Raw genomic sequence first — 57,671 nt, 5'->3', positions numbered from 1 at the left:
GAAGCCGTGGCCTATGCCGCGCAGTTCATCGACGCCGCGACCGGTCGGGCGATCATCGATGCCGCGCAGCCGCCGGCAGAAGGGCCCACGCTGGTGATGGGGCCGGGCACGGGATTGGGCGCGGCGGTACTGCTGCCGGGTCAGCCGCGCGCGCACGTTTTACCCACGGAAGCGGGCCTGGTCGCCTTGGCGCCGGGCAACGAACGCGAGATCGCGATTCTGCGCGTGCTTCAACGCGATCGTTCGTACGTGGCGTACGAAGACGTGCTGTCGGGGCCTGGTCTGCTGCGGCTGTATCGCGCGCTGTGCGAATTGCGCGGTAGTGCGCCGGATCTGCAGACGCCGGCACAGATCACCGACGCGGCGCAAGCGGGCAGCGACGCGGCCGCGCTGGAATCGCTGCAGGTTTTCTGCGGCTTGCTCGGCAGCTTCGTCGGGGACCTCGTGCTGCTGTACCGCGCCAGCGCCGTGTACCTGGCCGGCGGCATCCTGCCGCAGATCCAGCTTTTTCTGCAGACCAGCACGTTCGCCGAACGCTATTTCAACAAGGGCGTGATGCGCCCCTATCTGCAGCAGGTGTCCGTACGACTGATCGAGCATGGCCAGCTTGGCGTCATGGGTGCCGCGGGTTGGTTTCTGGATACGAGGCAGGTAGAGCAGGCGACATGAAGTGACATGCAATTGATCGGGCAACACGACATCCGGTAACACGGCACCAAGCCGCAAACGCATACACCAGGACTTACGTAAACCAGGGACTTACGCAAACCAGCCCAATGCCGCGCATCACGCCGGTCTTGATTCGCATCACCTCTGAGGGGAGGACATCATGAATTATCGCAAGACATTGCTAGCCGCCAGCATCATTACCAGCCTGTGCGTGTCTGCCGCGGCTTTCGCGGCGGACGGTACGCCGGCAACCGGTGCGCCCGCGCAGGACGCGTCCGGCCAATCCAGCTCGACCGCGCCGGCCACCACCCAGGAAGCGCGCGACGCCAACTCCAAAAAAGTCACCAACCTGGTCGGCGTGACCGTCACCGGCATTCGCGCCAGCCAGCAGGCGTCGATCAACACCAAGCGCAACGCCGACGCGATCGTCGATGCGATCACCGCCGAAGACATCGGCAAGTTCCCGGCCAGCAACGTGGCCGAGGCGCTGGCGCAGATGCCGGGCGTGACGCTCGATCGCAGCATTCCGGGCACGCAGCGCGTGTCGATCGACGGCATCGATCCCAGCCTCAATCTCACCCTGCTCGACGGCCATCCGGTCGCGCAGGCGATCTGGCTCTATGGCGACAGCCCGAACCGCGGCTTCAACTATTCGCTGCTGGCGCCCGACGTGATCGGCAAGCTGGAGGTCTACAAGAGTCCCGAGGCGCGCTTGCCGGAAGGCTCGATCGGCGGCACGGTCATCATGCATACGGTCAAGCCGCTGGACGTGCCGTCCAACACCTTGAGCGGTTCGTTCGGCGACAACTACAACGACATGGTCGGCCATGGCCGTCCGTCGGCCTCGGTGTTCTACAGCTGGAAGACCGACGACAACACCTTTGGCGTCGACGTCTCCGCACAGCACCATGAGCAGTTCGGCAATCGTCAGGGTCTGGAGAACTATGGCTATTCCAGCGTGGCGTCGGTCAACACGGCTGCTCTGGCCGCAGGCAACAACGCCATCCAGAACGAGCTGAACTCCGGCGCGATCAAGGGTACCGACCAGATTCCGAACCAGGTCAGCGCCACCAACTTCCAGCAGACCGAAAAGCTCGACAGCGTCACCGTCAACCTGCAGTGGAAGCCGACCGACAATTTCTCTTCGACGCTGGGTCTGATGTACGTGCGGGACAATCTCGACAACCTCAATCAGTCGATGTATCCGTGGTCGACCAACGCGCCGGGCGGCATTACCTCGCTGACCGAAGGCCCCAACGGGATCATCACCAGCGGCACCCAGGCGGGCACGGCCTGCCTCAACAACCTCAACTGTGTCAGCACCGCTCACACGTATACCGACAACAACGCGCGCATCTCGACCATCACCACCAAGGGCATCGACTGGCAGGGTGAGTACAAGGGCGACGGCTGGCGCTTGAACGGGCAGGTCGGCGTCAGCACCTCGCGCAATCCGATGGAGCAGGCGGTCAAGGAAATCTTCTATGGCGGCGGCTTCGACTGGAGCCTGTCCAAGGGGCCGCAGTACACCGATCCGACAACGGCCAACAACCCGGCCTATTGGGCCGACAACGGTTGGGGCGGCAATCTCGGCAAGGAGCTGTACAAGTCTAAGGACACCTACGGCCAGCTCGACTTCAGCAAGGACTTCGACGGCTTCTTCAACGAGCTGCTGGTCGGTGCGCGCTACACCTCGCACTGGGAAAGCCAGGTACTGAACGTCTACACCGGCGCGGCCACGCTGACTCTCGATCAGATCGGCTACGGCGGCCTCAGCGATCTGGACGGTTCGTCCAGCCTCGGCCTGACCAACAGCTCGGTCCATCACGTGCAGACGCTGGGCTCCGGCGCGATTTTCAATGCCATTCTCGGCTCGCCCGGCTTCGGCACCGCGACGGATGCGAACTCCTACTGGGACAACACTTTCAACGTACAGCAGCAGAACAGCGCGGCCTATGCCCAGCTGAACTTCGGCAACGATGACGTGCACGGCAACCTCGGCGTGCGCTTCGTGCATACCAAGTTCACCGACAGCGGCTACAACATTCCCGGCAACTGCGCGGCAGCCGACTCGTACGACTGCACCTTCCCGGCCGGCTATGGCTACGTGACCCAGACCAGCACACGCAACGACTGGCTGCCGGCCTTCAACATCGCGTGGAACGTGGCGCCGGACTTCATCCTGCGCGGTGCGGCATCGGAGACCGTGGCGTATGCGCCGTACAACCAGATGGCGCCGTATTTCCAGGCCAACGACACGGTGCTGACGGCCGCGGCGGGCAACCCGAACCTGAAGCCGTATCGCTCGCTCAATGCCGACCTGTCGGCGGAGTGGTACTTCAACGATACGTCGGTGCTGGCCGTGTCGGGCTTCTACAAGAGCATCCTCAACTACATCGTCAATGCGGCGACGACGCAGGAGCGCATCAACGGTTCCTGGACCATCCCCGGCTATCAGACCAGCGCTGCGGCGCTGATCGCCACCGGTCAGTGTACCGCCGCCGGCGTCTGCAACTACGACGTCACCTCACCGGTCGACGGCGGCCGCGCCAAGGTCAAGGGCGCGACCATCAGCTACCAGCAGGCCTTCAGCGACAGCGGCTTCGGCATCCGCGCCAACTACACGTACTCCGATGCCTCCACCAACAGCGGCGGCGCACTGCCGTACAACTCCAAGAACGCCTACAACCTCAGCCCGTATTTCGAGCAGGGGCCGTATAGCGCCAGCGTCTCCTACGGCTGGCGTTCGAGCTATCTGGCGGGTGGCTATGTGGCGGGTGCTCCGGCGACCTATGTCGACGGCTACAAGGAGCTCGATGCGACGGCGGGTTATCAGTTCAACAAGAACTTCTCGATCAACCTCAATGCGCTCAACCTTCTGAACTCCACCTACCGCGCCTATCTCGGCAGCAAGACCCAGTTGTCCGAGGAGTACGTCACCGGTCGCCAGTACATGCTGAGCGCGCACTTCAAGTTCTGATGTCTGGCCCTGTTCGACAAGCACTGCTCTATCTGTAACGTTTCATCATCAGGTTCTCTTTGAAGTTTTCTTCCCCCACGGACCTGGCACGTTTGCCAGGTCCATTTTTTTTGGGGTATGGATGATCCATCCGACCGCTCAGCGGAGCGGCCGTTACTGCCCATTGCCGCCGAGATACGCCATGAATCTTGTACGCCTTGTTGCCCATCTCGGTTTTTGTGCAGCCGTCGCTCCGGCCTTTGCGATGGCTGCACCGCCACCGCCGTTGATTCCGCTGCCGGCGCAGATCGGTTATGCCGACGGCGCGTTCCATGTCGATACGCATACGCCAGTCGTGGTGGCTGACCACAATGCATCGACGCGCCGAACGGCGGATTATCTGGTCGGGCTGACAGGCAACGAGCGTGGCCTGCATCTGCAGGTAAAAGAGCACGCAGCGTCGCCAAAAAGCATCGTGCTGTTGCGCGACCCGCAGGCGGCGGTAGCAGACCCCGAAGGCTATACGCTGGACGTGACGCCGCAGGGCATCCGCATCAGCGCGCGCGACGATGCCGGTCTGTTCTATGGCACGATGACGCTGGCGCAGCTGCTCACGCCGGATGAAAACCACGGCGCGGTGAGTGTGCCGGCCATGCATATCGTCGATCGGCCGCGCTTCGTCTGGCGCGGGCTGATGCTCGACTCGGTGCGCCACATGCAGAGCGTCGCCGAGATCGAAACCGTGCTCGACCAGATGGCCCGGCACAAGCTCAATACCTTCCACTGGCACCTCGCCGACGATCAGGGCTGGCGCATCGAGATCAAGCGCTATCCCGAACTCATGCGCATCGGCGCCTGGCGCACGCCCATCAATGCCGGGCACGACGGCCAGCCGCTGCGCTATGGCGGTTTCTACACGCAGGATCAGATTCGCCAGATCGTGGCGTATGCGGCGGCGCGCTACATCACCGTAGTGCCGGAAATCGACATGCCCGGCCACGCCCAGGCTGCCGTCGCCTCCTATCCGTACCTCGGCGTGACCGGCCAGCGGCCGGCGGTATCCGAGGACTGGGGTGTGCATCCGTATCTCTACAACGTGGATGACGCCACGTTTGCCTTCATCGACCGCGTGTTCGACGAAGTGATGGCGCTGTTCCCCTCGCGCTACATCCACGTCGGCGGCGACGAGGCGGTCAAGGATCAGTGGAAGGCCTCGCCAACCGTGCAGGCCAAGATGCACGCGCTGGGCCTGAAGAACGAAGACGCGCTGCAGGGCTGGTTCATCAGCCGGCTCGGCAGCTATTTGTCCGCCCACGGCCGCCGCCTGATCGGCTGGGACGAGATTCTCGAAGGCGCCGTGCCGGCCAATGCCACGGTGATGTCGTGGCGCGGCGTGCAGGGTGCGATCGACGCGGTGAAGCAGGGCCACGACGTGGTGCTGTCACCCTCGCCCGATCTCTACCTCGATCAGCTGCAGAGCGCTCGCGCCGACGAGAACGCTGGGCGCATGCCGGTCAGCGACCTGGCCAACGTCTACGCCTTCGAGCCGGTGCCGAAGGTACTCGATGCAACGCAGGCCGCGCACGTGCTGGGCGCGCAGGCCAACCTGTGGACCGAACACATGCCGACCATCGCGCACGTCGAACACGCGATATTTCCGCGCCTCGATGCGCTGAGTGAGGTCGACTGGTCGCCGGCCGGTGCGCGTGACTGGCGCGGCTTTCTTGCTCGTCTGCCGGTGCAGTTCGCGCGCTACCGCAAACAGCAGATCGGTTATGCCGACAGCGCCTTCGCCGCGGATATCACGGTGGATCGCATGGCCGCACTGACCCGCATTGCGTCGTCGCTGACAATTACCAACCAGGCCGGCAGCGGCGACCTGCACTACACGCTGGACGGCAGCGTCCCTACCGTCACCTCGCCGCTCTATCGCACGCCGCTGACTGTAAAGCTGCCGCTGACCGTGCGCGTCGCCTCCTTCAGCCGTAGTGGAATGCCGCTGGCTTCGTCGCGGCAGCGCGTGCTCGATCGCGCCAGCCTGCTCAGCGTGAGCGGCAATGACATGCCCAACTGTCCGGGCAGCGATTTCCGCCTGCGCGTGCAGCCGATGCCGGACGTGACGTCGCTGTCGCCGAACTACAGCATCAACGTGTTCGACAGCTGCCAGCTCTATCCGGCCACGCCGATGGACGGCATCGCGCGTATCCATGTCGATGGCGTGCAGCTACCGCGCAACTATCAGCTGGCGCACGATGCCAAGCTGGTGGTTTCGCGTCCGCACAGCACGCCCTTTGGCGAGCTGGTGGTGCATCAGGATCGCTGCGACGGCGCGGTGCTGGCCACGCTGCCGCTTCCTGATCCGGCGCGCAGCACGCGACGCTTTGCGCTCGACGGTGCGCTACCGGCGGCGCACGGCTCGCATGCGCTATGCCTGATCTACACGGCGCCGATCGACGGTGACCTGTATGCGCTCGATCGCGTGAGTCTGCTTGGCGAAGAAAAAACGCCGTCGGTGCATTGATGCGCGTGGCGATGAAGCGACTGGCATCGCTCGACGCGCTGCGCGGCTGCACCGTGGCAGCGATGCTGCTGGTGAATGATCCGGGTGACTGGAGTCATGTGTATGCGCCGCTGGATCATGCCGTGTGGGACGGCTGTACGCCCACCGATCTGATCTTTCCGACCTTCCTCTTCGTCGTCGGCGTTTCGGTGGCGCTGGGCCTGCTGCCGCGACTGGATCAGGGCGCCCCGCATGGTCCGTTGATGCGCGCGGCACTCCGGCGTGCGCTGCGCATCGTTGCGCTGGGCGTGGCGATCAACGGGCTGGCGTGGCTGCTGATGCCCGGCGCGCACCTGCGCTTCCCCGGCGTGTTGCAACGGATCGGCGTCTGCTTCGCGGCTGTGGCGCTATTGGCGATTTACACCAGACCGCGCACGCAGTGGGCGGCGATTGCGCTGCTCCTGGTCGGTTACGCCACGCTGCTGTGGTGGGGCGGTTCGCTGGCGCCGTGGGTCAATATCACCAGCCGCGTGGACAGCGCGGTGTTTGGCCGTTTCGTCTATCTGATCGACCCGGCGAGCGGCCGCGGCCACGATCCCGAAGGTCTGCTGGGCACGCTGCCCTCGCTGGCGACCGCGCTGCTCGGCCTGCGCGCAGGTTGCTGGCTGCGCCAGGGGCGTACGAGAACGCTACTGATCGCCGGCGTAGGCGCACTGCTGCTCGGTGCGCTGTGGGCGCTGTGGCAGTCGCTCAACAAGAATCTGTGGACGCCGTCGTTTGTGCTGTGGTGCGCGGGCTGGTCGACGCTGGCGCTGCTGCTTTTCCACGTGCTGATCGATCGCTACGGCTGGCCGCCGCTGGGTCGGCGTTTCGGCATCAACGCGATCGCCGCCTACGCCGGCTCCGAGCTGATGCAGATCGTGCTGCCGGCGCTGGGCTGGCAGGAGCCGCTGTATCGCCACTTGTTTGCCGAGCCGTTGACGCCGCTGGCCGGGGCCTATGTGGCGTCGCTGGCCTGGGCGCTCGCGTTCGTAGTGATGTGGTGGCTGATCGTTTACGCGATGGATCGACGGCGCTGGTATCTCAAGCTTTGAGTCGCGCGGTGGCTGGGCAGCGCACTTACTGCTGCTGTTGCTGGGCGGCCATACTGTCGGTCAGAGGCAGCGCATGGCGTAGCAGCACCTGCTGCGCCAGCTGCAGTTCCACACCGGACAGCTCGATCAACGGCGTCACCTTGCCCGCGATCAGCGCGGCGATCGCCATGCCGTCGCGGTACAGCACGCGCGAGCCTGCCAGCGCCGGCACCTTGTCGCCGACCAGCACGGTGCCGACCAGATTCAGCGGGTCGCAGCCGCTGAGGCAGACCAGTTCGCTCGCATCCGCGCGCTTGCGCGCCGCGCGCAGCGGCGCAATCGCTTCGGGCAGAGCGAACTGCTCGCCGACCAGCCCCTCGACGAAACGGCCGCCGCGAATCTCGCCGCGCGCCTCCAGCCGCTGATACACCCGCCGCAATTCGCGCCACGGCGGCAACCACGGCGCCTCGCGCTCCAGCAGCTTCCAGAACACCACGCCGTAGCGGCGCAGCAGCGTGCGTGCGATGTGCTCGACGGCTTCCGGATCACGCTCGTCGGACGGAGATGCTACGGCTGTGCGCACCAGCGACCAGCGCCCTGCATCCTCGATGCCGTTGAGCGCGTGCCGACGCACGCGGCGGTGCCGGTGCGCGTCGCGCTTGGCCGCGGGCAACAGCAGGGCGCGCATGCCGGCGAAGCTGTCGGCGCTGACGCGGCCGGCGGCGACGAGTTCGCCCAGCGCGTCTTCCATCTCGGTGCGCAGAAGTCGCGTGGCGCTCATCAGCTCGTCGAAGAACAGCGCGCCCTGAGCCTGCAGCGCATCGGCCACGGCCTGGGCGCGAGACGAAAGTAACGCTTCCTGCGTATCGACACTGGTGGCAACAGACGTCCAGACGGCCATGCTGCGCCGTGGAAGAAGCACGATCGGCGTGCTGCGTACCGGACCACCGCTGCGACCGGCCGTGCCACTGCTCGCGCGCAGCCGGCTCCAGCCGATGCGTCCGGCGCGGCACAGATCGTCCAGCCAGCTGATCGAATAGTCGCCGATCCGCGCAGGCAGGATCTCCGACTCCCAGGCGCCGGCGGCGGCCTCGAAACCTTCCAGCTGACTCAGCGTGGCGTGCAGGGCATCGGGTCCGCTGAGTCGGGTGGCGGCGGATACGTGCTGCCAGTCGAATAGAAAGCGCATCAGCTCGCGTCGGCTGACCGGTTCGATCTCGCGCCGCAGACGGCCCAGCGTGTAGCGATGGATGCGTGCCAGCAGATGCCGCTCGCACCATTCGAGGCCGTTGGCATCGTCGGTGGCCGAGGCCGCCGTGAAGCGGCCCTGCATCACGTAGCCCTCGGTCTGCAGCCGCGTCAGGGCCAGGTCGATCTCGCCGATATCGACGGCGAGCGACTGCGCCAGCGCGCGCGCGGTGACCGGGCCCAATCCACCCAGGCGATGCCGCACCAGTTCGAGCAGCGCATCGTCGCGGCTCCATGCCTGCGTCGTATGGCCGGCGGGCGCGGCGATGGCCGGCTGCATCGCTGCGCGCGCATGCAGCGCCTGCCACAGTGGCAGGTTTTCGGCGCAGGTCCAGACATGCTTGTCCGGCGCCAGCATCAGCCGCGTGGCGCGATGGGCTTTGGCCAGCGTCTGCAGCCACGTATCCCAGCCGGTGTTGGCGATGACGTCCTCGGCCGTGACGAAGCCGAGCACATTCAGCGCCTCGTGCATTTCATCCGCATCGCGCACCTGCGGCCAGGCCTCGTCGCGCACCGCGGCGATCGCTTCCGGATCGAGCCGGCCCAGATCGTCGGCGCTGTCGGCGCCGTTCCACTGGCGCGACTGCACGGCCTGGGTGCGGCGCTCTTCCAGCGGCGCGTCGTCGAGGAAGGCGTAGGGCGCGGCGTTCAGCACCTCGGCGGCCAGCGGGCTGGGGCCGGTGAGGTCGCGCGCGACGATGCGGATTTCGCCGCTTTCCATCGCGCGCAATAAGTCGAGCCAGCCGTCGGTATCCATCGCCTCGCGCAGGCAGTCGTGCATGGTTTGCCGTACCAGTGGATGTACGGGCACCTCGCGCTCGCCGACGATGTTTTCCAGGCAGGCGACTTGATCGGGGAACACGGAGGCCAGCAGATCCTCGCTCTTCATCCGCTGCAGCGGTGGCGGCACTTTCTTGCCGGACGCGAAGCGCGGTAGCGCCAGCGCAGTCACCGCGTTCCAGCGCCAGCGCGCGCCGAACAGCGGCGCATCGAGCAGGGCCTGGATCAACACCTGCTCGGCGGTGTTCGAGTGCAGGTATTGCGCGACCTCTTCCAAGGGAAAGCTGTGGCTGGTCGACAGCGACAGCACGATCGCATCCTCGGTCGCCGCCGCCTGCAGCTCAAAATTGAACTGGCGACAAAAGCGCTTGCGCAGCGCCAGCCCCCACGCGCGATTGACGCGGCTGCCCCACGGCGTGTGGATCACCAGCTGGGTGCCGCCGGACTCGTCGAAAAAGCGCTCCAGGATCAACGTGGATTGCGTCGGCAGCGCGCCGAGCGCGGCCTTGGCGCGCGCCAGATAGTCGACCAGCTGCTGCGCGGCCTCGCCGTTCAACTGCAGCTGCTCGCTCAGCCAGCTCAGGGCAGCCGGCGCGCCACCCGCGTCGAGCTGTGCCTCGATGTCGCCGCGCAGGCGCGACACGCCAAACGATAATTCCCTGCTGCGCCCCGGCGCTTCACCCAGCCAGAACGGGATACTCGGCGGCGCGCCGCGCGCGTCTTCCACGCGCAGGCGATCGCGCTCCACGCGCTGGATGCGATAGCTGGTGTTGCCGAGCTGGAAAATGTCACCGGCCATGCTCTCGACCGCGAAATCCTCGTTCACCGTGCCGACGATGATGGCCTGCGGCTCCAGCACGACCTTGTAATCGGCCGTGTCGGGAATGGTGCCGCCGGACATCAGCGCGGTGAGCCGCGCGCTGCGCCGCGCGCGCAGCTGGCCATGCACCGCATCGCGATGGACGTAAGCGGCGCGCGCGCCCTGGCGGGTGGTGAACCCCTCGGCCAGCATTTTCACCACGGCGTCGAAATCGGCGCGTTCCAGCAGGCGGTAGGGCCAAGCGCGGCGGACCAGATCGTAGAGTGCGTCCTCGCTCCATTCCTGGCACGCCACCTCGGCAATGATCTGCTGCGCCAGTACGTCGAGCGGCTGCGGCGGCAGGATCAGCACATCGAGCTCGCCGCGCCGCACGCAGTCCAGCAGCGCGGTGCATTCGACCAGGTCGTCGCGGGTGGTCGGAAAAAGCCGCGCCTTCGGCGTGCCGTCGATGCTGTGACCGGAGCGCCCGGCGCGCTGCAGAAACGCCGCGATCGAGCGCGGGGAACCGAGCTGGCACACCAGATCGACATCGCCGATATCGATGCCCAGCTCCAGCGACGCGGTGGCCACCAGCACGGACAGCTCGCCGCGCTTTAGCCGCTGTTCCGCGTCCAGCCGCAGCTCCTTGGAAAGGCTGCCGTGATGAGCCGCCACGGTTTCCTTGCCCAGCCGGTCGGACAGATGCCGCGCCGCACGCTCGGCCATCCGCCGCGTGTTGACGAACACCAGCGTAGTGCGATGCGCCTGCACCAGCGCCGCGACCTGGTTGTAGACCAGCTCCCAGCCATCGTTCGACATCACCGCTTCCAGCGGCACCGGCGGCACGGCGATGGCGAGGTCGCGCTGGCGGGTGTGGCCCACATCGATGATGGTACAGGCGACATTCCCCCTCTCCCCATCGGGGAAAGGGCAGGGCGAGGGGCGGGTGCTCGCGGGAGTGTCGCTTTCGTTAGGCGCTTCGTCGTCACTTCTGCGCGACCCCAGCCCCTCACCCCAACACTCTCCCCGCGCGGGGGAGAGTGAACAGTGAGCGCCCACTAAAAAGTGGGCGACTTCTTCGATGGGCTTCTGGGTCGCCGACAAGCCGATGCGCAGCAGTTGTCGCTGGCACAGCGACTGCAGCCGTTCCAGCGATAGCGCCAGATGCGAGCCGCGCTTGCTGCCGGCCATGGCGTGAATCTCGTCGACGATGACCGACTGCACGCCGGCCAGCATCGCGCGGCCGGAGGCCGAGCCAAGCAGCACGTAGAGCGATTCGGGCGTGGTTACCAGAATATGCGGCGGCTGTTTGCGCAGCAGCGCCCGCTCCGCCTGCGGCGTGTCGCCGGTACGCACTGCGGTGCGGATAGCGACGTCGGGCAGGCCGAGTTTTTCCAGCTCCGCGCGAATGCCCTGCAGCGGCAGCTCCAGGTTGATCTGGATATCGTTCGACAGCGCCTTCAGCGGCGACACGTAGAGCACGCGAGTGGCGTCAGGCAGTACGCCACCGTGGGCCACGCCTTCGCAGACCAGCGCATCGATCGCGGCCAGGAACGCCGTCAGCGTCTTGCCCGATCCGGTCGGCGCCGCGACCAGCGTATGGCGGCCCGCGCGAATCGACGGCCATGCCTGCGCCTGCGCCGCCGTGGGCACCGCAAAGGCGCGACGAAACCAGCCCGCAACTGCCGGATGGAAGCTGTCCAGCGGGTCCATATCCAGGCGCATCGGCGAGGGTCCGTGCGGTGGCGAAGAGAGGGTCACATCATCCTATATGGGGGTGTGTCGTGCCGGCTCAATCCTGTCTGCGGTGCTGCCCGTGAATGGCCTTGTCGGTGCCAGTGCAAGCGCTGCATCGGCATGTCAATATCCGCGAGCGGCCGTCGCCAGTCAGGATTCCGGAGGGAGTTCAACGACGGCTCATCTCAAGGCGAATTCAATGAAAGGCGGACTCAATGAAAGGATATTCATGCACGTTCTGCAAGTGATTCGGCACCGCGCGGGTGCTTCGGCGTCGATGGCCCGGCGGTGGGCTCTGCTGGCGCTGATTGGCTTTTACGCGGCGACCAGCGCGCACGCCGCCAGCCTCGATCCAGCCGTACTGCCTAAGATTCAGGCGGCCACGTTCGAAGTGGTCGCGGCCAAGCCGCTGAACGATCCGCTGACCTACGAAAAACCGCTGCCGCTCGAGCTGCTGCCATTCCAGGAGCGCAACGACAAATACTTCTCGATCGGCACCGCCTTCGCGATCGGCAACAACCGCTACGTCACCGCCGGCCACGTGCTGCAGGTCGGCATCGGCAGCTTGTGGGGGCCGCCGGCGCTGCGCGATGCCAGCGGCAACGTCTACGCCATCGACAAGATCGAGAAATATTCGCTGCAGGAAGATTTCGTCGTGTTCTCGCTGGTCAAGCCGCCGGCCAACGCCGTCGCGCTGGAGGTCGACACCAGCCCGTCGTTGAATGCCGTGGTCTACGCCGTGGGCAACGCGCTGGGCACCGGCGTGGTGATTCGCGACGGCCTCTACACCTCCGACACGCCGGAAGATCAGGACGGCCGCTGGAAATGGATGCGCTTCTCCGCCGCCGCTTCGCCGGGTAACAGCGGCGGTCCGCTGCTGGACAAGGACGGCAAGCTGATCGGCATCGTGCTGATGAAGTCGGCCAACGAAAACCTCAATTACGCGCTGCCGATCGGCCTGATACTGAAGGCGCCCGATCATCTGGCCGTGATGGATCAGCGCGTGCCGTATCAGCTGGATATTTTCGATACCACGCAGAACAACATTCTGAAGGATCAATTCGCGCTGCCGCTGAGCTTCGCCGATTTCAGCGCCGCGTATACCAAGCGCTTCAATGCCTACACCGATACGCAGATCAAGCTGCTGCTCGGCAAGGATGCGGACAAGCTGTTTCCGCGCGGCGACGGCTCCAGCCGCATTTTGCACAGTGCGGCACGGCAGAGTGGGTTTCCTGGGCTGATCGTCCGCAGCACCACGGGCGACTGGGAGGTGATCGGCAAATCCAGCAAGAAGATTCCGCTGTCCGACAACGGCTACGTCACCGCCGGCGTGGCCAAGAGCAATATCCTGTTCCATCTGCGCAAGCCGGATAACCTCGCTGCCAGCGCGCTATACGGCAATCCAGTAATGCTGATGGATCAGCTGGCCAAGGTCGGCATTTTCCAGCGGCGCGTGGGCTCCGAAGAAATCAAGATCACCTCGTTGGGCAAGCCGGCCACGGACACCGTGCACGTCGATGCATGGCAACGCCGCTGGCAGGTGCGCATCTGGGACATGCCGTACATGAACGTGCGCGTGGTCACCTTTTCGCTGCCGGTGCCCGACGGCTACGTGACGATGATGCGCTTTGCGCCGGGCGGCCACGATTACGACAGCGTGGCCGACATGAACGTGCTCACCGACTTCATCGACGTGGCCTACGGCGGCACGCTGGCGCAGTGGAAGGATTACCAGAAAAACACCGCGCTGCTGCCGACGCCGCTGAGAGGCGTCGCGCTCGACGTCGACTACGGCAAGCGCTTCAGCTATCGCACCCATCGGCTGAATTTCTCGTTTGTGCCCTCGCTACAGAAGATCGAGCAGGACAGCCTGCTGATGCTGGGCTTCGGCTTTTTCGACGATCATGGCAAGGTCGTCTGGGATGTCGGCGATGTCCAGGTATTCGCCAATGCCAACGATCCGGATCAGATCAATATCCAGCGCCACGTCGCGCCCTCGGCGGATCTGGACGACGACTTCAAGAGCGAATGGAACAAGCTCACGCACCAGCACCATCCGTATGACAGCGTCGCGCAGAGCGACAACGGCGAAATGCAGATTGCGACTACGGCGGGCGCCACGGGTAACGCCACACCGTCGGTGCTGTACAGCGTCGGGGTGGCGGTGGACGGCACGCAGCCGCAGCCTGCCATGAAGGCCAAGCTCGATGGGCTGATGCAAAACCTGCACGTCGACGATCATTGACGATCGACAAGCTATGTAAAGAAACAAAGGCCACGATGATCGTGGCCTTTGTTTTTCCTCAACGCGATGTCAGTTGCACACGGTAACCGAAAGCGACGTCGGCATCAGTGTGCCGCGCCCGGTGCACCGATCGGCAGCACGGTGCGCTGATGCGCATCGTTGATCACTTCGGCGGCGGATAGATAAAAAGCGAACGCCGCGGTAATCAGGCCGCCGTAGCCTCCCGCCACCTTCAGGCCCGGCATGCCCGTCCATTCGCCCGCCGCGAGCAGGAAGAAGGTGATCCACAGCGCCAGAAACACCAGCTGCAGCGCTCGCGCGGCCTTCCATGTTGCCACCCACATGTACAGGGTGAAAAAGCCCCACATGAAGAGGTACCAGCCGACGAAGGCGGTCGGCACCTTGTCGTGCAGAAACAGCACGAACAGCGCGAACGACCACCAGAACGCGCCGTAGCTGACGAAAGCCGTGGCGCCGAAGGTATTGCCGCGCGGCAGCTCCATCACGCCGGCGATCATCTGCGCGGTGCCGCCATACGCCAGCGCCACCGCCAGCACCATGTTCATGCCGTCGCCGCTGAACCAGCCGGCGTTGATCATGCTGAGCAGCCAAGTGGTCAGTGCGAAGCCGGCCAGGCCCAGCGGCGCCGGGTTGGAAAATTTGGTGGGTATGTGTTCGTTGCTCATCGTGCGAAGCCCCCTGGATGGATCGAATCGGTGATGTCGCTGGTGGTTCAACTCTGGCGTTACTGCCTGCGTACGCCGGTGCGCATGGAGCGCATCGGCCTGTGATGGCTGGGTTCCCCTGGCGCGCCGATGTGGTCACCGACATAGCTTCGTGCCGATTCCCCGTCGACACCGCCGCACGACGTGAGCGTCGCGCTTCGCTCCGAGCATACGCATGCTTGCGTTCGGACTCATGCTGCGTTGCGGTGCGATAGGCGCGCCGTGCAAGGCGTTCGTCGCAGGGAAACACGGCGGTGTGACCGCTTGGCGTCATGAGGCGCGCGGACGCTGGGCAAGTTCCATTTTTTTCGGATTTCTCTATCGCGCATTTCTCTGTACTGTCTCGATTCGGTCGGTGGGTCGGTCCGATCCTGGAGAGCAGCGATGGCGTACGTGGTCACCCGAACCTGTGTGGACAGCAAGTACACGAAGTGCGTGGACGTCTGTCCGGTCGATGCGTTTCGCATCGGGCCCGACATGCTCTACATCGACCCGGACGTCTGCATCGACTGTAACGCCTGTCTTTCCGAATGCCCGGTGCGGGCGATTCATCCGGACAGCGCGGTGCCCGAAGCGATGCTGGAAGACATCGGGCTGAACGCGCGGCTCTCGAAGATCTATCCGGTGATCACGCAAAGCCGGGACGACAGTGCGCCGGCCGCGCGCACGCCATCGATGGGATCGGCACCGCGGCGATTTGCCGTCGTCGGCTCGGGGCCCTCCGGCTTTTATGCGACTGAGGAATTGCTCAAGCAGCTGCCGGGCAGTGCGGTCGATATCTTCGAACGCCTGCCCACGCCGTATGGGCTGGTGCGCTACGGCGTCGCGCCCGATCATCCGAAGATCAAATCCGTCACCGAGAGCTTCGACGCGATTGCTCGCCTGCCCAGCGTGCGGTTTTTCGGCAACGTGCAGGTCGGTAAGGATGTGCGGCGGGAGGAGTTGCTGGCGCACTACGATGCCGTGCTTTATGCCACCGGCGGTTCTGTCAGCCGGCCGTTGGACGTACCCGGTGCCGAGCTTGCCAACGTGCTGAGCGCCTCGGCTTTCGTCGGCTGGTACAACGGCCATCCGGATGTTCGCGACCTGCCGGTCGATTTTTCCGGCCGTACCGCCGTGGTACTGGGGCTGGGCAATGTGGCGCTGGATATTGCGCGCATTCTGGTCACGCCTGTGGGCGAGCTGGCGGTCACCGATATCGCCGACGAGGCGCTGGCCGCGCTGCGCGAAAGCCAAGTGCGCGAGGTTTGTCTGCTGGCGCGCCGTGGGCCGGCGCAGGCCGCATTTACGCCCGGCGAGCTGCGCAAGCTGATGGATATGCCGGGTGTGCGCGTCGTCGTCGATGAGCGTGATTTGATCCTGGACGAGGCCAGTGCGGCCGATCTCGATACACCGCTGAACAGCGAGGCCCGCCAGAACGTGGCGCTATTGCGTGAGGCGCAGGCGCGAACCGTCGACGGGGATCGCGTCATCCGATTGGTGTTCAAGACATCGCCGGAAGCATTCGATGGTGTCGATGGGCGCGTGGCGTCGATACGTGGCGTCATCAATACGCTGCAGCGACATCAGGATGGTTCGGTCGTGGCGCGCGCCACGAATGAGCGTCTGCAGCTGTCGGCCGATCTGGTGATCAACGCGACCGGCTATCAGGGCGTGGCGCTGGATGGCGTCGCGTTCGATGCGGAGCGTTCGGTGATTACCCATCGTGAGGGTCGGGTGCTTTCCGAACCTGGTGACGTGCAAAACCGGGAATACGCCGTGGGCTGGATCAAGCGCGGCGCCAGTGGGGTGATCGGCAGCAATCGCCAGTGCGCGGCACAGACGGTGCGGCACATCACGGCGGATATGGCGGCGATACCGTCATCGGCCGCGGCCACTCAGGCGGATATGCTTGCACTGCTCACCGAGCGCGGCGTCGATGTCGTCAGCTTTGATGACTGGCGTTTGCTCGATCGGCATGAGCGCGAGCAGGGTGAGGCGCAGAGACGGCCGCGTCGGAAAGAGGTTGGCGTGGCAACGATGCTCGAGGTGATTCGTCGCGGGCGCACACCGACCGCCGCGGCGCCGAACGTCACTGGTGCATCGGCAAAAGCGCCGGATATCGCTGCGGGCACCGCTGCCGATGCACCGAAGGCCAGCCTCAAAGTGCACTACCGCACCTGCACGCTGTGCGAAGCGATGTGCGGGATCAAGATCGAACTGGACGGCCAGCGTATCGTGTCGATCGCCGGTGACCCGGACGATCCGCACAGCCGCGGGCATATCTGCCCCAAGGGTTACGCGCTGCAGGATCTGCACAACGATCCGGAGCGCATCCGCACGCCGATGAAGCGCGTGGGCGACACCTGGCTGCCGATCTCCTGGGACGACGCGCTGGACGAAGTGGCCACCCGACTGGTCGCCATCCAGAAGCAGCACGGCAACGATGCCGTCGCGGCTTACTGGGGCAACCCGACCGCACACAATCTCGGCCTGATGCTGACGCTGCCGACGTTTCGCGGGCAGCTGCGCACGCGCAATGTTTTCTCTGCCTCCAGCCTCGATCAGATGCCGCATCAGCTGGTCTCGTATCTGATGTACGGGCATAGCCAGCTGTTCACCATTCCGGATATCGACCGCACCGACTACATGCTGATGCTCGGCGCCAATCCGGCAGCGTCCAACGGCAGCCTGATGTCGGCCGGCGACGTGCTGGGTCGCCTGCAGGGCATTACAAAGCGCGGTGGGCGTATCGTGCTGATCGATCCGCGCCGCAGCGAGACCGCGCATTACGTCAGCGAGCACCAGTTCATCCAGCCCGGCACCGACGCGCTGTTTCTGCTCGGCCTGCTGCAGATCATTATCGACAGGCGACTGACCAAGCCGGAGCGGCTGGCCGATCTGGTAGTCGGTTGGAATGAGTTGCCCAAGCTGCTCAACGTGCTGCCGCTGGATCGCATCAGTGAACTGACCGGCATCGCCGCGGCCAATATCGAACGCATCGCGGTGGCATTTGCCGGCGCGAAAACCGCCGTCTGCTACGGGCGTATGGGCGTGTCGACGCAGAGCTTCGGCACGCTCAACCACTGGCTGATCCAGCTGCTCAATATTCTCACCGGCAATCTCGATCGCGCCGGCGGCATGATGTTCACCACGCCCGCGGTCGATCTGCTGAAGAGTTCGGGCCGTGGCGGTTTCAATCGCTATCAGAGCCGTGTGCGCAAGCTGCCGGAATTCAGCCGCGAGCTGCCGACCTCGATTCTGGCGGAAGAGATCCTCACGCCGGGCGAAGGCCAGGTGCGCGCCTTCGTCAGCGTCGCCGGGAATCCGGTGCTTTCCTCGCCTAACGGTCGCCAGGTGGACGAGGCGCTGGCGCAGCTGGATTTCATGGTGGCGGTGGATTTCTATCTCAACGAAACCACCCGGCATGCGCATATTCTGCTGCCGCCGACGGGGCCGCTGGAGCACGAGCAGTACGACCTGGTGTTCAACCTGCTGGCCGTGCGCAACGTGGCCAAATACACCGGCCCGCTGTTCGAACACGCCGAGGGCGCGCGCTCGGACTGGCAGATTTTCAGCGAGCTAACCACGCGCATGCAGCGCCTGAAGACGAAGCACGCGCCTTTGGGCAAACGGTTGAAACAGCGTGCGTCCGAGCGTGTCAGCCGCTGGCTCACGCCGGCTCGCATCCTCGACCTGGGTCTGCGCAGCGGCCCTTACGGCAAGGGCCTGAATCCACTGCAGCGCATCAACCCCTTCGGCAACACGGGATTGACCCTGGCCGCCTTGAAAAAGCATCCGCATGGTCTCGACCTCGGGCCGTTGCAGCCGTGCTTGCCGCAGCGCTTGTTTACCAAGGACAAGAAGATCCAGCTGATGCCCGCGGTGCTGATCGAGGATCTGCAGCGGCTCGCGCAGCATTACGCGGCCGATGCGGTGGCGCCGGGCCTGGTGCTGATCGGCCGCCGCGATCTGCGTACCAACAACTCGTGGATGCACAACAGCCAGCGGCTGGTGAAAGGGCGCGATCGCTGCGCGCTGTTCGTGCATCCGCAGGATGCCGCGGCGCTAGGTATTCATGACCGGCAGACGGCGCATCTCGCTTCGGCGAAGGGCGAAATCGTGGTGACGGTCAAGCTCACCGACGAGATCAAGCGCGGCGTGGTCAGCCTGCCGCACGGCTGGGGGCATCACCGTTCCGGCATGCGCATCAGCACGGCGCAGGCCAGTCCGGGTGTAAGCATCAACGACGTCACCGATGATCAGGTGGTCGACGCGCTGTCCGGCAATGCGGTGCTCAACGGTGTGCCGGTGACGCTGCACGCGATGGCCGAGGTTGACGTCGCCAGTTGAGTCGGGTGATTGTGTCGTCAGCGCGCGTCGATGCGCGCTGCACGATGTTGTTCGCGAAGCCGCCGTTCCTCGCGCCACACGTGGCGGGCCGCCAGCACCACCATCAGCGCCAGCAGGTACCAGGTGATCGCGTAAACCAGGTGGTTATTGGGGAACGAGATCACGGTGAGGCCGCCGACCGGTTCATCGTTGCCATGGCTGCCGGCGGCACTGGCGTCGGCATCGACGAAGTAGGGCGCAACGTGCGAGAGGCCGCGAGCTGCGGCGATGGCCTGCACGTCACGCGAAAACCAGCGGTTGGCCGCAGGCTCGTTCGCACGCAGAAAACGGCCGTGCGGTTCGCTCAGGCGCAGCAGGCCGGTGATCGTGACAGGATTTGTCTGGGCGGACGACGTGTCCGGCTTCCAGTGGGGCGGAATAAAGCCGCGGTTGATCAGCACCACGCTGCCATCGCTCATTTGTAGTGGAGTCAGCAGCCAGAAACCGACGCCGAGATCGGTACTTGCCTGCACGCGCGTGGATCGGTCGTTGAGCAAGCTACCCGTCAATTGCACGTGCCGGTATTCGTCGCCGGCGGCGGTCACGGTTGGCCATTGCGCCGGTGCCGGCGCGGCGACGGGTGGCGCATGTACGCGCTGGTCGACCCGGGCGATCAGGTCGAGCTTCCACGCGCGGCGATACACCTGCCACGTGCCCAACCCAAGCAGGCCGACGAAAAGAATGATCCCAAGCAGGGACAGAAAAAACAGCGCGGCCCCACTACGGGGGCCGCGCTCAACAACGTTGGATGTGGCGTTCATCGGCAGTCATGCGAGCGCAGGACGCGCGCTCAGGGCATGTTTTGCATCTGCTGTTCCATCATCGACGGCATCATGTTGTGATTCAGGTGATACATCACCCAGATCGAACCGCTCAGCGTGATGACGACCAGCACGATGGTGAAAATCAGCGCCAGCAAGGTCCAGCCACCCTCGGATTTCGAGTTCATGTGCAGGAAGTAGATCATGTGCACCACGATCTGCACGGCAGCGAACGCCAGTATCACCAGCGCGGTCATGCCTGAGGTGTGCAGGCCGCCGCTCATCACGATCCAGAACGGAATCGCGGTAAGGATGACCGACAGGATGAAGCCGGTCATGTAGCCCTTGAGCGTGCTGTGGCCGGCACCGGTGTCGTGATGGTTGTGCCCGTGATTGTCCGGGTGGCCTTCCTGCGGAATGAGGTCGGTATGCGTGCTCATTTCAGCACTCCCATCAGATAGACAAAGGTGAACACGCCGATCCAGACCACGTCGAGGAAGTGCCAGAACATCGACAGGCACATCAGCCGGCGCTTGTTTTCCGTCGTGAGGCCGAGCTTGCCGGTCTGCACCATCAGCGTGATCAGCCAGACGATGCCGAAGGTGACGTGCAGTCCGTGCGTGCCGACCAGGGTGAAGAACGACGACAGGAACGCGCTGCGCTGCGGGCCGTTGCCTTCGTGAATCAGATGCAGGAACTCGTACATCTCCAGGCTGAGGAACGCCAGGCCGAACAGTCCGGTGATGCCCAGCCATACGAGCATCGGACGCAGGCGGTTGCGCTGCATTTCCAGAATGCCGAAGCCGTACGTGATCGACGACAGCAGCAGCATCGAGGTATTGAGCGCGACCAGCGGCAGCTCGAACACGTCCGCACCGGACGGGCCGCCCGCGTAGCTGCGGCCCAACACGCCGTAGACGGCGAACAGGCAGGCGAAGATCAGACAGTCGCTCATCAGGTACATCCAGAACCCCAGCAGGGTGCCGTTCTCCGAATGATGTTCGTGCGTGAGATGAAACTGCAGCGGCCCCGAAGCATGGGCGTCGCTGGCGATGGCGTGGGCGTGGGTATCAGACATGGTTGGCTAACAGCGTGGTGCGGGCTGCCTCGGTACGGACGACTTCGTCGGCCGGAATATGGAAGTCGCGCTTGTAGTTGAAGGTATGGCCAATGGCAACGGCGAGCAGGGCAACGAAGGACACGATCATCAGTGCCCACATGTGCCAGATCATGGCGAAGCCGAACAGCGCGCTGAGGCCACCGAGAAAGATGCCTGCGGCCGTGTTCTTGGGCATATGGATGGCGATGAAGCCTTCGGTCGGACGCTTGTAGCCGGCGTGCTTCATCTGCCACCACGCGTCGACCTCGTGCACCAGCGGGGTGAAGGCAAAGTTGTACGACGGCGGCGGTGACGAGGTCGCCCATTCCAGCGTGCGCCCGTCCCACGGATCGCCGGTGACGTCGCGCAATTGCTCGCGGCGGCGAAAGCTCACGTAGAACTGGATCAGCATGGAGACGATGCCCAGCAGCACCAGGAACGCACCGAAGGCGGCAATCTCGAACCAGATCTGCAGCGATGGATCGTCGAAGTGGCTCAGGCGGCGGGTCACGCCCATCAAGCCCAGCACGTACAGCGGCATGAAGGCGAAGTAGAAACCGGTGATCCAGAACCAGAACGAGCACTTGCCCCAGAACTCGTCCAGCTTGAAGCCGAAGGCCTTCGGGAACCAGTAGTTGATGCCGGCAAACAGACCGAACAGCACGCCGCCGATGATCACGTTGTGGAAGTGCGCGATCAGGAACAGGCTGTTGTGCAGCACGAAGTCCGCCGGTGGCACCGCCAGCAGCACGCCGGTCATGCCGCCGATGGTGAACGTCACCATGAAGCCGATCGTCCACAGCATCGGCACCGAGAAGGTGATGCGTCCGCGGTACATGGTGAACAGCCAGTTGAAGATCTTCGCACCCGTGGGTATCGAGATGATCATCGTGGTGATGCCGAAGAACGAGTTGACGCTGGCGCCCGAACCCATCGTAAAGAAGTGATGCAGCCAGACCAGATAGGCCAGCACGGTGATCACGATCGTGGCGTAGACCATCGAGGTGTAGCCGAACAGGCGCTTGCGGCTGAAGGTGGAAGTGACCTCGGAGAAGATGCCGAACGCCGGCAGAATCAGGATGTATACCTCGGGGTGACCCCAGATCCAGATCAGGTTGACGTACATCATCGCGTTGCCACCGAGCGTGGTGGTGAAGAAGTTGGTGCCGACGTAGCGGTCCAGCGAGAGCAGCGCCAGCACCGCGGTCAGCACCGGGAAGGCAGCGACGATCAGCACGTTGGTGCACAGTGCGGTCCACACGAACATCGGCATCTTCATCAGGCTCATGCCGGGCGCACGCATCTTGATGATGGTGACCAGCAGGTTGATACCCGACAGCAGGGTTCCGACACCGGCGATCTGCAAGGACCAGATGTAGTAGTCGACTCCCACGTCGGGACTCGCCGCTATCCCCGACAGCGGCGGATAGGCCAGCCAGCCGGTGCGGGCGAACTCGCCGACGAACAGCGACAGCATCACCAGCACGGTGCCGGCTGCGGTCATCCAGAAGCTGAAGTTGTTGAGGAACGGAAACGCCACGTCGCGCGCACCGATCTGCAGCGGAATCACGAAATTCATGATGCCGGTGATCAGCGGCATCGCCACGAAGAAGATCATGATCACGCCGTGCGCGGTAAACACCTGGTCATAGTGTTCCGGCGGCAGAAAGCCGTTGTTCGCCCCGAACGACATGGCCTGCTGCGCGCGCATCATGATGGCGTCGGAGAAGCCGCGCAGCAGCATCACCAGACCCAGCACGATGTACATGATGCCGATTTTCTTGTGGTCGATGCTGGTGAACCATTCGTGCCACAGATAGCCCCACAGGCGGTTGTAGGTGATGACAGCCACCAGCGCCAAACCGCCCAGCATGACGGCGATCATGGTGCCCAGCACGATCGGTACGTGCAGGGGCAACGCCTCCCAGGTCAGCCGGCCGAAAATCAGTTTTACGGGATCGAGGTGATCAAACATCTTCTGCACCAAAACTTGAAACATCAGGACAACGGGCGCTCGATGGATAAGCGCGCGATAAAAAAGCGCGGTCGCCGAAGCTCACCGCGGGCTGCCTGCCGGCGCCGGAGCGGGTGAGCTTTTCGGTTCGTTGGCGGTGTGCATGCTGGACATATCCATGCCGGCCATGGCGTCGTCGCTGCTGTCCGAACCGCTATGGGCAGCGGTGGCGTGTTCGCCCGCCGCTTCGAGCGTCTTGCCGTGGGACGGTTCGCCCATCATGTTGTCGGCACACGACTGTCCGGGGGCGACACAGTTCATCATGATGGCGTCGTACAAACGTGGATCGACGCTGGAATAGAAGTGAACCGGCTCGCGCTCGCTCGGTTCGGCCAGGCGCAGATAGGTGTCGCGATCCAGGCTGTCGGCACTTTTTTGAGCCTTGGCAACCCAGGCATCGAAGTCCTGTTCGCTCATGCCGTGAAACTTGAAGTGCATGCCGGAGAACCCATCGCCACTGAAATTGGCGGAAAACCCGTCGTACACGCCGGCTTTATTGATCACGGCGCTGAGCTTGGTTTCCATGCCCGGCATCGCGTAGATCTGTCCGGCCAGTGACGGAATGAAGAACGAGTTCATCACGGTGCTGGCGGTGATCTTGAACTGAATCGGCCGATCTACCGGCGCAGCCAGCTCGTTGACCGTGGCGATGCCCTGTTCGGGGTAAAAGAACAGCCATTTCCAGTCCAGCGCCACCACTTCGACCGTCAGCGGCTTGACGTCGGTGGTCACCGGCTTGCTCGCCGAAATGCGGTCCAGCGAACGGAAAGGGTCCAACTTGTGTGTGCTGACCCAGGTCAATGCGCCCAGCGCGATGATGATCAGCAGCGGCGCCGACCACACCACCAGCTCGAGCATGGTCGAGTGATGCCATTCGGGATCGTAGGACGCATCCTTGTTTTTGGCCCGGTAGCGCCAGGCGAACACAAGCGTCAGCGCGATGACCGGGACGACGATGAGCAGCATCAGTCCCAGCGAGATGATGATCAGATCGCGCTGCTGCAGCGCAATGTCGCCTTCGGGATGCAGCAGCACGGCATGGCAGCCCGCCAGCAGGGCGAGGGCGGGTAGCAACAACAGTCCGCGGAGGTATTTTTTGAGGGGCATTGCGTCGGACTAAACTGTCTGGGGATACGTAAAAAGGTACACTCGTTGCTGCAATGCAGGAATAGGACACTTTGTCCTATGGCGGCGCTACAGCTTGAATGCGATGCTCTGCAACGAGCGTAGTATATCGCTGTCGCAACATACGTCCCGAACCGAGCAAGCCGATGTCGAGCATTCTCCAACAACACCCTGACCCGTCCGCTCCTATCGCGGACTACGACGCCGGTGAGGTCCCTGCAGGCCACTCCAAGGTGGCCCCTGGCGAAATCGCCGTAGGCGTCGTGATCGGCCGCACCTCGGAGAACTTCGACTTCTTCGTTTTCGGCATCGCCTCGGTGATGGTTTTCCCGTCGGTATTTTTTCCGTTTGCCAGTCGCCTCGATGGCACGCTGATGTCGTTCGCGATTTTCGCGATGGCCTTTATCGCGCGTCCTATCGGCACCACGCTGTTCATGGATATTCAGCGTCGCATGGGCCGCGGCTTCAAGCTCACTCTGGCGCTGTTCCTGCTCGGCACATCGACCGTGGGCATGGCCTTTCTGCCCAGCTACAGCGTGCTCGGCGGCGGCGCTATCGTGCTGCTGGCGTTCTTTCGGCTGCTGCAGGGCTTCGCTCTCGGCGGCTCGTGGGATGGATTGCCCTCCCTGCTGGCGCTCAACGCGCCCGCCGCGAAACGCGGCTGGTACTCGATGCTGGGCCAGCTCGGCGCGCCGATCGGATTCATGATCGCCGGCGCGCTGTTCCTGTTCCTGCACGGCAATCTCTCCAACGACGATTTCATGGACTGGGGCTGGCGCTATCCGTTTTTCGTCGCCTTCGCCATCAACGTGGTGGCGCTGTTCGCCCGTCTGCGGCTGGTGCTGACCGAGGAATACACGCAGCTGCTGGAAGAAGGCAATCTGGAGCCGATCGGTATTACCGAAATGCTGCGGGCGCAGGGTTACAATCTTTTCATCGGTGCTTTTGCGGCGTTGGCCAGCTACGCGCTGTTCCATCTGGTCACGGTGTTTCCGCTGTCGTGGATCGCGCTCAATGCCACGCAAACGCTCGACAGCGTGCTGATCGTGCAGATCATCGGCGGCGCCTTGGGCGTGCTGGGCACCATCGCCTCCGGCATGCTGGCCGACCGCTTCGGCCGACGCAATACGCTGGGCACATTGGCAGTGGTGATCGGCATCTTTGCCCTATTCGCGCCGTGGCTGCTCGGCGGTGGTCCGGCTGCGCAGGACGCGTTCATCCTGATCGGCTTTGCGCTGCTGGGCATCTCGTACGGTCAGGCCTCCGGTACGGTGACGGCGAATTTCCTTGCCCGTTTCCGCTACACCGGCGCGGCGCTTACCTCCGACTTCGCCTGGCTGATCGGCGCCGCCTTTGCGCCACTGGTGGCCCTGAGCCTATCGGTCAAGTTCGGACTCGCCGCGGTCAGCGTCTATCTGATATCCGGTGCTGCCTGCACGCTGGTTGCTCTCAGGATCAACCGCGCATTGGAGTCGCGCGATTGAGTGACTAGGGTCCGTCGCGTCGTGGATCGAGGGCCGAGCGCGGTTTCCGCGATATGCACGCGACGATCCACTCGCCATCGGTTCACCGCCACCCGTCGGCTTTTGACTGAGGTGCGCTACCCAGAGAAGCTGCTAATGGAGAATGCCGGTGTCCCTGCGCGCACGCTTGGCGACGTACATGGCAGCATCGGCTTGGGCGAGTAAGGCTGCCGCATCCCGGGCATCCGGCGCAGCGATGATCAAGCCGGCGCTTAGGCCGGCGCAATCGACGACTTGATCGTCCCAATGGAATTGCCCGGTGCCCACGGCCTGAAGCTTGGCGCCAAGCCGCTTCGCCATGGCTTTCGCAGCGCTGCGGGCGACCGTGGCAAGCACCACGAATTCATCGCCGCCGAGGCGTGCCACGAAGTCACTCGATCGAACCGCGCCCTGGATGCGGGCTCCGATAGCGACAAGAAGACGGTCGCCCGTGTCGTGCCCGTATTGGTCGTTGACGGCCTTGAAGCGATCCAGGTCGATAAACGCTACGATCAACGCCTGGTCGCTCAACGCCGTCGAGGCGATGCGTTTCCCCATCTCACTCATCAAGGCGCGTCGATTCGGCAGCTGGGTGATGGCGTCCGTCAACGAGTTGATGGTCAGTATTTCGTTGGCTTTCAACAATGCCAGCACCAGCTTCTCGCGCTCGATCTGTTGGGCGATAAGGATCGAGAACATTTGCAGCACCTGCTCGGCTCCTTCAGCGATGGGCTTGCGTCGATCGCTGGCTGCGCACAGCGTGCCGTAAAGAGCGCCATCGTGGGTACGCACCGCCGTGCTGGCATAGGTAGAAATGCCCAACTCCCTAGCTGCGTCATGGTCGCCCCAGCGTAGGGCGACATCATCGGTATAGGAGCACTCTTCCTCCAGCGCCCGTTTGCACAAGGTGGATTCCCAAGGAACCGATATGCCTTCGGGAATTCGCAGGCGCTGCGTATTGCGCGCAAACAGAACATGCTGAACGCCCGCAGCTTCATCGATGGTCGTGAGATAGGTGGACTCAAGGCCAGTGACGGCTTCCAGCATTTCCAGCAAGGGTCGCACCAGCTCTTCCAGCGTGTGCGCACGAGCCATCGACACTGCGAGCTTGCCGACAAAATCAAATGTTTGCGGCTTGGACCGTGCCGTTTTCATCATCGCAGTGCGCATCGCCAGCGTCGGATAGAGGGAAGTAAAAAAATCCCCGCCAGAATGCCATTTCATCTGCTAAATGCGAAAGTGGCGCCGCATTGCAATGTTTTTTGCATGGCCAACAACACGGTGCTGGCTATAGCAAGCAATGAGTGCTGATCGCTGACGCGGGCCGCATGGGGTTCCGCATGATTATGTATTTCTTGCAAAAGTTGGCTAAAGCCCTGGCGTTCACTCATAGCGGGGCTCATGCTGAATATGATGTCGGCCGAATGTCTGCAGCGGCCGATAGCTAGAGCGCGATGACGCTGCTGCCAGCGCCCTGCAAATACGACGTGGCAAAGACAGGGTGTTGGGAGTGGCGGTCGGCATGCTGTGCTCGCGCAAACGCCAGCAGTGCATCCGCAGAAACAGGTATCGCCCCATCCGCCGCCGCCGATATGTCGCCAGCGGTATAGGCATCCGTCGGCACGCCGAAGGACGCGCGCAAAGCCAGTGAGTCGCCCTGGTCGGCGGCGATACGCTTGCGGATAACGAGATAGCTTTCGGTCACTTCGCGGTCTCGCGGTAAGCCCGATGAATCCAGGCGATCCAGCAACATGCCTGCCAGCGCCGACTGGTTCGTGGCCATGGCCTCCTCTGCCGCATGCACCACGCATATCAGGCAGGGTGATTTGTGCGTCAGCAGCTCATCGACCATGCCGCTCGCCGCCGCGTAGGCCTGGTGATCGATATAAGCACTAAGCAGACTCTCCTGTGCCTGCGTGGAGTCGGGGTATTCGAGATAGGCCCACTGCCATCGCATCACGTCCGACGACCACAGCGGTACCGTGGCGCGCACGTTGGCGAGCGAAGCGAATATCCACAAAGCAAGCGTGCCGAAGGCCGCCATTCTCAGCAATGGCCGTCCCCGCACCAAAGGCGCTGCCTGCGCGAGCACAAGAGGAAGCAGGCCGCACGCGAGGGCGAGAGCGGTCATCGCGTAGCGTTCATGGTAAAGGCTCGCGTCGAACTTCACCGGCACAATGTGCAGCACCGATAGCAGTGAAAACATCGCGACCAGCAGCAGTGTCCCAAACGCTTGACGCCGAAGCATCAGCACAATGGCCGCGCCCACCAGTCCTATGGCGGTGATGTCGGTGGCCATGCTCGCCACAGTCAGGGTGCGAAATTGATCAACCTCAACCGGATGAATCGGGTTCAACCCTGTCATCGGCCACAGCAGCATCCGCAGGTAATGTACGAGCAGATAGCTCACCTCCTGGATTCGTCCAAGCGCCCCCAGGGAACGCCCTTCCGTTGCCTGGACCAAGTGCCCGAGGTAATGGTGACGAAAGGCGAGATACGTAGCGCCAGCCAGCAATAAGCCGCCGTATACGGGCGCATTGGCCTCGATCAATGCACGCAGGCGCGCAACGGTGCTTTTCCCGACACCGTATCCGATCAATAGCCAATCCAAGGCGAACAGAACCAGCGGAAATGAAACGGCCGACTCCTTGCAGCATGCCGCCAAAAAAAAGCACAGGGAAACGGCGGCGACTCGCAGCCACAGTTTCCGGAACGTGATGTGCGCCAGCAGGGCAAGCAGGGTGAACGTCGTCATCGCGAGGTCGTACTGACACCCGATCCACGACACGGGCTCGATCAGCAGCGGATGCACGGCATAGATCAGCATCGGCATAACCGCGACCCGCCAGGAAAGATGGCCCAAAATCAGCTCCGACAAACGCATCGCAAGCAGTCCGACCAGAACCACGTTCAACGCATGAATAGCCAGAGAGACGGCGTGCATAGGCCCCGGCTGGAAGGCGAATAGGTGCAGTTCCAGGCTGAAAAGCGCCATCACCAGCGGTCGAAAATAGGTCGCGAAGCCGTTTGTCTGTCCGATCAGCAGCGGCCGCCAGGGATCGGCGCTACGCGCCGAAATGCTGGTGAGCGAATCCAGCAGTTCGTCCCAAGCGAAGTCGGCATGCATGACGGGCCAATACAGCGCCAGCAGCGCGACAAGCAGCGGTAGCGCGACCACGCAGAAAATGTCTCGCTGGGATAGCTGTTTGATCATCGGGACAGGCACGCGCGGAGGGTGTGGCATCACATGGGTCTAGCAAGAACCATGCGAGCTTGACCGAATTTACGTCGATAACGCGGGAAAGTGTTCGATCGGCGCCCGGAGAGCGGTTTTACGACGCGCCCAGTGCTGAGCGTCCATTCGGAGGTCCCGATAGTGTCCAACGGGTTTTCCGCTGTCCAGGCCAGCGATAAGTCGATCAGAACCTTGGATCGCTGCACCGCGGCCATCGAATAGGCGGCGGATGGTGGGCCCACGAGGACTCGAACCTCGAACCAAAGGATTATGAGTCCTCTGCTCTAACCATTGAGCTATAGGCCCCTGCGGGGTGGCAAGTGTAACCAATGCGGACGGAAACGACGATGGGCGGGTGCCGCCGCGGGTCATCTTGGGGACGTTGTCTGCACATCGCAAACAGCTACTATGGCGCATCGGTCGCGAGGCCGCACACGCATGGCGTGGCCCATGTTCAACGAACGGAGTTTGAAGAATCTATGAAGCGTTTACTGATTGCCGGTTTGATCGCTTTTGGCGTGCTGGTAGCGGCGCCTGCCATGGCACAGGTTGTGCACCATCCCGTGCATCATGTGGTGCATCACCGGCCGGTTCATCACCGCGTCGTGCACCATCGTCCGCCGCCGCGCCGCCATGTAGTGCACCACCCGGTTCGGCACTGACCGACAGAAAGAAAACGCCCGCAATGCGGGCGTTTTCTTTTCAGGCGATAGCGATGTGTTATTCCACGTCGAGGAACGAGCGCAGCTGTTCCGAACGGCTGGGGTGACGCAGTTTGCGCAGGGCCTTGGCTTCGATCTGGCGGATGCGCTCACGGGTGACGTCGAACTGCTTGCCGACTTCTTCCAGTGTGTGATCGGTGTTCATGTCGATGCCGAAGCGCATGCGCAGAACCTTGGCCTCGCGCGGGGTCAGGCCGGCGAGCACGTCGCGCACCGTTTCCATCAGGCCGGTTTCGGTGGCCGAATCGATCGGCGAGCTGGCGTTGCTGTCCTCGATGAAATCACCCAGATGCGAATCCTCATCGTCGCCAATCGGGGTCTCCATCGAGATCGGCTCCTTGGCGATCTTCAGCACCTTGCGGATCTTGTCCTCGGGCATCTCCATTTCCTTGGCCAGTTCTTCCGGCGTGGCCTCGCGGCCGAACTGCTGGAGCATCTGGCGGGAAATGCGGTTGAGCTTGTTGATCGTCTCGATCATGTGCACCGGGATGCGGATGGTACGGGCCTGATCGGCGATCGAGCGGGTGATGGCCTGACGAATCCACCACGTCGCATAGGTGGAGAACTTGTAGCCGCGACGGTATTCGAACTTGTCCACCGCCTTCATCAGGCCGATGTTGCCTTCCTGGATCAGGTCGAGGAACTGCAGGCCGCGGTTGGTGTATTTCTTGGCGATGGAGATGACCAGGCGCAGGTTGGCCTCGACCATTTCCTTCTTGGCACGACGGGCCTTGGCCTCACCGCTGGCCATGGCGCGGTTGATGTCCTTGATGTCGATCAGCGGCAGGAACAGCTTGCGCTCGATGGTGGCGAGTTTTTCCTGCTCGGCGTCGATGGTCTCGCGGTGATTCTTGATGTTCGGCGACCACTTCTGACGCTTGCGGCCCAGCTCGGCGGCCCACTCGAGGTTGCCCTCGTTGCTGGGGAAGGTCTTGATGAATTCGGCCTTGGGCATCTTCACCTGCTTGACGAAGATGTCCATCAGCACGCGCTCGTGGTGGCGGATGTCGTTGACCACTTCGCGCAGCTTGCGCACGAAACCGTCGATCAGCGCGGACGGCAGCTTGAGCTTGAGGAACTCCTCGGCCATCTGGTCGCGCAGCTTGACGATTTTCTTGTCGGTGATGCTGGCGGCTTTCGGCGCGGCTTTCTGGAACTTGCCGTAGTAGTCGCGCAGCAGTTCCATGCGGCGCTTCACTTCTTCCGGATCGGGACCGGTCGGGCCGGCTTCTTCCTCGTCCACGGCGGTGGTTTCGTCGTCGTCGACTTCGGCCTCGTCAGCCGGATCGGGCTCGGGCAGCAGCAGCGCGGCGGCTTCCTTTTCCTTGCGGGCGAGATCGGCGGCTTCCTCCAGATCGAGGAAGCCGGCCAGAATTTCGCTGAGGCGGCGCTTGCCGTCCAGGTGCTGGTCGTATTCTTCCAGCAGCAGCTCGATGGTCAGCGGGAAGCTGGCCAGTGCCGTCTGCACCTGACCCAGACCCTCCTCGATGCGCTTGGCGATGGCGATTTCGCCCTCGCGCGTCAGCAGCTCGACCGTACCCATCTCGCGCATGTACATGCGCACGGGGTCGGTGGTGCGGCCCACTTCGGCGTCGACGGCCGAGAGCAGCGCCACGGCCTCTTCGGCGGCGGCTTCGTCGTCGGTGCTGCTGCCGGCCTTGTCGGCCAGCGGATCGGCATCCGGCGCGGCGTCATGCACTTCGATGCCGACGCCCTTGAGCACCGCCATGATGTCTTCGATCTGCTCCGGATCGACGATGTCGTCGGGGAGGTGATCGTTGATTTCCGCGTACGTCAAATAGCCCTGCTCCAGACCTTTGGAGATGAGCGCTTTGATTTCAGACTGTTGCTCGTGGGGAGCTTTGCTATTCATTAACCGACCGCCGCGGGGTTCAAGAACCGGACATTATAACGATGTGATGCTTTTTTGACCAGTTTTCAAGTGAAAAAATTTAATGCGAACAAGCATTTGGCCAGGCAAAAATCGCGCCATATGAGCGATGTGGGCCTATTTTGAAAGACTGCGCCGAGCCGGTGCGTCTAGTTCGTATCGAGCCAGAAAGTGACCGGTCCGTCGTTGACGAGCTGCACCATCATATGGGCGCCGAAGCGACCGGTTTCCACCCCTGGATGCGCAACTTTGGCCAGTTCCACCAAGCGGTCGAACCAGTGTCGCCCGTGTTCGGGTGGCGCCGCGCGCGTGAAGCTGGGGCGCATGCCGGAGCGGGTGTCGGCCGCCAGGGTGAACTGACTGACCAGTAGCAGACCGCCGCCGGTGTCCGTGAGCGAGCGATTCATCCGACCGCTGTCGTCGGCGAAGACGCGATAGCCCAGCAGCCGTTCCAGCATTCGCCGGGCCTGGGCTTCGCCATCGTCCGGCTGCACGGCCACCAGGGCAAGAAGCCCCGCATCGATGCGGCCGACAAGTTCATCGGCCACGTCGACGCGGGCGGATTGGACGCGCTGGATCAGGGCAATCATGCGGGCGGTTTGATCGAAGGTGTTTCGAGCTTAAAGCCGCACGGCGATCGGCGGAAGCGCGAGCGTCCAGCTGTCGTTTCTGGGGTCAGACGAAGCGCGCTCCCGTAAACTGTGCGGATGCGTGCCGACATGATCCTCGTTTATTTCCTCCTGCGCCTCATCGGCCAGCTGCCTCTTCGTGTGCTGCACCGCATCGGCAGCGGGCTGGGCCGACGGGTGTTGAGACGCAACAACCGCACGGTGCAGAACACCGCGGTGAATCTGCGCATCGTGCGGCCGGAGCTGGATGACGCCGCACAGGCGGCCCTGCTGCGCGAGGTGATGATCGAGAGCGGCAAGTCGGTGGTCGAACTGGCGAAAATCTGGGGCGGCGGCGCGGAGCGCGCGCTCGAGCTGATTCGCGAAGTACGCGGCGAGGCCCTGCTCGACGCGGCCTTGGCCACCGGCAAGGGCGTGATCATCGCCGCGCCGCATCTGGGCTGCTGGGAATTGCTCAATTACTGGCTGTGCCGCAAGACGCCGATGGCGATTCTTTATCGCCCGCCTCGCGTAGCGGCCGTGGAGGGCCTGCTGCGCAAGGTGCGTGGCGCGTTGGCACCCGAGCAGGTGCGAGCCGATGGCGCGGGCGTGCGCACGCTGTACAAGCGGCTTGCTGCGGGCCGCACGGTAGGCATTTTGCCGGACCAGAAGCCGCGTGCCGGCGAGGGCGAGTTCGCGCCCTTCTTCGGCCGGGATGCGCTGACTATGGTGCTGCTGCCGCGACTGGCGGCACGCACCGGGGCAACGGTACTGTTTGCCTTTGCCGAGCGGCTGGCGAACGGCGCGGGGTATCGCGTGCATCTGCTGCCGGCGCCGGGGACGATCACGGATGCCGATCTTACCGTCGCCTGCGCGGCACTGAATCAGGGCGTGCAGAACTGCGTCGAGCTTGCCTTTGCGCAGTACCAGTGGCAGTACAAGCGTTATTCGGCGGACGATCGTCCAAGTCCGTATGACAAGGAAAACGGTTGAGCGCGGCGCGCCGATAATCGACTCAAGGCCGCCGTTCGCCGGTTCGCGTTAACGTTCCGGCGGCTTGGTTTTTTCCAGCCGACGCAGGAACACGGCCATCTCTTTTTCGGCCTGCTTATCGCCGCGTTTTGCCGCGGCAACCATCCCGCTGCGCCACGCTTCGGCTGCCGCCTCCGGCTCGGCTGCATCCAAGCAAGCTTTGCCCAACAGCTTCCAAGCGGCCGAGTAGGTCGGGTCAAACGCGACGGCGCGTCTCAATTCATCCATCGCTGCACGGGTGTCGCCATCACCCAGCAGCGCGCTGCCCAGCGAAAAACGCAGCAGCGCGCCGTCGCGTGGGCCGCCGCACTGCAGGCGCAGGCTGGCAATGCGTTCTTCATTCATCAGCGCGAAGGCTCAAGGCTGCGACCGATAGCGACCTTCCGGAACCGGATAGATCCGGGGGGGTTGGGAGAGTTCGGGCGGCGAACGTCCCGAGTACACATCGGCCAGCGACGTGGCCGGCCAGATCACCATCCACGACGAGCGGAACGGCTGGACCAGCAGTGCATAGCGCAGCGCTTGTGCGTCGAGTTTTTCCGGGTGATCGACGATCAGGCCGTCCGGGTGCGCGCGGGCAAAATCCCTGACAGCCTGCTCACCGAAAAGCTCGGTAATCGGGTGCAGCAGGCGCCCTTCGAAATGGAACTGGCCGTCGTAATTGCCGACGTAGCCGATGGGATGTTGCGCGATATCGGCTTCGCCCAGCAGCCGCGACGACGGTGCCAGATCGTACTTCGGCCACAGAGCGAGCGTGAACAGCGTATTGAGCGCAAGCGTGGCGAGCAGGCCGGCCACCGCAAGCCGGCGCATTTCGCCACGGCCGCGCACCAGCAGCAGCCCGCCGAGCAGCAAAAACGCCACGCCGAACGAACGGCTGTACGCGGCAGCACCGTCGAACCACTCCCCATGCAGATGGTTGCCCGCCACCAGGTTGGGCAGTGCAAACAGGAAAGCCGCAAAAAGTATCCCGCCGATGCCGAGCGGCCAGGTGCCCAGCCACGGGTTGTCGGCCAGCACCGGGCGCCGCTCGCGCAATATGGCGACGGCCGCGGCGATCAGCATCACACCGCCGCCAAATTCGGGCAGCGGGTAATACGCCTGCTTGCCGCTGATCAACGAAAAAACCAGAAAGGTCGGCAGCAGCCAGCACAGCAGAAAATGCAGTCCGGGCTCCAGCGGCTGACGCAGCAGTGCCACCAGCAGTGGCACCAGCAAGAGCAGCATGAGCAGATGCTCCAGCTGCGGCGCGTGCCAGTGAAACGCCAGCAAAGAAAGCAGGCCGAGCCCCGCAACTGCCATCAGCGCCAGTGCGAGTGGCATGCCGCTGCGCCAGGGCTTTTGAAGCAGGGCGATTACCAGGGCGACGCTGGCCCGCGGCCACGCGCTGAAAGGAAACATCAGCACCGGCAGATAGATCAGATACCACCACGACGGATGCGCGTGGCTCTGCAGCGGCTGAGCATGCTGCAACCCTTTCACCACGCGGCCGGCGGTCTGGGTAAAGAACAGCCGCTGCCGATACGCCTCACCGCCGGAAAAACCAGCCGGCAGCGCCCAGGCCAGCAGTACCGCGCCGCCAAGCAGCACGGCGAGCAGGCCGCGGCCGTACCAGCGTGCGCGATGTTCGCGCGCCCAGGCGTTCCACAGCGGCCCGAGCAACCAGGGAAACAGCACGTGAAGCAACATCACCGGCCCCTTGGTCAGCAGACCGGCGCCGATGCACAAACCGAACAGCAGCCAGCGCGGCTCGGCGCGATCGATCTTCGGCGTGAGGCACAGCAGCGCAGCCAGCGCCCATACCGCCAGCAGCACGTCGTACATGATCTGCTGGCCGAACAGAAACGCGTAACTCAGCGCCAGCAGCATCCAGGGGGCGCCCCTGGCGATCCACGGACGGTTTGGAAACAGCCGACGCGCCAGCGCGGACACCAGCACCAGCTGCGTGCCGCCGACCAGCACTTCGAGCACGCGCGGCCACACGTCGCTGACGCCGAAGACAAACCAGCCGGCGTGGATCAGCCAGAACAGCAGCGGTGCTTTTTCGCTGTATGGCTCGCCGTTGATGGTCGGCACCAGCCAGTGGCTGTGACTCCACATCTCCCACGCCACGGCCAGCGTGCGGGTGGAGTACAGCGGCATGGGACCGTGCGAAAAAATCGCCAGCAGTGCTACCAGGGTCCACAGCGGCAGCCACGGCCAGAGCGCGCGCAGGGTTTCGGTACGGCTATTGGCGCTCGGGGACACAGGCGTGCTCGTGTGGGTTCAAGGGAGGATTCTAGCCTGCGTGACCTTGTTCACGTTTATTGCGGGGAAGGGCCGGTGTGATTCACGCCGGCCCCCAGTAACCGATGCGCCGGCGCAGCTTCAGTTTGCGCCACGGATTCCACGGTTTCGGCCGACGGTTGCGTCCGCCGGCAGCGATGAATGCGTCGATCGCATCGAGCACCCGTTCGCTGGAGCGACCGTCGCGATAGGGATGGATCGCGTCGGCGAATTCGCGAATCGCCTGCATCAGCTCCGGCGGCCTGGCCAGCGCGCGCTCGATCGCCGGTTCGAACTGCGCGGGGTCGTCGATGTCGATCAGCTGCGGCCCGGGCCGGCGATTCTTGAAGGTCACCACCGGCTTGCCGGTGAGCAGGAATTCGCTCAGCGCCGACGAGGTATCCGAACACATCATGTCGACCTGCGGAAACAGGTCGAGAATATTGTCGTTCTCGGCGAAACGCAGATACTCGTTCTGCAGCGCCTTGTAACGCGCACGGGTTTCCGGATTCATCTTTGGATGAAAGGTGACGATCCAGCGCCAGCGGCCGTCCCGCGAGAGCCGCTTCACTTCTTCATACAGCGTGTCGGCGGCGCTCCAGGAAGGCGAAAACGTCGAGTGATAGAGGATCACCGGCGGTTCGCGCACCGCGGGCAGCGCGCCTGCGATCTCGCGCATGAACGGGTCCAGTTTGGGCCAGCCGGTTTCGGTTACCGTAAAATGGCCGAGCTTGGCGGCAACTTCGCCAAAGGCCTTGGTATCGCGCGGGCCGGTGGTGCAGTACAGGTCGAAGAAGCCGCGCACGTAGACATGCCGGGGCTTGCCGGCATCGAACCCGTGGAAGGTTTCCACCTTCACGCCGGGAAAGAAATGCGGCAGGTGATTGCTGGAGGTGATCACCGCGATCGGATTCCACGCGCGCACTTCTTCTACCGTGAGCAGGCGTTCGCCGTCGACCAGATCCTCGGCGCCGGGGCCGTCGAAAAACCAGGCCGCCTCGTGGCCGCGCGCGCGGATGGCCTGCTGCACGGGACGAAGAATCGCCAGCGCATAGCGCTCGGAGCCATACAGCAGGTAGTGCTTTGGCGCTACCGCCGCGGACGAAATGGAAGAGGTCGTGTTGCTCATCAACGATCGATGCCGTGGCGAGTGAGAAGTTTGGCCGCCCGATCCACCGACTCCGGATTGCGGCGCATTTCGTAATAGCGCATGCGCTTGTAGATCGCGTAGCTGGCCGCGGTGTGGGCGATCATGAAACCGCGCCAGCCGTCGAGGAACGCCAGCCGAAAAAAGTAGTCCTTGATGAAGGCCAGCGCAAACACGAACGGCGCCTGCCACATCCGCACCGGCTTGCCCTTCTCCAGCCAGTCGCGGCATTTCAGCTCGGCATAGCGCAGCACCTTGAGCTGCTTGTGCGGAAGGGTCGGGTTGTTGATGTGATGAAACGGGGCACGGAAGGTTGGCGCCTCGCCGTCGAAGCGCAGCGACTCGTGCACGCGGGCATCGGTCCAGCGGGCGCGGTCGCGATGGTACAGGCGCGCGAGTTTTTCACCGACGGCCGGACGGTACCAGCGCATCGCGCGGCCCATGTAGATCGTGCTGCGGCGCAGGTAGGCAGCAGGGGTTTTGCCTGCCATCAACGCGGGCAGCCGCTGTTGCAGTTCGGCGGCCAGTTCTGGCGTCAGCGTTTCGTCGGCGTCCAGTGCGAGTATCCACGCGTGGCTGCACTGCGTGGTGGCAAAATTGCGCTGGGCGCCGAAACCGAGCCAGTCCTGATGGACCACGCGCGCGCCATGCGCCTGCGCGATCGCCACCGTGTCGTCATCGCTGCCGCTGTCGACCACCAGTTTCTCGGCCGCAAACGGTACGCTGTCCAGACAGCGCGCGATGGCATCGGCCTCGTTGTGGGTGATGACGACGAGGGTGAGCGGGAGGGCGGCCATGCGGCGGATTCTAGCCGATCGACCCAGGGGTGGTCCGCGGCGAAGCCGGTTGCCGGCTTCCCGGTTAGGTATGATGCAGGCCTGCCGTCATCACCCTTGACGAAACTTTACCCGTAGCGCCGCGCCCGCCGGCCGGACACCGGCGTTGACCATGGGAGAATGCCCGCCGATGAGCACCTTTGCCAGCCGGATCATCCTCTGCGTCCGCGTCGGTTCGCTGCGCCATCGATTTTTTTTCGCCGAGTTGTTGTTGGGAATGTTTGCATGAGCCAGCCAGCGACGAGCTTTGCGGTGGTCGTCACCAGCTATAACTATCGCGACTTCGTGATCGAGGCGGTGCAGAGCGCGTTGGCGCAGAGCCGCAAGCCGGTTCAGGTCATCGTGGTCGACGATGGCTCTACCGACGGCTCGGATGTTTTGCTGCGCGAGCACTTCGGTAGCGACGAACGGGTGCTGCTTATCTGCGGCAGCAATGGCGGCCAGCTGGAGGCGTTCCAGCGAGGCGTGGCGCGGGTCGATGCCGACGTCGTGTGCTTTCTGGATTCCGACGATCGCTGGGCTCCCGACTATCTCGCGCGCCTGGGCGAGCTCTACGACAACCGCCGCGATGTCGATTTCGTCTTTACCGACATGAAGCATTTCGGCGAAGAGAACAAGGTGGTGGGCTTTCATCGCTGCGCCGTCGACCTTGGCTACACCGCGGTGATCACCTATGCGCTCACCCGCTGGTACGGTGCGCCGACCTCGGCGTTGTCGATGCGCGCCAGCTGGGCCAGGAAAGTGGTCGATGTACCCGACAGTTTCCGCGAAACCTGGCGCCTTTCGGCCGACAACTGTCTGGTGTTCGGCGCCAGCGTGCTGGGCGCCAAAAAGTATTATCTACCGACCGGTTGCGTGGATTATCGCATTCACGGAAAGAACGGCTGGTGGTCCAATCGCAGTGCTTCGGTGGCTTACATCAACCGTTTGCGCTCACGCGGGTTGATCGGCTACTACGCGCGGGTCGCCGGGCTGGATGAATCGTGCATCGAGCTGTCCAAGCTGGAATACAAGACCAAACCCGACCCGTTTTGGGCTGAAACCAAGCGCTACGCGGCGTTGTCCATGCGCGGACATGCGCCATGGTGGAAACGCGTCGAGCACATGCTGGCGATTTTGTTCGGATCCAGAGCGTCGGGCCTGCTCAAGAGCGGCTGACCTGCTCAGGTAACGGCTCACGCCTACTTGCCGGTCGACTTTGCGCTCTGCCACGGAACGGTGGCGCGCTCGTCCTGCAGCTGAGGCAGCAGCGCTTCCTGCAGCAGCTTACCGAAGCGCTGCTGATTGCTCTCGAACCAGCGACGCGCGGCCGCGCCCAGCGCCTTGTATTGGGCCGAATCCATACCGCACGCGCGTTCGACGGCGGCTTCGAGGGCCGTCTCGTCAAAGTGATAGCGGGTCGCCGCATTTAACGGGCCGGCGGCGCTGGCCGCTACCAGCAGGCCTCGGTCCGGGCGCACGAGTTCATTCATCGGCGGCGCATCGCAGGTGATCGCCACTGCGCCGCAGCTCATCGCCTCGGCAATGTAATGACCCCAGCCTTCGGCCTCGGACAGACACAAGTGGAATAGATGGCTGTTCTGCAGACGACGGATTTCTTCGATGTTGCGCAAGGTGGCCACACGATGGCGCACGTTGTCTCGATCCGGCGTGGTGGGCATGCCCTGGGCTGTCTGCGGGGATTGCAGCACCAGCAATGGTGGCCATTCCGGATGACGACGCCACACCGCCAGCAGCCGCGCCGTGCCTTTCATGCGGCTGGCGCCCGCCAAATGCAGAAAGTGCGGCTGCCGTGGCATTTCCGGTATCAGGCAATCCGTGCTGCGAAAGCCGATATAGCGGGTCGGCAAGCCGCGTGCCTGAAACGTCGTAGCGGCTACCCTGGTTTTGGCAAGCATCGCCTCGAAGCGGTGCAGATGCCGTTCGTCCCGTTTGGACAGCCATTCCGGATTGGGGATGAAAAAGTTTCGATGTGCGGTGGAAAAGTAGGCCGGTTGAACATGCTCCAGCATGATGTTGACGTCGAACTTCCAGCGCATGCCATCACCACGCTGCAGCGACTGCCTCAGCAACTGCAGGCGAATCCACAGCGCACGCAGCGTCCAGCGGCGGCGTTTCGGGCCGACCGAGGTTATGTGCACATCGTGGCCCTGCAGCGTGAGCGTTTCGCGCAAAAGGCGCAGGTCGTGACTCAGACCACGGCCGTTGTCCCAGCCGATCAGGTTGATGCACGTCCGTGGCGTCTGGTCAGACAATCGGCGCAACCTCCGTTGATGATTTGCGTTTGCCGAGCCAAATCGCCAAGCCCAGTACGAGGAAGAAGTACAGGGAATGTGGCATGGCGCGATAGAAGACGTTGTCGGTCAATCCGCACAATGCGTACATGCTGACTGTGGCGACGCCCACGCATGCGGGAATCATCTCGCTGTGGGGCGCATGCAGCGCGTGACGGGTAAAATGAATGAAAGGCACGGCAAAAATCAGCAAAATAACCAGCAGACCCGGCACACCGCCCGTTGCCGCCGCCTCAAGATATTCGTTGTGCGGGTGTTCGTATTTCACGATGGCGGCGTTGGCATGGCCTTCAGCCACCTGCTGGCGTGCGTAAACCCCGAACTGGTCGATACCCACCCCAGCCAGCGGATGGTCCAGGAACGCGTGACCCGCCGTATGCCACATCTCAAGCCGTTCGCGGATGGCGCCACGGGCGGAGGTCTTGGAGTCGTAGCTGGTCATCTCCGAGCCCACGTCGGCAAATCGCTTCACAAAGACGGACACGTTGCTGGCGGCCACGGACGGTTTGACGGAGGGCGCCGAGGCCGCGGGCCTTTCGAGTACGGCATCGGTGCTTCCCGTGGCCGATGCTTTCGCCGCTGGCATCGGGCTGACGACGGCCGCTGAAGTTGGAGCCGGAACGCTGACGTTATGTACGCTGTTCGCCGCCAGGGCGCCGCCGACGACGATCGCCACAAGCAAGAGCGACGCACACATCCAGCGGCCGGTGCGGCGGCCATAAATCACCAGCATGAACAGCAGTACGGGTATGAATGCCAGCAGCGGCCCCCGGCTCTGGGTCAGCATCGCGCCATACATGCCTAGCATCGCACCCAGGCTGTGCACGGTTTTCTCGAAGAAGCGGCCATTCGCGTAGAAAAGCTGCAGCCATCCGCTCAGCGAAAGCACCAGCAGCACCATCGCGAATTCGATCGCTCCCCAATCGCCACCGTTGAGGCCGAAAGCCCGATCGATTCTGAGCACGAAGTGCTGCACGATGCACACGCCACCCAGAAAGATTGCGGTGGCGCTAAAGCCGAACCAGACCCAGCGCGTGCGCAGCGGCAGACTGAAAACGGCTGCGGTGCCCAGGTAGAGCAGGATGTGCGACGGTAGATCGAACGCATCCCATCCCAACCCGTGGCCGAGGATGTTCAAAGCCGTGTAGACGACGGCCAGGGCGCAAACGGCGACGATCGGCCAGGCCGCCCGGTAACTGTGCCGTGTGGCTCTTCGGCTGAAGAGCAGAATCAAGCCAGCGATAAGCAGTATCAGCGCGGGTAGCGCTTTCACCCGCAAGGGGACGGAGAACGAGAGCGGCATCAGGGCCACCAGCACGGATAACGAGCCAACCCACCATGCGTTCGATCTTGCGTCCACGCCCTCTCCTTTCCGGTTAAGCCATCTCCCTGTGCTGCACGAAGGGTTTGAGGTCTTCAGCACTAGCCTTGAGTTTGGGCATGGTACTTTAGGCAGACCGTGCGACGGGCAACACGTCTCGATGTGATAACAGTCGCGTTCATGTTGTTTGCCTAGTCCATTCTCCAGCGTAGGCGTTCGCCTCGCTTGCAAGGGTCGCTGCCTTGAAAATCCTGTTCACCAATTTCCACGAGGGTGACGGGGGCGGCCACACCACGTATGTAATGACGTTGGCCACGGCTCTTGCGACACGCCACGAAGTGCATGTGGCGGCGCCGCCGGCAAGCCGGCTTTACCGTGAGGCCAGCGGCGAGACCGGCCTTCGTGCGTGGGCACAACCGTTTCCAAATGGGCTGAACAGGCTGGCCGCCCGCCGACGCGCGTGCAGGCAGCTGGCCGGCTTGCTGCGCGGGAGCGATTTCGATCTGGTCCACGTCAATGGCTCGGCCGATCATCGCCTCGTCATGGCGGCCCTGCGTGGATGGCGGCGGCGTCCGCGAATCGTCCTGACCAAGCACAACTCCAAACCGATGACCGGCCTGGGGCACTGGTGGCGCGCCCGACGCGGCACCGACATGGTGATTGCCGTGTGCGACTTCACCTACCGCGCGCTGGCGGCCTCGGCATATCGACGCTGTCTGCTGGCTACCGTGCACAACGGCGTCGACATCGATCATTTCACGCCCTGGCCGAACGCCGAGGCGATCGCGCAGCGCCGACGCTGGCTCGGCGATCGGACGGCGCTGCTGCTCGGCAGCAACGCGGGTACGGCCAACTACAAGGGCTGGATGGATCTGGTCGAGGCGCTGGCACTGTTGCCGCCCGCGCGGCGCGCTCTGGTGCATCTGCTGGTCGCCGGACGCTTGCCGGACGCCGCCATCGAGCAGCGCATTGCCGAGCTGGACTTGAGTGATCAGGTGCATTTCCCCGGCCTGCTCGACGATGTGCGGCCGGCGCTGGCGGCTATCGATGCAGGCTTTGTGCTGTCGTGGGACGTCGAGACCATTTCCTTTGCCTGCCGCGAAATGATGGCGATGGGCAAGCCCGTGCTGGTCAGCGACTACGCCGGCCTGCCGGAAAACATCCGCCCCGAACTGGACGGCTGGCTGGTGCCGCCGCGCAACCATCAAGCCATGGCCGACTGTTTGCAGCGCCTGCTGGAGCAGCGAGCTGACCTGGCGCGGATGGGAGCGGCCGCGCGCGAGCGTGCGCAGAACGAATTTGGTCTGGATCGGTTCGTGGCACGTACCGAGGCAGCCTACGCCGACTTGCTGGCCAATCGTTGAGTCTTACTCGGCATCGTTGTCGTTGTTTTCGCCACTGTGCGGCACACAGCCGGGCAGCACCGCATCGGCCTTGAACAACCACCATTCGCGGCGATTGGCGTGGCCCACGTAAGTGGCTTTCTTGCGATCGACGCACTGGCCCATCGCGGTATCGAGGCTGAATATCCAGCGCTGTGACCGGGCGGCGCGTTGCCAGGCGGTGGCGTCGGCGTACTGCTCGGGCCACGGCTTGAGGAAGCCGAATTCCGCCACCGGCCCTTGCGTCATCAGCAGGTTCTGCTCCTTCCAGGCGAGCAGGCCTATGGTGGCCTGCGGCCCGGCGATGGCGCGGGCACGCTGCATCACGTCGCTGGCCGAGCGGTCGCCGTTGAGCATCGGATAACCCCATAGTCCGTAGACGCTCCACAGCACGGTGGCGAATGCCAGCCAGCCGATCGCGGCGCGACGCACGCGCGTCAGTGCGACGATGACGAGGCCGGCCAGTCCGATGCTCAGCAGCAGCCACCAGATATGCGGATCCAGGCTCTGCTCGAACGGCACGGCCCACGCCGGATGCCATGCCAGCGCCAGCGCCGCGGCGCTGCCGATGCCCGCGCTCAGCAGCAGGGTCAGCACGAAGATCAGGGCACGAACGCCGCGTATGCGCAGCAGGCCCGGCAGCAGCGGCGCCAGCGCCAGCGCCGTCATCGGCAGTGCGGGCAGGATGTAGACATCGCGCTTGCCCGGGCTGATCGAAAAAAACAGCAGGATCAGCACAACCCAGCCGAGCGGCAACAGTAAGCGCGCGTCGCGGCGCTTCAGCCTGCGCCACCAGGCAGGCAGCGCCCAGGGCAGCAGCAGCGACAGCGGCAGCCAGTCGATCACGATGATGCCGAGGAAATAAAACGGCGAATGGAAATGCCCACTCGGCGCTGCGTAGCGATGCACGGTCTGGCCGAAAAGGATGTTGCGCACGTACTCGGCATGCTGCGCATCGCCGTCGGCATGCGCGACCAGCAGCATCGGCACGAGCCAACCGAGGATCGGCACGAAGAACATCACCAGTCCACCGGCCCAGCGCCAGCCGCCGGTGGGCCAGGCGATGTGCTGCCAGTGGCCACGCCGGGCGACGGCATAGGGAATCAGCATCAGCAGGGCGATCACCCCGACGCCCTTGGTCGCCACGCCGACGCCGGCGAAGAAACAACCCACGGCAAACCAGCGCCAAGAAGGCCCCAACAGCAGATGGCGCAGCAGGCCGTAGTTGGCCAGCGTGACCCAGCCCAGCAGGAGCGGATCGATCTGCGCATTGCGCATCTGGTAGGTGAAGTGAATCGTGACCAGCAGAGTGGCTGCCGCCAGCAGTGCGCAGCGGTGGTTCCAGAGGCGGCGCGCCAGATCGTAAGTCAGCGCGAGTGCGCCCAGCCCGGCGGCCAGCGACGGCAGCATGAAGGCGACGCGCCAGCTGCCGGTGAGCAAATAACCCAGCGCCTGCAGCCACATGAACAACGGCGGCTTGTCCGGATACAGCTCGGCGCCACGATGGGGAAACAGCCACTGCCCGTGCTCCACCATCAGCCGGGCCACCAGCGCGAAGCGCGGCTCGTCCGATGGCCAGGGGTCGCGCAGGCCGATGCCGACGCCGAGCAGCAGCAGGGCGAACACGCCGAACAGCAGCAGCTCGCGCGGCGCACTGCGCAGCCAGAGCGGACGAGCGTGGGACAGGGGCTTCACGGCGTGGAGGCTTCCGTTGGGCGATCGGGAAAGGACGCGAGCATAGCCGGAGGTTGGCGGTGCTGTGGCGATCGGTGAAATGACCGGGTCTTCGGCACTGATTTGACCGCGGCGCTGGCCAGCCGTGGCTCGGCACCGTCATCATGGGCGCAGCGGCCTTCGGTTTCGCTTAGCGGCGGCGCAAACGCAAGGTCAAACGTCTTCGACCGATCCATCCTGAGTAGCGGCCACCGTCTTTTCCACCACGGCGTAATACATCCCGTCCAAGTCGCCGTCGCCCGGAAGAATCTGCCAGCCGATGTTCGCGGCGTGCCCCACGGGCAGCGTGAATGCCAGCGCTTGCGCGTCCGATTGTTGGGCGATCAACTCACCCACGATGCTCTCGTTTTCCGCGCGCAGCAGCGAACAGGTGATGTAGACCAGCCGTCCGCCCGGCGCCAGCAGCGGCCACAGCGCCGAGAGTATCCGGCGCTGTTGTTCGTGCATGGCGGCGATATCGCTTTCGCGCCGATGCAGCCGAACATCGGGCCGACGGCGCAGCACGCCGGTGGCCGAGCAGGGTGCGTCGATCAGGATGCGATCGAACGGCTGCCGCTTCCACCAGCCGGTGGGAGCGCCCGCGTCGCCGATGACGATTTTCGCATCCAGCCGCAGGCGCATCAGATTCTGGCGAATGCGTTCGCCGCGCGTCGCATCCACCTCCAGGGCGGTCAGATCGATGTCCGCGCGTTCGAGCAGATGGCACGCTTTGCCGCCGGGCGCCGCGCAGGCATCGAGCACGCGCATGCCGTCCTTGAGGTCGGCCAGATCGGCAGCGACCTGGGCCGCGCCGTCCTGCACCGCGAACAGCCCATCCTCGAACCCTGGCATGCGCGTGACATCGCTGCTGTGCGGCAGCACCAGCGCATCCGCCAGCCAGGGGTGGCTGCTGGCGGCATAGCCCGCCGTCTCGAACTGCGTCAGCAGCGCGTCGCGTGCGATGCGGCGGCGATTGACGCGCAGCATCAGCGGCGGCTCGACATTGTCGGCGGCCATGACCGCCTCGGATTGTGCCGGCCAGTCGCGGGCGAGTGCTTTCGCCAGCCACTGGGGATGGGCATGCCGCGTCTGCGGTTTGGCATCGAGCCGGGCGATCAGGCTTTCGCGCTCGCGTTGCCAGCGTCGCAGCACGGCGTTGACCAGCCCGGCCAGCTGCGGGCGCTTCAGCGCGCGGGTGGCTTCGACGGTGGCCGCCACGGCGGCGTAATCCTGCAGCTGCAGGATTTCCAGCTGCACCAGGCCCAGCACCAGCAGCGCGTGGATGGCCGGATCCTTGTGCCGCAGGGATTTTTCCAGCAACTGATCGATGGCCGCATCGAAGCGCAGCCACCAGCGCGCGCCCTCGCTGAGCAGCGCCATCAGCAGCGCGCGGTCGCGCGGGTCGCGCAGCTTCGGCGCGTTGCGCTCCATCACTTCGCGCAGGGAAGCGCCGCGCATCGCCACTTCGGCCAGCGATCGAGCGGCCAGCGCGCGGGTGTCGACCGTCATCGGCTGCCGCGCAGTTCGGGGCGGGCGTTGAGGTAGTCGGCTGCGCTGATGCGCTTGCCGCCAGCGCGCTGCAATGCGGTGATGCGCAGTACACCCTCACCGCAGGCCAGGTCGATACCGTCGCGACTGGCGCCCAGCACGGCACCGGGCAACGCGCTGTGGTCGCGATCGATGGCATGGGCGGCCCATATCCGCAGCGGCTCGTCCGCCACCTCGGCTTCGGCGACGGGCCAGGGGTTGAAGGCGCGAACTTGGCGCTCCAGTTCGGCCGCCGGGCGCGCAACGTCGAGCCGGGCCTCGGCCTTGTCGAGCTTGTGCGCATAGGTCACGCCGTCTTCCGATTGCGGCGTGGCGACCATGGCCTCACCGGTCAGCGTACGGCGCAGGCCTTCGGCCAATACGTCGGCACCGAGCAGGGAGAGACGGTCGTGCAGGCTACCGCCGGTTTCATCGAAGGCGATCGGCGTGCGCCGCTGCAGCATCACCGGGCCGGTGTCTAGCCCGGCTTCCATCTGCATCAGGTCGACGCCGCTTTCGCTATCGCCGGCGAGGATCGCACGCTGGATCGGCGCGGCACCGCGCCAGCGCGGCAGCAGACTGGCATGCACGTTCCAGCAGCCCAGGCGCGGCGTTGCCAGCACCTTGCGCGAGAGGATCAGTCCGTAGGCGACGACGATCAGCAGGTCCGGACGGTAGCTCGCGAGCGTCTGGCGCACTTGTGTGGACTTGAGCGATTCGGGCTGCTCGACGGTAATGCCCGCCGCCAGCGCCGCCTGCTTGACCGGGCTGGGCGTGAGCTTGCGGCCGCGTCCAGCCGGCCGATCCGGCTGCGTATAGACGGCCACCACCTCGGCGCCGCTGGCGCGGCAGGCTTCGAAGCAGGGAACGGCAAAATCGGGCGTACCGGCAAAGATCAACCGCAGAGGACGCTCATTCAAGCGGTCGCCGCCTGCTTGCGCGCCTTTTCCAATCGCTTGAGCAGCAGGTTGCGCTTCAGCGAGGAGAGATAGTCGACGAACACCTTGCCCTCCAGGTGATCCATCTCATGCTGGATGCATACGGCCAACGGGCCTTCGGCTTCGACGATGATTTCTTCACCGGACGTGTTCTGCGCCTTGACCTTGACCTTGAGCGCGCGGGTCACGTCGGCATACAGGCCGGGAAACGACAGGCAGCCTTCCTGGTAGACCTGCGAACCGTCTTTTTCCAGGATCTGCGCGTTGATCAGCGCCAGCGGCTCATTGCGGTCGTCGCTCATGTCGGTGACCAGTACGCGCTTGTGGACATTGACCTGGGTTGCCGCCAGGCCGACGCCGTTGGAGTCGTACATGGTTTCGAACAGGTCGGCGACGAACTGCTTCAGCTCGGCGTCGAACACGGTGACCGGCTCGGCGCGGGTACGCAGGCGCGGGTCGGGGAATTCAATGATGGTAAGCAGGGACATGGATTTCACCTCGGCGCCGAGAGATGCGGGCGGCTTGGTCAAAAACCCACCCCGACGCGATCTAGAATGTTTCTCATTGTACGTCGGCAAACGCCCGGGCGCAGACGATTTTTGCCCATTCGCGCCTGTTGCGCGTGTTAACGGTTCGGTTACACTCGACCGAGCATCTGGGGAAGGGGGATTCCCGCCAATGATCAGAAAAATTACCGTGTTGCTGGCCGGCATGCTGGTCACTGTGGCCGCCTATGCGGCGGGCGCCCAGCTGCGAGCCAATCATCCGGACAGCTACACCGTGCGGCGGGGCGACACGCTCTGGGCCATTTCCGCCAAGTTCCTCGCCAAACCATGGCTGTGGCCGGAAATCTGGCAGGCCAACCCGCAGGTACGCAATCCACATCTGATCTATCCGGGCGATGTGCTCAACTTGTCCTTCATCAACGGTGGAGGCGGTCCGAGCCTGCGGCTCGAGCCCAGCGTGCACGCCGAAGGTCAGGCGATTCCTGCGATTCCACTGACGGAACTGCAGACCTTCCTCAAGGACATGGAGGTGGTCGATTCCAACACCGCCAAAACCGCGCCGTATGTTGTGGGTCTGGAAGAGGGCCGTCTGCGCAGCACGCCAGGCCAAAATATTTACGTACGCGGTCTGCAGGGAGCGCCTGGCCAGCGGTGGGCTATCGTACGGCCGTCGCATTTCTTCCGCAGCTTTGACGCGCAGGGATCGGGCAAGGGCGATCTGGTTGCCCACGAGTTGGACGATAACGTTGCACTGTTCAAAACGCCGTGGGACGAAAATACCCGCAATGACGGTCATTACGGTAAGGGCGACGATCGCGGCGTCGAAGTCAGCGTGATCGGCACGGCGGAGACGCTGCGCATGGGCGACCCATCAACGCTGCTGTTGTTGAACTCCACCGTCGATATTCGTGCCGGTGACCGCATCATGCCGCTCGACGATGCGCCTTACGATCCCTACTACTATCCGCATCCACCACAGTCGGTGGCCCCGGACGCGCGTGTGATCGGCTTTACCGATGCCATGGATGCGGTCGGTCCGCATCAGGTGGTGGCGCTGTCGATCGGCAAGCGCGACGGTGTCGACAACGGCCAGACCTATTCGGTCTACCAACCGGGTCAGACCATCAGCGACGATGTGGCAAGCAGCAGCTGGCATCGCGACATCGGCAAGAAGGTGATCCTGCCCGCGGAATTCGTCGGTCATGTCATGGTGTTCCGCACCTTCGACCGCGTCAGCTACGGCCTGGTGATGGATGGTCTGCGGCCGATCGAAAAGGGCAACGAGTTGCGCATGCCGGAGTGACCAGGCGGGTTTTTCCTACACAACGGCGCGGCTACCACCGTGCCGTTTTTGTTTGCGCAGTGTTCGTACACTGCAAGGCATGAATGACTCGGATGAATCGCGCGCATGGATGATTGCTCTGCGCACGCCCGGCTTGGGTCCGGGCGGCCTGCGCGAGCGGCTGGCCGCAGCCAGTGGGGACATCCGCCTGGTACTGACGAACCTGCGGCAGCATCCGTCGCTGGACGAGCCTGCGCGGGCCTGGCTGCAGCAGCCGGATGAAGCTCGGATCGCCGAGGACATGGCGTGGCTCTCGCAGCCGTCGCATCGGCTCCTGCGCTGCACCGACGTCGATTTTCCGCCCCAGCTTGAGAACATCCCGCAGCCGCCTGCAGCGCTCTTCGTGGTCGGGGACGCGAGCCTGCTGTTGTATCCGCAGGTGGCGATCGTCGGTGCGCGCCGGGCCAGCACCGGCGGACTGACGCACGCACGCGCCTTCACCGTGGCGCTGGCGCAGGCCGGATTCATCATCACCAGCGGTATGGCCGACGGCATCGACGGTGCGGCGCATCTGGCGGCGCTCGATCACGGCGTACCCACGCTGGCGGTGGTCGGTACCGGGCCGGATCGGGTCTATCCGCGCAAGCATCACGCACTGGCCAAACGCATCGCCGAGCAGGGCGCACTGGTGAGCGAATTTCCGCCGGGCACCACGGCGCGCGCCGATCACTTTCCCCGGCGCAACCGGCTGATTGCGGGACTGTCGCTGGGCACGCTGGTCATCGAGGCCGGGCTGCAGTCCGGCTCGCTGATCACGGCTCGACTGGCTGGCGAGCAGGGCCGAGAAGTGTTCGCGCTGCCGGGCTCTATTCACAATCCGCTGGCCCACGGCTGCCATCGTCTGATCCGTGACGGCGCACGCCTGGTCGAAACGGCCGCTGAAATTATCGAGACATTGGCGCCCGCAGCGCGCATGCTTGGCGCCGATCTGGCCGAGCGGCTGGCGCAGAGCGGCGGCGAACGCGTCAGCAAGGCGGCAGTCGAAGCGGACCATGAGGTACGTTTCGACAGGTCGATCAGCTCAGGCAACGATGCCGAATATTCCCGCCTGTGGGCCGAACTTGGCCACGAGCCGGCGACGTTGGACGAACTTGTGCAGCGAACCGGGCAGCCGGCAAGGGTCTTGTCGTCGATGCTGCTGATGCTCGAGCTGGAGGCGAAAGTGGAGACGCTGCCGGGCAATCGCTACCAGCGTCTTGGCGGTTCCGTCGTCAGCGGCTAAGCCTTGCCGTGGCGCCGTTCGTGGCGATTCGGGATGAGTCCGGGCTTGACAGCCCCGGCTCCGGCGTGTTTTCAACTATATATGTGCGTGGCGCCGCAAGCGCCGCTGATCCTTTCGTGGAAACTCAAGCTTCATGGCAAAAAATCTGCTCATCGTCGAATCGCCGGCCAAGGCCAAGACGATCAACAAGTACCTTGGCAAGGACTTCCACGTGCTGGCTTCGTACGGCCACGTGCGCGACTTGCGTCCGAAGGAGGGCGCGGTGGATCCCGAGCATGGCTTTGCCATGGCCTACGAAGTGATCGAGCGCAACGAGAAACATGTCGATGCGATCGCCAAGGCGGCCAAGCAGGCTGACGATATCTATCTCGCGACCGACTTGGATCGCGAAGGCGAGGCGATCTCCTGGCATATCAGCGAGATACTGAAGGAGCGTGGCCTGCTTGAAGGCAAGCGCATGCATCGTGTGGTGTTTTCCGAGATCACCCCCAAGGCGATCAAGGCCGCGGTGGCCAATCCGCGCCAGCTCTCTCACGATCTGGTCGATGCACAGCAGGCGCGTCGTGCGCTGGATTATCTGGTCGGCTTCAACCTCTCCCCGGTGTTATGGCGCAAGGTGCAGCGTGGCCTCTCGGCCGGCCGCGTGCAGTCGCCCGCGCTGCGCATGATCGTCGAGCGCGAAGAGGAAATCGAAGCCTTCAACGCCCGCGAATACTGGACCATCGAAGCGCAGCTCAAGCACGCCGATGGCGATTTCACCGCACGCCTGAGCAAGCTCAACGGCAAGAAATTCGAACAGTTCGACCTGACCAACGAAGCCGAGACGTTGGCGGCCCGCGATGCGCTTAAACAGGCCGCACGCGGCAGGCTCACCGTCAGCGACGTCAGCTCGAAAGAGCGCAAGCGCCGGCCGGCAGCGCCCTTCACCACGTCCACGCTGCAGCAGGAGGCCGCGCGCAAGCTGGGCTTCACCACCAGCCGCACGATGAAGATCGCGCAGGGCCTGTACGAGGGCGTGGCGCTGGGCGCGGAGGGCAATGTCGGCCTGATCACTTACATGCGTACCGACTCCACCATGCTGGGCGACGATGCGCTGGCCGAGCTGCGCCAGCTGATCACCCGCGATTTCGGCGCCAAGGCGCTGCCGGATGCGCCGCAGGTCTACAAGACCAAGTCGAAGAATGCGCAGGAAGCGCATGAAGCCATTCGACCCACGTCGGCGATGTACACGCCGCGCGACGTCGCCGCCTTCTTGAACGACGACCAGCGCAAGCTGTACGAGCTGATCTGGAAGCGTACCGTGGCCTGCCAGATGATCCACGCGACCCTCAACACCGTCTCGGTCGAATTCGCCTTGCGCGACGTGCCCGGTGGCGAGGCCTCGTTCCGCGCCAGTGGCACCACGGTGATCGATCCGGGTTTCCTCGCCGTGTACGAGGAGGGCCGCGATCAGAAGAACGTCGACGATGACGATGAGGGCCGCCGCCTCCCGCGCATGGAAACCGGCGAGCAAGTGCCGCTGCACGATATCGTCGCCGACCAGCATTTCACCGAGCCACCGCCGCGCTATTCCGAGGCGAGCCTGGTCAAGGCGTTGGAAGAGCACGGCATCGGCCGGCCGTCGACCTACGCCAGCATCATCCAGGTACTGCAGAATCGCGAATACGTCTACCTCGACAGTCGCCGCTTCAAGCCCAGCGATGTCGGCCGCGCGGTCAGCAATTTCCTGACCTCGCATTTCACCCGCTACGTCGATTACGACTTCACCGCCAAGCTCGAGGACGAGCTCGACGCGGTCAGCCGCGGCGAGGAAGCCTGGGTGCCGCTGATGGAGCGCTTCTGGCTGCCGTTCAAGCAGCAGGTGGACGAGAAAACCGAGTCGGTCGATCGCAACGAAGCCACCGGCGCGCGCGAACTCGGCACCGATCCGAAAAGCGGCAAGCCCGTGTCCGTTCGGCTGGGTCGCTACGGGCCGTTTGCGCAGATCGGCACCAAGGAAGACGAAGACAAGCCGACCTTCGCCAGCCTGCGCCCCGGACAGAGCATGCACACCATCTCGCTGGCCGATGCGCTGGAGCTGTTCAAGCTGCCGCGCAAGCTCGGCCAAGCGGAAAACGGTGAAGAGGTCAGCGTGGCGATCGGCCGCTTCGGCCCGTTCGTGAAGCAGGGCGAAACCTATGCCTCGCTCAAGCCCGAAGACGATCCGTACACGATCGAATTGCCGCGCGCCCTGCAGATCGTGCAGGAGCGGCTGGAAATGCTCGCCAACCGGCTGATCCTCGATTTCGGCAATGGCGTGCAGGTACTCAACGGCCGCTACGGTGCTTACATTACGGACGGCGAAAAAAACGCGCGCATCCCGAAAGAGCAGGAGCCGAAAGAGCTGACCGAAGCGCAGTGCATCGAGCTGCTGGCCGCCGCGCCCGTGCGCAAGGGCCGCTTCGGCAAAAAGACTGCAACAAAGAAAACGGCGACCAAGAAAGCCGCGGCCGCCAAAACGCCCGCGGTCAAAAAAGCGGCCACCAAGAAGGCGCCGGCAAAAAAGGCCGCTGCTAAAAAATCGGCGACGAAAAAGGCCGCGACCAAGAAATCGGCGGCCAAGAAAGCCATTGCCAAAAAGCCGGCAGTGAAAAAGCCGATCGAAAAATCCCTCGAGGCCTGAGTGCTGCGCCGCTTTACCCTCGCCGAGATCGATGCCGCCGCCGGGCTTATGCACGGTGGCGGCGTGCTGGCGTATCCCACCGAAGCCGTTTTCGGCCTCGGTTGCGATCCGCACAACGCCGCTGCCTTCGAGCGGCTATTTGTCCTCAAGCAGCGGCCGGCGACGCAAGGCGTGCTGCTGATCGCGGCCGACTTCGACCAGGTCGAACGCTACATCGACCTGGAGTCGGTGCCCGCTGAGATCCTGCAGCAGGTGCGCGCAAGCTGGCCGGGGCCGAACACCTGGATCTTCCCCCGTTCGTCGGCAGTGCCTAGCTGGGTTGCCGGCTCGCACAGCGGCATCGCGCTGCGCGTCACCGCCCATCCGCCGGCGGCCGCACTGTGCCGCGCGTTTGGCGGTGCGGTGGTGTCGACCAGCGCCAATCCGCACGGTCAGGCACCGGCGCGTTCGGCCCAAGCCGTGGACGCCTTTTTCGGCGAGTCGCTGGACGGCCTTTTGGACGGGGCGCTGGGCGGGCAGGCGAGTCCCACGGTGATCCGCGACGCCCTTTCGGGCACTATCGTGCGCAGCTGACTGCGGTGGCGCCGCCCCAGGACAGATGCCGAAACGGCGCTCGAGCGGCAAAGACGCATCGAACGTTGGATCGGGTCACTTCACTGCGTCTTCGGGCTGCGGATGCCATCTTTCGCCCTGCAACGCCTGTTGAGACTTCAGCTTGTTGAACCATCAAAGAGACCGTCGCTTGTCCATTGTTCCCGACATCTGCCAGCGCGAAGCGCCCGAGCTGTTGCCTCTGCTGCATCCCACCGACCCGTCTCGCGTGGTGGCGTGGCGCGACGGCAAACCGATCCAGGCGAGGCTCTTTCTGGCGCATGTGCGCGCCGTAGCGGCGCTGCTGCCGGCCGCCGCCGCGGTCAATTTGTGCGAGGACCGCTACGCTTTTCTGGTGGCCTTTTGCGCGATCGCGATCCGTGGCCAGATCAATCTGCTGCCTTCCTCGCGTGCGCCACAGGCGGTGGATGAGGTGATGCAGGCCTATCCGGGCTGCTACGCCGTCGGCGATATGGATCTCGCGCTCGCGCCGCCGCGCTATCAGCGGCTGCCGCCGCTGGATGCGCTTTCATTCGACGCCGCGGAAGCCGATGGTGCATGGCCGCTGCTCGCTGCGGATCATGTGGTGGCCATTGGCTATACCTCCGGCTCCACCGGCATACCCAGCGCCAACCGAAAAACCTGGGGTAGCTTCGTTGCGAGCAACGCCGGCAATTTGGCGATGTTGCGGGCCGTCGTCGGCGAGCGTTTCGACGTGGTAGCTACCGTGCCGCCGCAGCACATGTACGGCATGGAGCTGTCGGTAGTGATGCCGCTGCTCGGCGGCGTGGGCGTGCACGCGGGCCGGCCGTTTTTCCCCGCCGATGTGGCCGCGGCGCTGGCAAACGTACCGGCGCCGCGCGTGCTGGTGACCACGCCGGTGCACCTGCGTGCGCTGGTCGATTCGGGCATTGCGTTGCCGCCGATCGCGGCCATCGTTTCTGCCACCGCGCCGATGCCGCTGGAGCTGGCGCGTGCCGCCGAGCAGCGCTTCGGCGCGCCGCTGCAGGAGATGTTCGGCTCCACCGAGACCTGCGTGTTCGCCAGTCGTCGCCCCACGGTAGACGAAGACTGGCTGCTCTACGATGGCGTCACCCTGCATCCGCAGCCCGACGGCACGACGGTGGATGCGCCGCAGCTGAGCGCGCCTATCGCGTTGGCCGATATCGTGAGCCTGTCCGACAACGGCCGGCGTTTTCGCCTGCGCGGGCGCCACGCCGACATGTTGGAGATTGCCGGCAAGCGCGCCTCGCTGGCCGACCTTACGCGCCGGCTGTTGGCGATTCCCGGTGTGCTGGACGGTGTGGTCATGCAGCTTGCCGATGGCGACACCTTGGGCGTGCATCGCATTGCCGCCCTGGCGGTGGCGCCGGGTCTGGACGAGCAGCGGATTCTCGATGCCCTGCGCCACGCCATCGACCCCGTGTTTCTGCCGCGTCCGCTGCGGTTGGTGGAGGCATTGCCGCGCAACGAGACGGGCAAGCTACCCCGGGCGGCCTTGCTCGAACTGCTGCAGCGCGACTGAAACCGTCGCGCTAACGCGCACGAACGTCCGGCCGACGCTCGCCGATGCACTGAGCCGGCGAGCGTGCGGGATCGGTAAATATCCATTTATCTCCCCATCACAGCGTGCCTTACAATGCGCGTTCGGCTGTCGCCGGCCATCCACTCGCGTATCGGAATCAGGCATGAAAGTTCTTGTTATCGGCAACGGCGGTCGCGAACATGCGCTGGCGTGGAAGCTCAAGCAGTCGCCCCGCGTTACCGAGGTGATCGTGGCGCCGGGCAATGCCGGTACCGCGCACGAGCACGGCGTACGCAACGTCGACGTGGCGGCCAGCGATATCGACGGCCTGCTGGCGCTGGCCAAGCGTGAAAAGGTCGGCCTGACGGTGGTCGGCCCGGAAGTGCCGCTGGTCGCTGGCGTGGTCGACCGTTTTCGCGACGCCGGCCTGCGCATCTTCGGCCCCCGCGCGATCGCCGCGCAGCTGGAAGGCTCCAAGGCCTTCGCCAAGGATTTCCTGCTCCGCCACAACATTCCGACCTCGCGCTACGCCGTGTTCACCGAATTGAACCGCGCGCTCGCTTACGTGCGCGAACACGGCGCGCCGATCGTAATCAAGGCCGACGGTCTGGCCGCCGGCAAGGGCGTGGTGGTCGCGCTGACCCTGGCCGATGCCGAACTGGCCCTGCACGACATGCTCGGCGCGCACAGCTTCGGCGACGCGTCGGCGCGGGTGGTAATCGAGGAATTTCTCGAGGGCGAGGAGGCCAGCTATATCGTCATGAGCGACGGCAGCCACGCGCTGCCGATGGCCAGCAGCCAGGACCATAAGCGCCGCGACGAAAACGATCTTGGCCCCAACACCGGCGGCATGGGCGCGTATTCACCGGCGCCGGTGGTCACGAGCGAGATCGAACAACGCATCCTGAGGGAGGTGATCGACCCCACCCTGCGCGGCATGGCCAGCGAAGGGGCGCCGTTCATCGGTTTTCTCTATGCCGGGCTGATGATCGACAAGAACGGCACGCCGAAAGTGATCGAGTTCAACGTGCGTTTCGGCGATCCGGAAACCCAGCCGATCCTGCTGCGGCTGAAGTCCGATCTGGTCGACCTGATCGACGCCGCGCTGGATGGACGGCTGGAACACACCAAGGCGCGCTGGGACGCTCGACCCGCGATCGGCGTGGTGATGGCCGCCGGCGGTTACCCAGGCCGGGTGCGCAGCGGAGACCTCATCGCGGGCCTGGATACGCCGGCCCAGGCCGACGTCAAGGTGTTCCACGCCGGCACGACGTTGAACGCCGAGGGCCGCGTGGTGACGGCCGGCGGGCGGGTGCTGACCGTCTGCGCGCTCGGTGGCGATATCGCCGATGCGCGCGCGCGCGCCTATGCGGCGATCGACGCGATTCGTTATGAAGGTGCCTTTTGTCGGCGCGATATCGCCCACCGCGCGCTGCATCGCCTTTGATGGTTTCTTCGCAACGGGTGCGGCATCGTCTCTCGGCGACGGAACGCGTAAACGGCGATGGGAGTGGCCTGCGCGGGCGCCCGCATACGCCGGCGAATGGATGCAGCGTTCGCAAAACCGATTTTTAGTTGGCCGACTTTTTCGGCTATGCTCCGAGCTTCCCCCGCGAAAAACCGATGGCGCGCAGCGTCTGACGCTCTATTCGCGCCCGCTTTCATGTTGATGAGGTTTTCCGATGCGCAAGATGGCTTTGTCGCTTATTCCGTTTGTTGCGCTGGCGTTCGCCGGCTGCAATTCGTCTTCGTCTTCGTCCGACGGTGCTCCCGCCTCCGCGAGCACGGCCGGCGCCGCCAAGGTCGCCAACGAGGTGAGCGGTACGGTCACGCTGCGTGCACCGGTCCAGCCGCTGTCGCCGAAGGCTTCGCTGAGCATCAAGGTGGTCGACGTATCGTCCACTGCCGATGCCAGCGCGCCGCCGCTGGCGTTGAAGCTGATCACGCCGGCCACGCAGTTTCCGCTGCCGTTCACGTTGAATTTTGATCCGACGAAGGTCAAGCCGAACGATATCTATGTCGTGCAGGCCGAGCTCAACGACGGCGATCGCCATTACGTCATGAAGATTCAGGCGCTGGTGCTCACCAACGGTAACAAGAACGACGGCGTCAATATCGAGCTGTCCTCCGAACCGACCGCCGGTGAGAAAGTGCTGGCCGCATTTACCGACGTGCAGAAGCAGCTCGGTGCGATGAAGGTGAAGAGCGGCACCAAGCTGGACAAGGACGTGTCGCGCAGCTGGCAGGTGTTTCGCCAAGACAACGATCTGAAGTTCATCCGCGAGCTGGTCGATTACGGCGCCAAGGGCTTCACCAGCACCGACTACGCCTACAAGAACGGCAAGCCCTGGGTCATCGTGCAGCAGACCAAGCCCAACCAGGGCGCCAAGCCCACGGCCATCGATCGCGCCGGCTGGGACGACAACGGCAATCTGGTGCTGAAGCAGCACGAGGTCAACGGCAACGTGCAGCCGCTGGACGATTCGGCCGCGTCGAGCCTGCGCAAACAGGCTACGGATGTGCAGGCGCTGGCCACGGGCAGCAAGTAAAGTTCTGCGAAGTCTTGGAAGGCCGATATCGTCCAGCCTTCCAGACGTCCATTTGTCGATAAAAAAGCCGCCCTGTTTGGGCGGCTTTTTTTATGGCCTGACATATGCGGCGAGATCAGAACCGGTAGCGCAGCCCCAGATTGAAGGCGTTGTATTTTTGCGCGCTGTCGCTGAAGTGCGCGTTGTACGAAAACGTGCCGCTGAGCTGGGCGTTGAATTGCGCGGTCAGGCCGACATCGGCACTGCCCCAGGTCTTGTCGGGGATATAGCCGGCGATGGAAAACTGGCCGTTCAGCGAGTTGAGTCCGGTGGTGACGTCGCGCGCGTCAGCCTTGCTGTCGCGGTTGTAGGCCACCTCGGCATACGGAATGAAGGTGGTGTTGGCGGTCTGCCACTGCCCCTGCAGGCGCCAGCCCAGCGTGCTGATCAGCGCCTTGCGGTGCTGGCTGCCGAACCACATGGCGGTGCTGTCGTCGCCGGCCTCGTGGTAACCATCGACGCGAATGCTCTGATATTCCAGATTGGCAAACGGCCCGTTCTTCAGCGTGCCTTCGCCGAACCACCAGCCGCCGGTGATGCCCGCACCCACATGCGAACCGTTGGGGGCACCGCTTTCCGTGCGCAGCAGCGGCCCCAATTCGATAAGGCGATCGACGTCGGTGAAATTCGAGTGGCCCGCCTCGCCGTAGCCGCCGAGGTAGCCGCCGCCGACATGGTAGGTGACATAGGCCAACGCCGAGGTATCGTTGAGATCGT

The 57,671-nt window shown here is 64.1% G+C and carries 41 protein-coding genes and 1 tRNA gene (2 of these 42 cut by a window edge); 17 read left to right on the top strand and 25 right to left on the bottom strand.

Going from position 1 to position 57,671, the window contains the following annotated elements; genetic code table 11:
* The 4 genes from HDE76_RS16590 to HDE76_RS16575 form a co-directional block, all read left to right on the top strand.
* Positions 1-669 carry the 3' portion of a glucokinase gene (locus HDE76_RS16590; RefSeq protein WP_343205725.1) on the top strand. 441 nt of this gene lie to the left of the window's left edge, so the window shows 669 of its 1,110 coding nt (coding positions 442-1,110); the start codon falls outside the window, past its left edge; its stop codon occupies positions 667-669.
* Between the two features lie 160 nt (positions 670-829).
* On the top strand, positions 830-3,649 hold the full coding sequence (locus HDE76_RS16585; RefSeq protein ID WP_184509150.1) for a TonB-dependent receptor: 2,820 nt from the start codon (positions 830-832) through the stop codon (positions 3,647-3,649).
* Between the two features lie 181 nt (positions 3,650-3,830).
* Entirely contained in the window at positions 3,831-6,149 is a 2,319-nt protein-coding gene (locus HDE76_RS16580; RefSeq protein ID WP_184509148.1) for a family 20 glycosylhydrolase, read from the top strand.
* An 11-nt stretch (positions 6,150-6,160) separates the two neighbouring features.
* Positions 6,161-7,222 (top strand): heparan-alpha-glucosaminide N-acetyltransferase domain-containing protein, encoded by a 1,062-nt coding sequence (locus tag HDE76_RS16575; RefSeq protein WP_184509146.1) that lies wholly within the window; start codon positions 6,161-6,163, stop codon positions 7,220-7,222.
* Between the two features lie 25 nt (positions 7,223-7,247).
* On the opposite strand, the gene HDE76_RS16570 is transcribed toward HDE76_RS16575, so the two are convergent.
* Positions 7,248-11,741: a DEAD/DEAH box helicase gene (locus tag HDE76_RS16570; protein WP_184509325.1), complete on the bottom strand. Its 4,494-nt coding sequence runs from the start codon at positions 11,739-11,741 to the stop codon at positions 7,248-7,250.
* Between the two features lie 253 nt (positions 11,742-11,994).
* Here HDE76_RS16570 and HDE76_RS16565 point away from each other — a divergent pair, with 253 nt between their 5' ends.
* A complete protein-coding gene (locus HDE76_RS16565; RefSeq protein WP_255481647.1) occupies positions 11,995-14,010 on the top strand; it encodes a trypsin-like peptidase domain-containing protein in 2,016 nt (671 codons plus the stop codon).
* Positions 14,011-14,114: 104 nt separating this feature from the next.
* On the opposite strand, the gene HDE76_RS16560 is transcribed toward HDE76_RS16565, so the two are convergent.
* Entirely contained in the window at positions 14,115-14,696 is a 582-nt protein-coding gene (locus HDE76_RS16560) for an acetate uptake transporter (RefSeq protein ID WP_184509144.1), read from the bottom strand.
* A gap of 423 nt (positions 14,697-15,119) precedes the next feature.
* Here HDE76_RS16560 and HDE76_RS16555 point away from each other — a divergent pair, with 423 nt between their 5' ends.
* Positions 15,120-19,067, top strand: a complete 3,948-nt coding sequence (locus tag HDE76_RS16555) for a molybdopterin-dependent oxidoreductase (protein ID WP_184509141.1) — start codon at positions 15,120-15,122, stop codon at positions 19,065-19,067.
* A gap of 17 nt (positions 19,068-19,084) precedes the next feature.
* Here HDE76_RS16555 and HDE76_RS16550 read toward each other — a convergent pair whose 3' ends face one another.
* From HDE76_RS16550 to cyoA, 5 genes are all read right to left on the bottom strand, one after another.
* Positions 19,085-19,867: an SURF1 family protein gene (locus HDE76_RS16550; RefSeq protein WP_184509139.1), complete on the bottom strand. Its 783-nt coding sequence runs from the start codon at positions 19,865-19,867 to the stop codon at positions 19,085-19,087.
* 29 nt (positions 19,868-19,896) lie between these two features.
* Positions 19,897-20,307, bottom strand: coding sequence for a cytochrome o ubiquinol oxidase subunit IV (gene cyoD, locus HDE76_RS16545; protein WP_179478785.1), 411 nt, complete (start codon positions 20,305-20,307; stop codon positions 19,897-19,899).
* Entirely contained in the window at positions 20,304-20,945 is a 642-nt protein-coding gene (gene cyoC / locus HDE76_RS16540) for a cytochrome o ubiquinol oxidase subunit III (RefSeq protein ID WP_184509138.1), read from the bottom strand. The genes cyoD and cyoC overlap by 4 nt, the downstream gene beginning before the upstream one ends.
* Positions 20,938-22,911 (bottom strand): cytochrome o ubiquinol oxidase subunit I, encoded by a 1,974-nt coding sequence (gene cyoB / locus HDE76_RS16535; protein WP_343205729.1) that lies wholly within the window; start codon positions 22,909-22,911, stop codon positions 20,938-20,940. The genes cyoC and cyoB overlap by 8 nt, the downstream gene beginning before the upstream one ends.
* A gap of 111 nt (positions 22,912-23,022) precedes the next feature.
* Positions 23,023-24,054 (bottom strand): ubiquinol oxidase subunit II, encoded by a 1,032-nt coding sequence (cyoA, locus tag HDE76_RS16530; protein WP_255481646.1) that lies wholly within the window; start codon positions 24,052-24,054, stop codon positions 23,023-23,025.
* Between the two features lie 197 nt (positions 24,055-24,251).
* Here cyoA and HDE76_RS16525 point away from each other — a divergent pair, with 197 nt between their 5' ends.
* Entirely contained in the window at positions 24,252-25,589 is a 1,338-nt protein-coding gene (locus HDE76_RS16525; protein WP_184509134.1) for an MFS transporter, read from the top strand.
* 132 nt (positions 25,590-25,721) lie between these two features.
* Here the strand turns inward: HDE76_RS16525 and HDE76_RS16520 are convergent, their stop codons facing one another.
* The 7 genes from HDE76_RS16520 to dtd all read right to left on the bottom strand — a co-directional run bounded on the left by HDE76_RS16520 (position 25,722) and on the right by dtd (position 32,045).
* Positions 25,722-26,831 (bottom strand): sensor domain-containing diguanylate cyclase, encoded by a 1,110-nt coding sequence (locus HDE76_RS16520; protein ID WP_255481645.1) that lies wholly within the window; start codon positions 26,829-26,831, stop codon positions 25,722-25,724.
* The gene (locus HDE76_RS16515) at positions 26,828-26,998 is read right to left on the bottom strand and encodes a hypothetical protein (protein ID WP_179478775.1); all 171 of its coding nucleotides are present in this window, start codon (positions 26,996-26,998) and stop codon (positions 26,828-26,830) included. The genes HDE76_RS16520 and HDE76_RS16515 overlap by 4 nt, the downstream gene beginning before the upstream one ends.
* A gap of 53 nt (positions 26,999-27,051) precedes the next feature.
* Positions 27,052-28,821, bottom strand: a complete 1,770-nt coding sequence (locus HDE76_RS16510; RefSeq protein WP_184509133.1) for a hypothetical protein — start codon at positions 28,819-28,821, stop codon at positions 27,052-27,054.
* Between the two features lie 251 nt (positions 28,822-29,072).
* Positions 29,073-29,148: transfer RNA gene (locus tag HDE76_RS16505), tRNA-Ile, on the bottom strand.
* 182 nt (positions 29,149-29,330) lie between these two features.
* Positions 29,331-29,486: a hypothetical protein gene (locus HDE76_RS16500; protein WP_221262458.1), complete on the bottom strand. Its 156-nt coding sequence runs from the start codon at positions 29,484-29,486 to the stop codon at positions 29,331-29,333.
* Between the two features lie 76 nt (positions 29,487-29,562).
* A complete protein-coding gene (gene rpoD / locus HDE76_RS16495; RefSeq protein WP_179478769.1) occupies positions 29,563-31,437 on the bottom strand; it encodes an RNA polymerase sigma factor RpoD in 1,875 nt (624 codons plus the stop codon).
* A gap of 167 nt (positions 31,438-31,604) precedes the next feature.
* Complete coding sequence (gene dtd / locus HDE76_RS16490; protein ID WP_179478767.1) at positions 31,605-32,045, bottom strand: D-aminoacyl-tRNA deacylase; 441 nt, start codon at positions 32,043-32,045, stop codon at positions 31,605-31,607.
* Positions 32,046-32,162: 117 nt separating this feature from the next.
* Here dtd and HDE76_RS16485 point away from each other — a divergent pair, with 117 nt between their 5' ends.
* A complete protein-coding gene (locus HDE76_RS16485) occupies positions 32,163-33,056 on the top strand; it encodes a lipid A biosynthesis acyltransferase (RefSeq protein ID WP_179478765.1) in 894 nt (297 codons plus the stop codon).
* 48 nt (positions 33,057-33,104) lie between these two features.
* On the opposite strand, the gene HDE76_RS16480 is transcribed toward HDE76_RS16485, so the two are convergent.
* The 4 genes from HDE76_RS16480 to HDE76_RS16465 all read right to left on the bottom strand — a co-directional run bounded on the left by HDE76_RS16480 (position 33,105) and on the right by HDE76_RS16465 (position 37,304).
* Positions 33,105-33,440, bottom strand: a complete 336-nt coding sequence (locus HDE76_RS16480; protein WP_179478763.1) for a tetratricopeptide repeat protein — start codon at positions 33,438-33,440, stop codon at positions 33,105-33,107.
* A 12-nt stretch (positions 33,441-33,452) separates the two neighbouring features.
* Positions 33,453-35,342 carry a glycosyltransferase family 39 protein gene (locus tag HDE76_RS16475; protein WP_179478761.1) on the bottom strand — a complete coding sequence of 630 codons (1,890 nt, stop codon included), beginning with the start codon at positions 35,340-35,342 and terminating at the stop codon, positions 33,453-33,455.
* 82 nt (positions 35,343-35,424) lie between these two features.
* A complete protein-coding gene (locus tag HDE76_RS16470; RefSeq protein WP_179478759.1) occupies positions 35,425-36,489 on the bottom strand; it encodes a CDP-glycerol glycerophosphotransferase family protein in 1,065 nt (354 codons plus the stop codon).
* Positions 36,489-37,304, bottom strand: a complete 816-nt coding sequence (locus HDE76_RS16465; protein ID WP_179478757.1) for a glycosyltransferase family 2 protein — start codon at positions 37,302-37,304, stop codon at positions 36,489-36,491. Before HDE76_RS16465 ends, HDE76_RS16470 begins: the two co-directional genes overlap by 1 nt.
* Before the next feature lie 264 nt (positions 37,305-37,568).
* On the opposite strand from HDE76_RS16465, the gene HDE76_RS16460 reads away from it, so the two are divergent.
* Positions 37,569-38,501, top strand: coding sequence for a glycosyltransferase family 2 protein (locus tag HDE76_RS16460; protein ID WP_179478755.1), 933 nt, complete (start codon positions 37,569-37,571; stop codon positions 38,499-38,501).
* A gap of 23 nt (positions 38,502-38,524) precedes the next feature.
* On the opposite strand, the gene HDE76_RS16455 is transcribed toward HDE76_RS16460, so the two are convergent.
* Entirely contained in the window at positions 38,525-39,598 is a 1,074-nt protein-coding gene (locus tag HDE76_RS16455) for a glycosyltransferase (RefSeq protein WP_255457735.1), read from the bottom strand.
* On the bottom strand, positions 39,591-40,955 hold the full coding sequence (locus HDE76_RS16450; RefSeq protein ID WP_179478753.1) for an O-antigen ligase family protein: 1,365 nt from the start codon (positions 40,953-40,955) through the stop codon (positions 39,591-39,593). The genes HDE76_RS16455 and HDE76_RS16450 overlap by 8 nt, the downstream gene beginning before the upstream one ends.
* A gap of 245 nt (positions 40,956-41,200) precedes the next feature.
* Between HDE76_RS16450 and HDE76_RS16445 the strand changes: the two genes are divergently transcribed.
* Positions 41,201-42,322 (top strand): glycosyltransferase family 4 protein, encoded by a 1,122-nt coding sequence (locus tag HDE76_RS16445; protein ID WP_179478751.1) that lies wholly within the window; start codon positions 41,201-41,203, stop codon positions 42,320-42,322.
* 3 nt (positions 42,323-42,325) lie between these two features.
* Here the strand turns inward: HDE76_RS16445 and HDE76_RS16440 are convergent, their stop codons facing one another.
* The 4 genes from HDE76_RS16440 to def form a co-directional block, all read right to left on the bottom strand.
* Positions 42,326-44,035, bottom strand: coding sequence for a glycosyltransferase family 39 protein (locus HDE76_RS16440; RefSeq protein ID WP_184509128.1), 1,710 nt, complete (start codon positions 44,033-44,035; stop codon positions 42,326-42,328).
* Between the two features lie 192 nt (positions 44,036-44,227).
* Positions 44,228-45,562: a 16S rRNA (cytosine(967)-C(5))-methyltransferase RsmB gene (gene rsmB / locus HDE76_RS16435; protein WP_179478747.1), complete on the bottom strand. Its 1,335-nt coding sequence runs from the start codon at positions 45,560-45,562 to the stop codon at positions 44,228-44,230.
* Complete coding sequence (gene fmt / locus HDE76_RS16430; RefSeq protein WP_179478745.1) at positions 45,559-46,500, bottom strand: methionyl-tRNA formyltransferase; 942 nt, start codon at positions 46,498-46,500, stop codon at positions 45,559-45,561. Before fmt ends, rsmB begins: the two co-directional genes overlap by 4 nt.
* Positions 46,497-47,006, bottom strand: coding sequence for a peptide deformylase (gene def / locus HDE76_RS16425; RefSeq protein ID WP_179478743.1), 510 nt, complete (start codon positions 47,004-47,006; stop codon positions 46,497-46,499). Before def ends, fmt begins: the two co-directional genes overlap by 4 nt.
* Positions 47,007-47,196: 190 nt before the next feature.
* Between def and HDE76_RS16420 the strand changes: the two genes are divergently transcribed.
* The 7 genes from HDE76_RS16420 to HDE76_RS16390 all read left to right on the top strand — a co-directional run bounded on the left by HDE76_RS16420 (position 47,197) and on the right by HDE76_RS16390 (position 56,915).
* Entirely contained in the window at positions 47,197-48,327 is a 1,131-nt protein-coding gene (locus HDE76_RS16420) for a LysM peptidoglycan-binding domain-containing protein (RefSeq protein ID WP_179478741.1), read from the top strand.
* Positions 48,328-48,406: 79 nt separating this feature from the next.
* Positions 48,407-49,588: a DNA-processing protein DprA gene (dprA, locus tag HDE76_RS16415; RefSeq protein WP_179478739.1), complete on the top strand. Its 1,182-nt coding sequence runs from the start codon at positions 48,407-48,409 to the stop codon at positions 49,586-49,588.
* A 133-nt stretch (positions 49,589-49,721) separates the two neighbouring features.
* The gene (locus HDE76_RS16410; RefSeq protein ID WP_184509126.1) at positions 49,722-52,250 is read left to right on the top strand and encodes a DNA topoisomerase I; all 2,529 of its coding nucleotides are present in this window, start codon (positions 49,722-49,724) and stop codon (positions 52,248-52,250) included.
* The gene (locus tag HDE76_RS16405; RefSeq protein ID WP_184509124.1) at positions 52,251-52,823 is read left to right on the top strand and encodes a Sua5/YciO/YrdC/YwlC family protein; all 573 of its coding nucleotides are present in this window, start codon (positions 52,251-52,253) and stop codon (positions 52,821-52,823) included. It begins immediately after the preceding gene.
* A 169-nt stretch (positions 52,824-52,992) separates the two neighbouring features.
* Positions 52,993-54,366: an AMP-binding protein gene (locus HDE76_RS16400; protein ID WP_184509122.1), complete on the top strand. Its 1,374-nt coding sequence runs from the start codon at positions 52,993-52,995 to the stop codon at positions 54,364-54,366.
* 163 nt (positions 54,367-54,529) lie between these two features.
* Positions 54,530-55,813, top strand: a complete 1,284-nt coding sequence (gene purD, locus HDE76_RS16395) for a phosphoribosylamine--glycine ligase (RefSeq protein ID WP_184509120.1) — start codon at positions 54,530-54,532, stop codon at positions 55,811-55,813.
* A gap of 235 nt (positions 55,814-56,048) precedes the next feature.
* On the top strand, positions 56,049-56,915 hold the full coding sequence (locus HDE76_RS16390) for a DUF1481 domain-containing protein (protein WP_179478715.1): 867 nt from the start codon (positions 56,049-56,051) through the stop codon (positions 56,913-56,915).
* 115 nt (positions 56,916-57,030) lie between these two features.
* Here HDE76_RS16390 and HDE76_RS16385 read toward each other — a convergent pair whose 3' ends face one another.
* Positions 57,031-57,671, bottom strand: the end of a protein-coding gene (locus HDE76_RS16385) for an autotransporter domain-containing protein (protein WP_184509118.1). It continues 1,225 nt past the right edge of the window; only the last 641 of its 1,866 coding nucleotides appear in the window; its start codon lies beyond the right edge, outside the window; its stop codon occupies positions 57,031-57,033.

The sequence above is a fragment of the Rhodanobacter sp. ANJX3 genome (genome assembly GCF_014200755.1).
In the GTDB taxonomy this organism is placed as follows: domain Bacteria; phylum Pseudomonadota; class Gammaproteobacteria; order Xanthomonadales; family Rhodanobacteraceae; genus Rhodanobacter.
This window is presented reverse-complemented; position numbering and strand designations above follow the sequence as displayed.

Coding starts and splice junctions, on each gene's coding strand:
- HDE76_RS16585 (WP_184509150.1), top strand. CDS start 830: ATGAATTATCGCAAGACATTGCTAGCCGCCAGCATCATTACCAGCCTG.
- HDE76_RS16580 (WP_184509148.1), top strand. CDS start 3,831: ATGAATCTTGTACGCCTTGTTGCCCATCTCGGTTTTTGTGCAGCCGTC.
- HDE76_RS16575 (WP_184509146.1), top strand. CDS start 6,161: ATGAAGCGACTGGCATCGCTCGACGCGCTGCGCGGCTGCACCGTGGCA.
- HDE76_RS16570 (WP_184509325.1), bottom strand. CDS start 11,741: ATGGACCCGCTGGACAGCTTCCATCCGGCAGTTGCGGGCTGGTTTCGT.
- HDE76_RS16565 (WP_255481647.1), top strand. CDS start 11,995: ATGCACGTTCTGCAAGTGATTCGGCACCGCGCGGGTGCTTCGGCGTCG.
- HDE76_RS16560 (WP_184509144.1), bottom strand. CDS start 14,696: ATGAGCAACGAACACATACCCACCAAATTTTCCAACCCGGCGCCGCTG.
- HDE76_RS16555 (WP_184509141.1), top strand. CDS start 15,120: ATGGCGTACGTGGTCACCCGAACCTGTGTGGACAGCAAGTACACGAAG.
- HDE76_RS16550 (WP_184509139.1), bottom strand. CDS start 19,867: ATGAACGCCACATCCAACGTTGTTGAGCGCGGCCCCCGTAGTGGGGCC.
- cyoD (WP_179478785.1), bottom strand. CDS start 20,307: ATGAGCACGCATACCGACCTCATTCCGCAGGAAGGCCACCCGGACAAT.
- cyoC (WP_184509138.1), bottom strand. CDS start 20,945: ATGTCTGATACCCACGCCCACGCCATCGCCAGCGACGCCCATGCTTCG.
- HDE76_RS16525 (WP_184509134.1), top strand. CDS start 24,252: ATGTCGAGCATTCTCCAACAACACCCTGACCCGTCCGCTCCTATCGCG.
- HDE76_RS16520 (WP_255481645.1), bottom strand. CDS start 26,831: ATGAAATGGCATTCTGGCGGGGATTTTTTTACTTCCCTCTATCCGACG.
- HDE76_RS16515 (WP_179478775.1), bottom strand. CDS start 26,998: ATGAGTGAACGCCAGGGCTTTAGCCAACTTTTGCAAGAAATACATAAT.
- HDE76_RS16510 (WP_184509133.1), bottom strand. CDS start 28,821: ATGATCAAACAGCTATCCCAGCGAGACATTTTCTGCGTGGTCGCGCTA.
- rpoD (WP_179478769.1), bottom strand. CDS start 31,437: ATGAATAGCAAAGCTCCCCACGAGCAACAGTCTGAAATCAAAGCGCTC.
- dtd (WP_179478767.1), bottom strand. CDS start 32,045: ATGATTGCCCTGATCCAGCGCGTCCAATCCGCCCGCGTCGACGTGGCC.
- HDE76_RS16485 (WP_179478765.1), top strand. CDS start 32,163: ATGCGTGCCGACATGATCCTCGTTTATTTCCTCCTGCGCCTCATCGGC.
- HDE76_RS16480 (WP_179478763.1), bottom strand. CDS start 33,440: ATGAATGAAGAACGCATTGCCAGCCTGCGCCTGCAGTGCGGCGGCCCA.
- HDE76_RS16470 (WP_179478759.1), bottom strand. CDS start 36,489: ATGAGCAACACGACCTCTTCCATTTCGTCCGCGGCGGTAGCGCCAAAG.
- HDE76_RS16465 (WP_179478757.1), bottom strand. CDS start 37,304: ATGGCCGCCCTCCCGCTCACCCTCGTCGTCATCACCCACAACGAGGCC.
- HDE76_RS16460 (WP_179478755.1), top strand. CDS start 37,569: ATGAGCCAGCCAGCGACGAGCTTTGCGGTGGTCGTCACCAGCTATAAC.
- rsmB (WP_179478747.1), bottom strand. CDS start 45,562: ATGACGGTCGACACCCGCGCGCTGGCCGCTCGATCGCTGGCCGAAGTG.
- def (WP_179478743.1), bottom strand. CDS start 47,006: ATGTCCCTGCTTACCATCATTGAATTCCCCGACCCGCGCCTGCGTACC.
- HDE76_RS16420 (WP_179478741.1), top strand. CDS start 47,197: ATGATCAGAAAAATTACCGTGTTGCTGGCCGGCATGCTGGTCACTGTG.
- dprA (WP_179478739.1), top strand. CDS start 48,407: ATGAATGACTCGGATGAATCGCGCGCATGGATGATTGCTCTGCGCACG.
- HDE76_RS16410 (WP_184509126.1), top strand. CDS start 49,722: ATGGCAAAAAATCTGCTCATCGTCGAATCGCCGGCCAAGGCCAAGACG.
- purD (WP_184509120.1), top strand. CDS start 54,530: ATGAAAGTTCTTGTTATCGGCAACGGCGGTCGCGAACATGCGCTGGCG.
- HDE76_RS16390 (WP_179478715.1), top strand. CDS start 56,049: ATGCGCAAGATGGCTTTGTCGCTTATTCCGTTTGTTGCGCTGGCGTTC.